Raw genomic sequence first — 55,746 nt, forward strand, 5'->3', positions numbered from 1 at the left:
GTCGCGGAGGACAGCAGTCAGGGCGGGAATCTTGATAGGCGTGACCAGTGACAAGGCCAGCAGGCCGTCGTCGTCCGACCAGTCTGCGCGGACGTCGTGCGGCGGAATCCCCAAGGCGTCACCGGCTGCAGCCTTGGCCAGGCTGGTCAGGGCCTGGGTGCTGATCCGGTTGTGGCCGTTGTAGAGCTGGCTGGGAGCCGCCCCGGCTTCCGCGCTCATGATGAGGAGCGCCGGCCGCTGAGGGCATCGATGACGCTGCGCAGGTCCAGTTTCCCTTCTGCGGCGCGGCCCAGAAGGGCACCTATGCCCATGAACAGGAGGGAAATCAGGAACCCCCACAGGCCGAACTGGAGCGACATGAACGCCACGAAGGCGCCGATTCCGATTCCCACGACCGTCAGGCTCACAGGATCGCCTCCCTCTCAGCTGCCGCCGCTGCCCCTGCTGGTTTCACCGGCGGGGCAATATAGACATCGGTGATTTCGACGTTCACCTCTATGACCTGCAGGCCAACGAGTTTCTCGACTGCCGAATAAACGGCGGCCCGGACCTGGTTGGCCAGGGAGTGCAGCGGCGTGCCGTACGCCGCGACCAGGGTGATATCAACCGCGACCTGGGTTTCGCCAACCTCGGCATGTACCCCCGCTGCGTGGTCTGAACTGCCTACCGCGTCCCGGATGGCCCCCAGCGCCCTGGAGGAACCGGTGCCCAGGGAGTAAACCCCTGGCACGGCGCGGGCGGCGATTCCGGCCACCTTGGCTACTGCCGTTTCAGAGATGACCGTCCGGCCGCTGCCGCCGGCCTGACTGAGGGCCGTTTGTGTGCGCGTGCCGGCAGGATCCGTGTTCGGGTATTCCATCAGGCGCTCCCCTTCCGTTGATCACAACCCTATCCCCTAGGTCCGACATCGTCAGGGGTAGAGCCGCGATTCGCCCTTCCGTTCCGGCACCGTTCCTTGACCTCAGGAAGCACCCTTTATAACTAGGAACTAAAACTAGGAACAGTTGCTGGCCAGCCATTTGGTCACGGGGGCCATGGCGTCCTGGAACTTACCGCTGGAATACACCGTCTGGTCGCTCAGCCCGGCCACGGCCACTTCATTAAGCCTGGCGAAGTCTGCCTTCAGAGATTCCGGGACGCGTTCCGCCGTTTCACTCAGCTCCGCCTTCTTCTGCTCAAGTTCCGCGGTCTTGCCCTGGGCAGCGGACAGAGGCAGCAGGGAGGCACCGGTGGCCTGTTGGGAAATCGTGGTGCATGCCTCCGCGGCGGTGGCGAAGCCTCCAAAAGCTCCGGATGTTGTGCCCGCGCTCGGCGCCGCGGCGGGGTTGCTCGAAGAGCCGGAACTGTCTGGAGAAGAGGACGGCGACGGCGCGCTGCCGGCTGTCGGGGCGGAGCAGGCGGTCAGTGCCACAGTGGCGAAGACGGCGGCGGCGGTCAGCGGACGGGCAAAGTTTTTCACAGTTCACATTTCCTGGATCGGTTCCGCCGCCGAACGGCGGCCTTGTCTGGCCGGCGGAGGCGCCGGCCGTGTGTCCCCCGGCGTGCGAGTCTAGCCGGGGCGACACCCTGCTTTCCAAGTTGACAGCCCAAGGTTTCTGGCTGACGGGGCGTACGAGGCGCAGGTGTTTAACAGCGGAGGCGCCCGGAACTGGTCCGGGCGCCTCCGCCGATTTACTGCAGTGTTGCCGTTCTACGGGTGAGCCCGGCGTTACTTGTAGTGGCCTTCGCCGCCAACGCGGACGTTGGTGGGCAGGTAGCCGAACGGGCCGAGGCCGTTCTGGAGGAAGATGCGGTCAACCTTGGAGACACCGTCCCGGAAGTTGATCTTCACGGTGGGCGACAGCGAACCGCCGCGGACGCCGTTCACGTTGTCGATGAAGGACTGGACCAGCCCGCCCGGCTGCACGTAGTGCGAGTAGGCCTGGAACTGGCGGCCGTTCTGGTTCGGGGTCGGCGCTTCCGGGGATTCCGACGGCAGGTTCAGGTCCGTCGGGGAAGCCAGGGCGAGGCCGCTGTTGTTCATCGGCTGGTAGTCGGAGCGGATGCCGTTGCCCACGAAGCCGTAGACGCCGTCCGGGCCGCGCATGCCAGCCGCGTAGGTGAACTGGTGGCTAATGGTGAACAGGTAGTACTTGTTCTTGCCGCCTTCATTCTGGATGAAGATCTGCGGGCGCTCAGTCTGGTCATTGACGCAGTTGGCGGAGAGGACAGGAGGCAAGAAGTGCCACTTGGTCAGGTCCTTGTTGTCTGCTACTGCCAGGCCGACGTTTGCAGTCTGATAGTAGGCGCCCTTGCTGTTGACCTCGTCACGCTTCTCCGCGTTGGGGTCACCGGGAGCGTAGCCCAGGTCCTCGTCCTTGCACTTGTAGTCGCCGCGGGTTCCGCCGGTGTTGCCTTCGAACACCATGTAGGTCTTGCCGGGGTGTGCCGGGTCGGCGAAGGTGTAGGGGTCCCGGAACGCGAAGCCCGGGTTCTGGGCCTTGTTCTGGTACATCTTTCCGTCCGGCTCCAGCAGCTTGGTGTGCTTGAAGCCGTCGAAGGTGACGCCGTTCTTGTCGGCGTGAATCTTACCCAGCGCCTTGGCAATGACGGCGTCAGGGGCAATTCCACCGCCGCCGGAGTTGCGCTCCTTGACGTCGTAGAACGTGGTGGCCGTGTAAAACACGTTCACCTCGTTCCCCTTCATGAGCCGGGTGGAACCGGACCATTCGGTGTTGCCGATGGAGGTGTTGTCCAGGAACAGGTGTCCGCCGTAGTTCCACTTGTCCTTGGCCGGGTCAGCGTTGGTCTTGCGGAAGAAGTAGCCGATGCGCGCATTCCAGTGGCGCTGGTCGAAGCCGTAGCCTGCGTGGCGGTCGGCGACCAGCGAGAAGATCACGTCGTAACCCTTGTAGCTGATCTGGTTTGCGTGCTCATCGGTCAGGGACCAGGTGTCCCAAACCCACACGTCGTCATTCATGGCCGGGAAATCCTGGGGGATCTCCGGCATGGTGACGTCCGGACTCATGGAGTTCTGGCCGGGCTTTACCGTGGAGTCGCTCTGCGCCATGATCTGCTTGGCATCAGCGCGGGTCCACTTCGAGGTGAAGTCAGACGCCGGATCGTGCACCTTCTGCGTGTGCTTGGTCGGCAGCGGAAAGCCCGGGGCGGGGGCCGGCATCTGGGTGTTCGACGGCGGATCCGACGGCTCGTTGGCCTGCGCCGAGGGAACTGCCAGGAAAGCCGTGGCAGCGACAGCGGCCGCCAGTGCTGCGGCGGCTGGTCGCCACCGCAGCATCCGGGTGGTGTTGGGGTGCTTGTGCATTTTTTGCTCTTCTCGCGGAGATAAATTTCGTGGAAGACGGGCTGACGCCCTGTCCCCCGCACTCCGGAGGCCTCGCTGACACGGCATGCGTCGTCGAGGACGCCGTTGTGTCGAGGGAGAGCGGGGTTTGGGTAGAACCCCGCTTGGATGGCTCGGAAGGTTTGTGCTTTTCCCGGCCCACATTCAACGGTAGACAACGTTGTCACCCGAGTTCAACACGGTTTTCGGAGTGCGGCCGGCCCAGCCCATAATTTGTGCAAGCGCTTACATCTTCCGTTGGCGCGCGCGTGCCACGATCACATATCCGAGTCAAATGTTGCTTAACAAATATGATTTCTTTTCGTCATCCACTGTCCGTTTACCCAACCGCTGCTCCGTAACGGCCCTATTCGGTCTGGAAAAGGGCCGTTACGGAGCAATCGACATCACGGGGAGTGGTGACGGGGATCATGGAAGATAATTGTCATCCGCCACGCATCCAGTTGGCGCAGCTGCACCCCTCCAGTGGAGGAGCCCGAACAGTACCCCCGCCCGGTGTCGGGCAGGCGCGTGTGTCGGGCAGGCGCATGCCGTCAGCGGCTTGGCGTTCGCGAAGATCTCCAGGGCGGAGTGGTCCACACCCCGCGGAGCTACAAGCGGCCGTGAGGGAGGGCCGGCGCATGCTGAGGACGCGCGAACCGCACAGATGCACGGCAACGATTTGGCGCCACCCGACTTCGCCCGACCCTGGACCACCCGCGCGTCTTCGGAGCGCTTGTGGGGCGCTAGAGAGGTCGCGGGGTTAAAGAAGAAAAGCACCAGTTCCGAAGAACTGGTGCTTCCCAGTGGTGGCTCCGACCGGCGTCGATCCGGTGACCTTTCGATTTTCAGTCGAACGCTCTACCAACTGAGCTACAGAGCCTAGGTGACATGTCACCATGAGAGCCGGAATTTCTTCTGGCAATCAGAGCGACCCTGACGGGACTTGAACCCGCGACCTCCGCCGTGACAGGGCGGCGCGCTAACCAACTGCGCTACAGGGCCTTGCTTGTTTCTTGCTGTTCACAGTATCGCTACTGCAATTTTTCAAGGCCTTTAGCCTACCAGACTTTCACACCCGGTTTGACCACTTCCTTGCGTACCCCCAACGGGATTCGAACCCGTGCCGCCGCCGTGAAAGGGCGGTGTCCTAGGCCGCTAGACGATGGGGGCCTGAACTCAATCCGGCTCATTCAGGGCAAAAATAAAGGGCCGAAGCCATTCGTTTTTGTCCCTCCGAGTTGCTCCGAACTGGACCTCTAAAACTATAGGGCCTACCCCGGGGAAATCCAAAATTGGCCGGGATGACACTTCGGAGGCCCCGGAGTGGGCTGCCGAAAATTGGCAGTTTCTCGTTTAGACGTGACCGATTTCCGCCAGCCCTGGAACGTGGAACAGGACTACATTGGCACCATGGCAACCACCGCCGACACCAGCCCCATGCAGCCCGCACGTCCCCACAAGGGATCTCCGTCAGCTGCACCCGCCCCTGCCCCCTCCGCGACCGGCGATGCTTCACGGCCTCACGGTGCGCCGACACCGGATAACCCGGCCAGGGGGCCAGTCAACAAACTGGGTGTCGCCGCCGTCGTCATCACGGTGGTCCTATGGGCCTCCGCGTTCGTCGGCATCCGCGCCGTCGGACCCAGCTTCTCCCCCGGATCCCTGACGCTTGGGCGGCTGGCGATCGCCGCCGTCGTGCTAGGGGCTTTGGTCCTGCCCAAACTCCGCGTGCTGCCGCGGGGACGCGAGTGGTGGCCCATCCTGGCCTACGGCGTGATGTGGTTCGGCGGCTACAACGTGGCCCTCAACGCCGCCGAACATCTCCTCGACGCCGGAACCAGCGCCCTGCTGATCAACGTCAACCCCATTCTCATCGCGGTTATGGCCGGCGTCATCCTCAAGGAGGGGTTCCCGCGCTGGCTGATCATCGGAAGCCTCGTGGCGTTCGGTGGCGTTGCCGTGATCGCGCTGGGTTCGGGGCAACGATCGACGGCGGATGTGGCCGGCGTGCTTCTTTGCCTCCTCGCTGCTGCGCTCGCCGCCGTCAGCGTCATCGTCCAGAAGCCGGTGCTGCGGAAGTTCCCCGCCGCGCAGGCCACCTGGTTCGGGATCATGGTGGGGTTCCTGTGCTGCCTGCCCTTCGGTGGCCAGCTGGTGACCGAACTGCAGGCGGCGCCGCTGCCGGCCACGCTCGGCCTCGTGTACCTCGGCATCTTCCCCACCGCCATTGCGTTCACCACATGGGCCTACGCCCTTTCCCTGATCGACGCCGGAAAGCTGGCGGCCACCACATACTTGGTACCTGGCACCACCGTGCTGATCTCGTGGCTCGTGCTGAGCGAAATCCCCACGGTATGGGGGCTCGTGGGCGGCGCCATCTGCCTGGTGGGCGTGGGGCTCACGCGGAGGAGATCCCGCTAGAGTTTGGATATGCCCGCAAACCTGCCGCCAGGACTTCCCATCGTTCCTGACGGAGCCGGCGATTCCTCTGGCTTCGACATGTCAGAGACTGATTTCGAAGCGGCTGTCAGCGACGCCCTGGACCGGATCCCGGCCGATGTGGCGCGGGCCATGGACAACGTGGCGGTCTTCATCGAGGACGACTACACGCCGCAGCCGGGCGAGGACCCGGACACCGTTCTGCTGGGTCTCTATGAGGGTGTCCCGCTGACGGAACGCGACTCGTGGTGGGACGCGGGCTCCCTGCCGGACCGCATCACGATTTACCGCCAGCCCATCCTCGACACCTGCTCCACGCGCGAGGACGTGGTGGACGAAGTGGCCGTGACGGTGGTCCACGAGATCGCCCACCACTTCGGCATCGACGACGAGCGGCTCCACGAGCTCGGTTGGGACTAGCCTGTAGGCATGGGACACGACCACAACCATTCCCACGGCCTTACGGCGACGGGCAAGCACCGCAACCGACTGATCGCCGTTCTGGCCATCACAGTGGCCGTGGTGCTCGTCCAGGTGATCGGAGCAGCCCTGTCAGGCTCCCTGGCGCTGCTGGCCGACGCCGGACACATGCTCTCCGACGCCGCCGGCATTTTCATCGCCCTCCTGGCGGCGTGGATCGCCGCCCGCCCGGCCAGCGACCTGCGGACTTACGGCTACCAGCGTGCCGAGGTCCTCGCCGCCTTGGCCAATGCCCTCATCCTCGTCGTCATCTCGGTGGTCATCTTCAGTGAGGCCATCCGCCGGATCGGGTCCGCGCCGGACGTCCAGACGGACATCATGCTGTATGCGGCCATCCTCGGCGCGGCGGCCAACCTTGCGTCCCTGCTGATCCTGCGCGGCGCCCAGAAGGAAAGCCTCAATGTGCGCGGCGCCTACCTGGAAGTGCTGGGCGACCTGCTGGGATCGTTCGCGGTCATCGCCGCAGCACTTGTAATCATGCTCACCGGCTTCCGGGCCGCGGACACCATCGCGTCCGTGCTGATTGCCGTGATGATCCTGCCCCGCGCCTGGCACCTGCTGCGGGATGTGGTGGATGTCCTGCTGGAGGCCACGCCGAAGGGCGTGGAAGTGCGGATGATCCGCGAACATATCCTGTCCGTGGCCGGCGTGGTTGCCGTCCACGACATCCACATTTGGACCATCACCTCCGGTGTGCCCGTGTTCTCTGCGCATGTGGTGGTCGAGGACGCGGTCCTGAGTGCGCGCGGCGCTGACCAGGTTCTGGACAAGCTCACCACCTGCCTCGGCTCGCATTTCGACACCGAACATTGCACGTTCCAGCTCGAACCCGCCAGCCACTCCGAGCACGAGTCGCACCAGCACGCCTGAGCGCACGGCGGCTCGAGTCCCGCCCTTGGCGCAACACGCACGTCCAAAATCCGACAGAATGACTCTCGTGTTGTTTAGGATGCTGATGTGACTCGTGTTGCCAAAGTGATTATTGGCACGTAGCCTCAGTGCTGCTGGGTGATCTGCAGAGGGGCACTTCCGTGCCGCCTCCCTACTCGTTCGTCCCGGCCCTAGATGCTGCGAGGTTTGCGAATGAGTTTGTCCGGTCCCGGCCGCAAGGCGGCCGTGCTGTGCACCGCCGTCGTCCTTCTTGGAACCCTCGCGGGGCCGGCGCAGGCTGACCAAGCGCCGTCCGCTCTCGCCGCCGCCGTCACGGTTCCGGCGTCACCGAAAGTCCCCTCTCCCGAGGACATCGCCGCTGCAAAGTCCAGTGAACGCACGACGGCAAAGGAGGTCACCAGCATTGAGCACATCCTTGCCGATGCGGCCGCCGCCCAGGAGGGCACCTTTGCGCGAACCCTCGAAGCGAACAACGCGTACAGCGACGCGCTGGTGGAGCTGCGCATACGCGGCGATGCCGCGGCGGAGGCGACCGCCCGTGCCGAGGCAGCGGACAAGGATCAGGCAAAGAGCCGCAAGGAGATCGGCCAGCTGGCGGGAGATCTATACCGCAATGGCGGGCTGAACCCGGCCCTGAGCAGCCTGGTCACCGGAAAGGGCGATGTGCTGCAACAGGCCTCCACGCTGCAGGCCCTCTCCGCCGGCCGCAGCCGCGCCTTCGAAACGGCCGTGAACAGCGCTTCCGCGGCAGAATCACTTACCGCGGCAGCGGCTGATGCCCGGCGCGCGGCAGACGACGCTGCGAAGACCGCAGAATCGCTCAAGGCCGAGGCCGAACAGGCCAACGCAGCGCAACTGAAAGCAGTGTCCGATGCGACGGCGCAGCGGACAGTCCTGGTCGGCCAGCTCGCCTCGCTGAGGCACACCACGGCGGCGCTTGAATCAGCCAGGGTTGATGCCTTGGACCGCCAGCGGCAGCAGGCACGCCTCGCCGCGGTAACCGCAGCAGCCCAGCAGGCCGCAGCGGATCAGCCTGCGGCTGCCAGTTCGGCGTCCAACGGGCCCGCATCCAATCAGCCGGCGTCCCCCCAGCCGCCACAGGAAAGCCAGACCGGCGCCTCCGCGCAGAAGGCTGCTCCGGCGGCACCGGCTCCAGCGCAGAAGGCTGCTCCGGCGGCACCGGCTCCAGCGCAGAAGGCTGCTCCGGCGGCACCGGCTCCAGCGCAGCCTGCGGCGCCTGCGCCTGCGCCTGCCAGGCCCGCCCCAGCCGCGCCGGCGGCGCCCGCGCCGGCACGTCCCGCAGTGCCCTCACCGGCAGTGCCTGCCCCGGCAGTGCCCGCCCGACCCGCCCCAGTGGCACCTGCTCCTGCGCCAGCTCCAGTGCAACCTGCCCCCTCACCCGGAGGCTCCACCCAGACCGCCATTTCCGTGGCCCTGGGCAAGGTGGGCAAGCCCTACTTCTACCAATGGGGCGGCACCGGCGCCTACGGCTTTGACTGCTCGGGACTGGTTCAGAACGCCTTCGCCGCGGCAGGGAAATACCTCCCGCGGACGGCGTCGGAGCAGTTCGCCCAGGCGCCCGTCCACGTTCCTCTGTCGCAGGCGGAGCCCGGCGATCTCCTGGTGTGGGGATCCGCCCCGGGCTTCTATCACGTGGCCATCTACCTGGGCGGCGGCAGGGTAGTTCAGGCCCTCAACCCCGCCGCAGGCATCACGGTGACGGACCTGAGCGCGATGGCAGGCATGCAGCTCTATCCGGTGGCTGCGCGCTACTAGCCCGACGGTTTTCCGTGCAATGTTCGCCAGCCGGTGAACGTCAGGACAGCACGTCCTTGCTGACGAACCTGCCGTACGCCAGTGCCCCGAACACAGCGATGTAACCTGCCTGCAGGAGGGCGTTGCTGGTGAACGAATCCCACCCGATCGGCTGGCGCAGCAGGTCCGCGAAACCGAACCAGTAATGGCTGAACAGCCATGGATGCAGCCACTCCAGCTGCGGCAACTGGTCCAGCACCTGGGAGCCGACGGACAGCACGATCGTGGCGGCCATGGCACCCACCGGCACATCGGTAAGCGTGGACAGAAAGAGCCCGATTGCGGAAAGTCCCAGCAGCGACACCATCTGGTAGGCGGCGATCAGAAGCATCCGCCCCACTGCTTCGCCGGGCTCCACGACGTCGCCGGACAGCAGGGTTACCGGCCCCACGGGGAAAAGTGCCGCCCCGATAGCCGCGCCGGCGAGCGCCACGGCCACCGGGGCCGCAATACAGAAGGCAGCCGCCCCCACGTACTTCACAATGAGCAGGCGGACCCGCCCCGCGGGAGCCACGAGCATGTACCGCAGGGTTCCGAGGCCGGCCTCCCCCGCGATAGTGTCGCCCGCAACCACTCCGATGGTCAGCGGCAGGAACAGCGGTACCGAAACGATCAGCGCCGTCACTCCGACGAAGAGCCCGTTTTGGGTGATGCGGTCCAGGAACGCGGGCCCGCGGCCCGCGGGCACCGCCGTCGAGACCCGGACGACGACGGCGATCAACACCGGGATCGCAGCCAGTGCCAGCAGCAGGGCCTGGGTCCTCCTCCGGCGGAACAGCAGCGTCAGCTCCGACACAACCAGCGAAGCGCTCGACGGCGGCCGCCGGGCCTCACGCGCGGCCATGCCGGTGTCATCACTGCGCGACATCGAAGCCCTCCCCCGTCAGCGCCACGAAGCGGTCTTCCAGGCTGCCCCGCTCCACGGTGAAGCCGCGGACGCGGACGCCGTCAGCCACCAGCGCGGCGACGATCGATTCCGGTGCGAAGGTCTCTGTGCTGCGGGCGCCATTCCCCGGCAGGCCGCCGGCGCCGTCGGGCAAAGTTGCGGTGATGACCGCTCCGGCACCGTCCGGATGACCGACGACCGGGGCCATGCCGAACCGGACCAGAACGCCCGAGGCCGCAGCGGCGTCGGGCGTTAGCAGGCGGAGCTGCGCTGAACCCGCCTGGCGGAGCTCCGGCAGCGGCCCCTGTGCCACCAGCCGACCAGCACTCATGATCGCCGCGTGCGTGCAGATCTGCTCCACTTCGGCGAGCAGGTGGCTGGAAACGAACACCGTGGCGCCGTCGGCGGCCAGCGACCGGACCAGGCTGCGCACCTCCCTGGTGCCCTGCGGGTCCAGTCCGTTGGTGGGTTCGTCCAGGACCAGCAGTTCCCTGTGGGAAAGCAGGGCGTTGGCGATTCCGAGCCGTTGCTTCATGCCCAGCGAATAGGCCCGCACCTTCTTCCTGGCAGCGTGTGATAGCCCCACCCGCTCGAGGGCTTCCGCCACCCGGGCGCGCCGCGTGCCGGGCGTTGCATGCCGGTCCGCAGCGTCAAAGCGGTGCAGATTTGCTGCGCCGGAGAGGAACGGATAGAACGCCGGGCCCTCGACGAGGGCGCCCACCTGCGGCAGTACCTCGTCGAGCCGGCGCGGCATGTCCAGTCCGAGCACGGTGACCGAACCGGCCGTGGCCGCGGCGAGGCCAAGCATCATCCGGATGGTGGTGGTCTTTCCCGAGCCGTTGGGGCCCAGGAACCCGAACACCGATCCCCGGGGCACGGCCAAGTCGATGGCGTTCACGGCCAGTTGGTGGCCGAAGCGCTTGGTCAGCCCCCTGGTCTCGATGGCGAGTCCGGCGCCGCGGTCAGCGGGAGTCACCTCGCGGCAGCGGCAGCCTGCAGCCGCTCCAGCGGTACAGACCCGGCAAAGACACGGCCGTCGTCGGTCAGCAGAACGTTCAGCAGGGACGTCGAGATCGCCCGGCCGCCGGGAACAGTGATTATGGCCTGCCGAAGCAGCGGGTCCTTCAGCAGGGTATCGGCGGACGCCGCATCGGCATTCGCACCGCCGGCACGGGCGGGGAACCCGACCACGGTCTCCCAGCCGGAGCCCGTCAGCGACGGGGACTTTCCGGTCGCGTTCGTAGCTTTACCCTTGGCGTGGTGCTTGCCCATGTCCTTCGCGGCATGGGGCGTTGCCGGCAGCGCCAGGTTCTTGATCGTGGCACCGGGCGGCGGCGTGAAGTTGAAGAGGCCGGCATCCGGGGCACCCAGCGTCAGGCTGGAGAACGCGGTCCGGAACGCAGGCTCGGCCTGGCCGCGTGCCCGCACCTCCACGCTGAGCGGCAGCCCCTTCTCACCGTCCACGGCGATGGCCACGGATTCGACCAGCGTCCCCTGCGAGCGCGGAGTCAGCGTCAAATTGTAGGCAGCGCGTCCCGCCACCTCGACGTCGTTACCGACGGTCACGTCCGTGGACGAGTCGATCTTTGCCAGCATCCGGGCCGCGAGCTCCTCCGGCGTTGCCATGGTTCCCGGCGTGCGGGAGTCGGGCGATTTGTGGCCTGCGGCCTTCTCCGGCAGCGTCACGTGGGTGGCGGTGTTGTCTTTGGAGTTGTACAGCCAGACGTCGTTGCCCTGCCGCACTGCGTCACGCTCGGCGAGCCGGTCCATGACCTGGACCCGCACTTTGGTGGGGCCGTCGACGTAGACGCGCGCGCTGTGCGGTCCTGCCAGCAGTTCCGCAATCGAGCCCGTGCCGGCACCGGACGAGGGACCGATCTGGGGAACATCGGGCAAGCCGAACTCGGACGTCTGTTCCAGCGTTCCTGACAGGGACTTGGTAGTGTGCTGTCCAATCATGGCGAGCACCTGGGCAGGCGTCTTGTCGGGCAGGGGATCCCGAGCGCTGGCGGGAACGGACCCTGCCAGCACTCCGGCAGCAATTACAGCAGGTACGGCCACGGCGGGCGTCCACCGCAGCCACTTGGAGGCCATCTCAACTCCACTCCGACGTCGCAGGTTATATCCTCAGGGTACGCCTCGGCACATCCCCTGACAGCCCCTAATTCCGGCGCCGCGCTTTCGCCCGCGAACGTACTGGGCCAGACTGGACGGGACGCCGTCATCCAGCCGTGGGAGCCCGAGCAAATGAGCATCTATGCTGCCTCAACCACCCCGGCGGACGAGCTGACCGGGATAGTCGGCTTTGCCGCCCAGTCCATGGACGCGCTGGGCGAATGGGGCGTAGGGCTGTTCACGCTCGCAGAAACGATTTTCCCGCCGATCCCCAGCGAGGTCATCCTTCCCCTCGCCGGATTCCTGACCCGGCAAGGATCAATGAGCCTGGGCCTGGTCTTCCTCACCAGCACCCTGGGCGCCTACGTGGGTGCGCTGGCACTGTATTTCCTCGGAGCGAAGCTCGGGCTGGAACGGTCCATCCGCTGGCTCTCCAAGCTGCCGCTGGTTGACCGGGAGGACTTCGAAACCGCCGAGCGCTGGTTCCGGCGCCACGGCAAGTCCGCCGTCTTTTTCGGCCGGCTCCTTCCCGGCGTACGCAGCCTCATTTCGCTGCCTGCCGGCGCCGAGAAGATGCATCTGGGAACGTTCAGCGTCTTCACCATCGCTGGAAGCGGGATCTGGAACGGGCTGCTGATCGGTCTGGGTGTCCTGCTGGGCAAACAGTATTCGATGGTGGAACAGTACGCCCGCTATCTGAACTACGCGGTGTACGCCGCCTTGGCAGTCGTCGTTGTCTGGCTGGTCATCCGCTACATCCGGCGGAGGAAGTCGGCGGAGGACCCAAATTGACTCGCATTTTAGGCCGCTTTGAGCCCGCAAAACGACATTAAGTAGGCCAGTTTGGGTGCGCGGGAGCCGTCAGCTTCCGGGCAGTATGGTGCCCGCACCGCCGTCGACCGTTATGCTCTGTCCCGTCCGGAGAACCGACGTGGCGTCCGCGACGCCCACGACAGCGGGGATGCCGTACTCCCTGGCGACCACCGCGCCGTGCGAGTTGGGGCCGCCCATTTCCATGACGAGGCCTCCGGCGGTGAGGAAGAGCGGCGTCCAGCCCGGATCGGTGGAGGGCGCGACAAGGATCTCACCCGGCTCCAGGTGCGCGCCCACCGGATTCAGGATGACCCGGGCCGGAGCAGTCACAGTTCCCGCCGATGCCGGGCTTCCCGTCAGGGCACCTTCCCCGGCAGCCCCGTCCGACGAAAGCAGGGTCTCGGGCTCGGTGCCGTCGGAGAGAAGCAGCCGCGGGATTCGCCGCCGCTCCAGCTCGAGGTAGTAGGCCCCCTGCCGCCGGGCCACGAGTTCCTGCATGTCCGCGCCGTCCAGTGCTTGCCCGGCCTCGGCAAAGTCCAGGAAGAAGACGTCGTCGGCGCGGGCGATCCGCCCCTCGGCCGCCAGAGTGGCGCCCACCACGGCCACCTGCCGCCGGACCTCGGCCAGCGCCACCACGAGCTGGTACTTGGGAAGTTCCCGCAGGCCTGCGAACAGCCGGGCCCGCCGGAGCGCCGCGCGGACGAGGGCGCCCCGGACCCGGCTCCTGGCCGTGGTCTCGGCCACCAGCCGGGCCACCTGTGCCTCCGCTTCGTCTTCCGCTTTGCGGAACTGGCGGTCCGGGGCCAGGTCCGGGTCGTCGAGCCGCAGGTAATTGGCGAGCACGCCAAGGATATGGGTCGGGTCATCCCGCCAGCGGGGCATGCCGACGTCGATTTCAGCCACAGCCCGGTGGCCGAACCGCTCCAGGAACCCGGCCAGGCCCGCCTGCGCCACGGCGGGAAGTTCGCCGGCGCTGAAACGCTGCGCGAGCACGGTCAGCGGCTGCCCGGAGAACATTCGGGCGGACCCGTCGTCGGCACGGATCGCCGCTGCCAGCCGCCACAGCTCCAGGTCCATCGCGGTGGTGACGTTGTTGGGCAGGCCCCGGAGAATCGGCTGCAGCTCGATGCTCCCTTCACTTCCGGAACGTTCCTTCCCTCCCGCAAGCTTTCCTGCGAGCGCCAGCATCGCAAAGCCGAGGGCAGGCAGCGGAAGGATGGCGGTGACTATGGGAAACATTCGGGCCAGGACTTGCTCAGCGTAGTCAAGACGCTGCCGCGGCGAAGCCCCCGGGGGCAGGTTCAGGGAATCGCTGAAGTTCCTGGTAAACGCTTCGAGGCGCCGCAGTGCGGCTTCCGGGCGGAACAGCGCGCGCAGCAGGGATTCCGGCACGTGGGCACGCACCGCCGCGGGCCCCACGTGTTTCAGGAGCCCCAAGGGAGTTCGCCGGGTGATGGAAAACCGCGGGTCCACGAACACCCGGCGCAGGACCGCCGCGGAGCGCGCCTCCATCACGTCAAACACCTTAGGGACGATGCGGCGTCCCACGGTGCTCCGCGCCACGGTGGTCAGGTCGAAGAAGATGCGCTGGCCGGCCTCGACGTAGGGAGAGGGGCCATTCCGTGCGTTCGGCACGTCGAAGCCTGCCGCACGTCCAATGGAGGACGCAATGATCCGGATGGCCGCGAGCCCCATCGGAGTGATGGGCCGGGTCAGCCCCTGGGCGAGGCTGAAGCACAGGTAGACGCGGATGTCCTCCCCCGGCCTGGCTTTGTCCGCCAGCGGATACAGCGTGGTGATGGGGCGGGACTGCGTCAGCCAGGCCTTGCCGCGCGTGTCGATCGCCCACTCGGTATCCTGGGGCGATCCGTAGTGGTTTTCTGCCCGGCCGCCCAGCGCGGCCAGCTCCCGGATCTGCGGGTCCGTCAGGCAGGGCTTCCCTGCCGCAGCAGGCTGGTCCACGCTTTCAGTGCCGCCCCCGGGCAACGCGCGGACCACCAGCCGTTTGTCTCCCAGCCGGCGCTCCAGGATCTTCCCGGACGCGATGTCCACCACGAAATGGTCCGGGTTGACCGCGCCGGACACCACCGCCTCGCCCAGGCCCGGGCTGGCATCGATCACCGACTCGCGGCGGCGGCCGGTCACGGGGTTCGCTGTGAACATGACGCCCGCCGATGCGGCGTCCACCATGCGCTGGACAACGACGGCGAGCGCCACCGTGGACGGGTCAATGCCGCGGCTGGCGCGGTAGGCGACCGCGCGGTCCGTCCAGAGGGACGCCCAGCATTTCCGCACGGAGGCCACCAGGGCATCCGCCCCCACCACGTTGAGATAGGTGTCCTGCTGGCCAGCGAAACTGGCGAACGGCAGGTCCTCGGCCGTGGCCGACGACCTGACCGCCACCGGAACGTCCGGCCGGTCCGTGCCGCCCATCGCCTCGTAGGCGGCCTGCACCTGGGCGGCGATCCCCGGCGGGAGCTCGGCCGCCTCAATCAGGCTCCGGGCCCGGCCTGCCAGCTCGGCGAGCCTGTCCAGGTCATCCGTCGGGGTGGCCTCCAGGGTGCGGTGCACGTCGGCGAGCCCGAGCGGGGCCACCGCTTCAACGTACGCCTCGGTGGTAAGGCAGAAGCCGTCCGGCACGGGCAGGCCGGCGGATAGGAGCTCGCCGAGGTTCGCGGCCTTGCCGCCCACCAGGGGCAACATGTTGGCGCTGATGTCACCGAGGCCGAGAACCAGCGCGCCCATCGGCTACGAGGCGCCGAGCATGGGGCCGAAGCTGGCGCGATCGGCAAGCCGCAGATCCTCCCTGTCCGGCACCACCATGACCGGGCTCTTGGCGTGGTGCAGGACGCCGTCCGACGTGGAACCCAGGAGCATCCCGGCGAAACCGCCGCGGCCGCGGGTGCCGACGACCACCAGCTCCACGTGGCGGCTGGCCTCAACGAGCACTTCCACAGGGGAGCCGTCCAGGAGCCGGGTTTCGATGGCGAGCCGGGGGAAGTGGCTCTGCAGCCAGGCGACGCCGGCCTTGAGCTGGATCTGGATGTCAGCAAACAGCGCTTCCCTGTCCAGCGGCGCCGGCACCCACGCCAGCGATCCGCTGTACTGGGGCACCGCGCAGATCACCCGAAGCGGCGCTCCGAGCCGCTCGGCCTGGGCCGCGGCCTCAAGTACGGCGACGCGGGCCTGCTCGGAGCCGTCCACGCCCACCACAACGACGTTCTCCACGGGAGCGCGGCCCGCTTTGGCCTGTTCAGCCCTGATGTGCTTGTCCTGCGTGGTCTCCCCCAGGCGGTCCGAGCAGATCAGGGGGACGGTCACTGTGGCGCATTTGGCGTGCGCCGGCAGCGCGCTGCTGACCGAGCCGAGGAGCCGCCCCACGAAGCCTCCGCGGCCGCGCGTTCCAACGACCAGAAGCTCGGCGGTTTCGGACATTTCCAGCAGCACCCCGGAGGCGTCGCCGTTCTCGACGGCGGCGCTGACGTCGATGTTGTAGCCGGCAACCTTGTCCGCCGCATGCTTCAGGATTGCCTCGGCACCCTCGCGGATCACCGAGTCGTCCACGGTGGCGTACCCGCCGTCGAGGCCCGACGCCGCGAAAATGGGGACAGAGTATGCGGTGACGATGTGAAGCGGACGACGGCGGCGCTCGGCTTCACGGGCTGCCCACACCAGCGCACACTGCCCATGGTCTGAACCGTCGACGCCGACCACTATCCCCTGGGGCCTGGGGGACCTGCCGTCGCCATTCCGTGCCGGGTCCGGATGCAACTCGTGTGCGCCCATTCGGTCCGCCTCCTCGCGATACTGCCCTGATGATGCGGCTATTCTGCCAGACAGAGGCACAATCGCCGTCACCCTGCAGGCCTTCTTTACCCGGGTGTAGAAAACCTGCTCCTTGACACAACTATTCTCGGTCAGAGAGTACTTAGCAAGCATGCCCGGAGCACAGCAATCGTGCCTCCGGCGACTGAATCTCAGGCCGTGTTAAGCATGGCTGCCCGGGGGCTTTACCCTGACCCAGGGCCGTTCTCCGCCAATGTTCCCGGAGGACTATCCAGAGTCCGAAAAAGTCTGTATTCTTCGAGGCACTGTTGATCCGAGATTTGTGTTTCAGAACACGTCCGGACCATATTTTGTGTCTGCTTGCTGGGGCAGCGGACCGTGCAGGGCACGGACGCCCTGCGCTTCGAAAATCTCGAGGAGGAAGCTCTAGTGTCAAGCATGCCCGGTCTCAGCGGAGCTGAACGGACCACCACGGTGGTCATCGGCGCCGGCCTTCCCGGCCTGGCAATCGCCACCGAGCTTCGGCGGCGAGGGGTGGACTCCATCATCGTGAGCGGGCTGGAGTCCCCGGGCGGCGGCCAGACGTCCCAGACGCCGCCCCTTCAACGGTGCGACGCCGCCGATGGCTCTTCGCGGGAGGAGCGCAACGAGATCCTGCGCCACCTTCGCAACTATGCTTCGAGCCACCAGCTGGACATCCGCAGCGACACCTCTGCGGTGCTGCTGGACAAGATGGGATCCGGGACAGCCGGACCCACCCTCCACCGGTGGGCCGTCCACACCCCCGACGGCGTACTGCTGGCGGACCATATCGTGCTCACGCGCTGCGCCAACAGCCAGCTCCGCAGGATGCTCACTGATCTCGGCATCTCGGTGGGTCAGAACCTGGTGGCTGCCATGCGCGCTATCGGCATCTATCTGGTAGGGGTGGGCGGGCTCATCACCCCGACACCCAAGGAAGTGCTCCGCCAGGCCAAGGTGGTGGGCCAGGCCATCTCGGCCAAGGTTCACCCGGACAGCGTCCCCTCAGTCCTCACGGGAAGCTTCGCGGCCCTCCCGGCCTCCGTCCAAGCCGTGTAACCCGGCTACGACGACAGGCCTCCCGGGCGCGCCCCGGTGCCCTCACCTTCGGAGTCAGCCGTATCCCCCGCGCCGGAATCCTCGTCGTCGCTCCCGGCCACGAGCCTGCGGCGAGCGAGGACACCGAGTGCAACCAGCAGCCCCAGCGCCACGGCTGCGAACACCACCAGGCTCCACGGGAACGGTTCCGAGGCGTCCGGCACCTTGTCCGGAGCCGGGGTGATTCCCGGCTGGGGTGTGCCTGCCGTGGGAACCGGAGCGGCCGCCGTCGAGCCTGCCGCCCCGGCGGTTGCAGTGAAAGTGAAAGTCCCCTCAATGGGGTGCGAGTCCGAACTGACCACGCGCCAGACCACCGTGTACTTGCCCGCAGGCGCGCCGTCCCGCAGCTTCTGCGAGGCCACGTTGTCAACGATCTCCACCTTGCCGTCTGCCCAGTCGCTTCCGGACGCGTCGCTGACCTTGATCTGCGAGCCCAAACCGAGCGGGTTGTTGTTAAACGTGACGGACACCTTCGCGGGAGGCGTTGCCACGGTGGCACCAGCGGCCGGGCTGCTGGACTCGGCGGCGTCATGGGCTGAGGCCGGGCCGGCGCTGAAAAGCATCGCGGCAAAAGCGACGGCGCCCAGTACGGCGATGAGCAGCTGGCGGGTGGAACGCATGGGCGGATTTCTCCTCGTGTTGGCTTCCTTACAGACTAGGCGAATTTGCCTGGGAGGATCCCTTCAACCCAATAGGATTCAACCAACCCCAAAACTCCCGGAGGACTAATGCTTAAGCAGGGCTCTGCACTGGACCGGTATTTCAAGATTTCCGAACGGGGGTCCAACTTCTCCCGCGAGATCCGCGGCGGTTTTGCCACGTTCTTCGCAATGAGCTACATCGTGGTGCTGAACCCGCTGATTCTTTCCGGCCCGGATTCCTCCGGCGCCACGCTCGGCTTTCCTGCCGTGGCTGCTGTCACCGCATTCGTGGCGGGCATCCTCACCATCCTCATGGGCGCCTGGGCCAAGCACCCGTTCGCCATGGCCACGGGGCTGGGCGTCAACGCGTTCGTGGCCGTCACCGTGGCCACCAACCCGGGGCTGAGCTGGCCGGACATGATGGGCCTGGTCCTGCTGTCCGGCGTCACCATGCTGATCCTGGTCCTCACCGGATTCCGCACCGCGGTGTTCAAGGCTGTTCCGGACGGACTCAAGACGGCGATCGTGGTGGGCATCGGCCTGTTCATCGCCCTGATCGGGCTCGTCAACGCCGGGTTCGTGCGCCGCATCCCGGATGCGGCCGGCACCACTGTCCCGGTGGGCCTGGGCTTTGACGGCAAGCTCCTGGGCTGGCCCACGCTGGTATTCGTGTTCGGCCTCATCCTGACCATCGGCCTGCTGGTCCGCAAGGTCAGGGGTGCCATCCTGATCGGCATCATCGCCTCCACCATCCTCTCCGTCATCCTGGAATTCACCCTGCACATCGGCCCGAGCTTCGACGGCAAGAACGTCAACCCGCAGGGCTGGTCCCTCGTTGCCCCAACGTTCACGGAGTGGGCTGCCCCGGACCTTTCCCTGATTGGCAAGGCCAACCCGCTTGGCGCCTTCGAACACCTGGGCTTCATCGCCGCGACACTGCTGGCGTTCGTGATCCTGCTGAGCATCTTCTTCGACGCCATGGGCACCATGGTGGGCCTGGCCAACGAGGCCGGAACCGTGGACAAGGACGGCAACATCCCCAACGTTGACCGGGTGCTGCAGGTCGACGCACTCGGCGCGATCGTGGGCGGCGGCGCGTCCGTGTCCTCCAACCAGATCTTCGTCGAATCCGGTGCAGGCATCGGCGAAGGCGCACGGACGGGCCTGGCCTCGATTGTGACCGGGCTGCTGTTCCTGGTGGCCATGTTCTTCACGCCGCTCATCAACCTGGTGCCGTTCGAAGCCGTGGCCCCCGCCCTGGTGGTGGTCGGCTTCATGATGGTGGCCCAGGTGGGCAAGATCGACTGGAAGGACTGGGGCATCGCCCTTCCGGCCTTCCTGACCTTTATCCTGATGCCGTTCACGTACTCGATCGCCAACGGCCTGGGCGCGGGCTTCATCGCGTATGTGCTGGTCCGCACTTTCCAGGGCCGCGCACGGGACGTTCACCCGCTCATGTGGGCCGTCGCCGCCGCGTTCCTCCTGTTCTTCGGCATCGGCACCCTCGAGCAGGCCCTGGGCATGGCCTAACCGCGTTCCCCTTCGCCGAGGTGGCATTTTGCGGCAGTGTTTTTCGAGAACATTGCCGTGAAATGCCACCTCGCCGTTTAAGCCGGGTTGGCCCGGGGCGCGGTTCCGGGATTTCAGACAGGACGACGACGGCCTGGCTGGTTTTCGCTGACTGCATGCGGTGAGCTTGAAGCATGGATTTTCCCGCGCTTTCCGTTGATGCCCAGCCCCAGCCCTGGACGGGGCGTTTCGACGGCGACGGCGATGCGCACCGCCGGTGGTGGCAGGCGGTGGCCCCCTACACGGCGGCCGCCGGCGGAGCCACCGCTCCAGACAAGGCTGCCCGCCCGGCAGTGATCCTCGGCTTCTGCAGCGATGAGGGCGTGCGGCGCAACAAGGGCCGGACCGGCGCCGCCCAAGCGCCTGCCGTCATCCGGAAGGCGCTGGGGCCCCTGGCCTTCCACCTGCGCAGGCCTGTCCTTGACGCCGGCGACGTGGCAGTCACGGACCGCGGACTTGAAGCCGGACAGGCCCGGGCCGGGGCGGCGGTCGCAGCACTGCTCGACGCCGGCAACCTCACCGTACTGCTGGGCGGCGGCCACGAAACCGCCTTCGCAAGCTACCTCGGTGTGGCCGGATCCGAGGCCGTCCTAGGGGGCAAGCGGCTCGGGGTGCTGAACCTGGATGCCCACTTCGATCTCCGCGACGAAGCCGCGCCCAGCTCGGGCACGCCGTTTCTCCAGATGGCCCGGGCGGAAGCCGCTGCGGGGCGCGAACTGAAGTACGCCGTCGTCGGCATTTCCGAACCGAACAACACGCGTGCACTGTTCGACACCGCCCACCGCCTCGGGGTGGAATATCTCCTGGATGAGGACTGCACAGCGGACGCGGTGCACGCGTTCGTTGCGGACTTTCTTGCTGACATTGATGTCCTGTACCTGACCATCGACCTCGACGTGCTGCCGGCGTCGGTTGCCCCCGGGGTGAGCGCGCCGGCGGCGTTCGGCGTCCCGCTTCCGGTGATCAGCGCTGTGTGCCGCCAGGCCGCTGCCAGCGGGAAGCTGCTGCACGCGGACGTGGCGGAACTCAACCCGGCACTGGACCTCGACAACCGCACGGCCCGCTTGTCGGCGCGGCTCGTCAACACCCTGCTGGCGTAGGCCAGCGGGCGGGTCCTCAAGTCACATCAGCACCGTTCGGCACCGTTCAGCACCGTTCAGCGGCGCGGGGCCGGCGTGGCAGGCCGGCTCGTGGCCGGGCTGCCCGGCGGGCGGGCAGGTTTAGCTGCGGGCGGCCGCGGAGCGGGGGGAGGCTTCCTGACCATTGCAGCGGGCGGCTTGGGGAAGGCCGCCGCCGGGTAGAGGCTGGCCACCCTGAGCATGTAATTTGCCCATTGGGGTCCGGCGATCATGTACCCGTCGATGCGGCTGTAGAACTTTCCGTTGATGGTCAGGTTCCTGCCGGGCCGCTGCTGACCCTCCAGCGCGTCGCCGAAGAAGGACGCTGTGGCCAGCCCGGTAGTGTAACCGAGGACCCACGTGGCGCCGTTGCTGTTGTTCGTTCCTGTCTTGGCCGCGACGGGGACCCGGCTTTGGACCTTGGGGTTGATGTAGATGCCCGATCCCACCTTAAGCACATCCTGAAGCGCCGCATTCACTCCGCGGGCCACGTCCTTGTCTACGGCGTCGCGGCAGCTGGGGGCCTGACCCGGCAGCGGCTGGCCGGCAACGTCCGCCACCCGCAGGACCGCGAACGGCTCACAGTAGCGGCCATCGGCGGCGAAAGTCGCGAAGGCATTGGCCATGTGCAGCGGTGCCACGCCGGTGGCGCCCAGCAGATTGCCCAGCTGGTGCATGTTGACCGGGGTGCCGTCCAGGCCGCTGTGGATGCCTACGGCGTCGACCATGTTCTGAATTCCGCAGAAGTCCAGCTGCGACGCTGAGGCAAACGTGGCCGTGTTGATGGAGTTGTACAGTCCGTAATTGACGGGCATCTTCCGGTAGTAGCCGTCCGAGGCGTTCTGAAGGTCGTCGGCGGCTTCCAGGCCGGCCCTTCGCTGTTTCGTGCTGTAGGCGCCGAGCACTTTCCCGCAGGAAGACCGCCAGCGGAATCCCAGCGGGTACTCCCGCTTTGAGGCGTCCACCGTCTCCGTCATGGTCCTGCCCTCGTGCAGCCATTCGGCGAAGGTGAACGGCTTCATGGTGGAACCCGGCTGGAAGCCGCCAGCGCCGTTGAGGTCGTTGCCGTTGACGTCCTTGGAATCCACGTTGAAGTTCAGCTGGGTATCGAACTTTCCGCGCTGGGGAAGGAACACCGTATTCTGCGCCATGGCGAGGATCTTGCCGGTTCCAGGCTGGACGGAGACCAGGGAYGAGCCCCATTTGGCCGGATTRGCCCCGGCCGTCGAGTCCACCTGTGCCTGCGCGGCYGCCTGCAGCCTGCTGTCCAGCGTGGTGGTGATGGTCAGCCCGCCRCGGYRCAKCTTYTGYTCGCGCGCYTSGGYGTCCGGGCCRAACGCCGGRTTGTTGAGGATCAGATGGSTSACGTARTCGCAGAAGTACGGGGCYATSGCGGCGGCGGCACAACCCTGCCGGGACGGCCTGACCTTCAGGCCCACGCCGGAGGCTTTGGCGGCGTCATGCTGYTTCTTGGTGATCTTGYCCTGTTCCAGCATCGCGTCCAGGACCTGGTTGCGCCGCTTGACGGAGTTCTTCGGATTGGTCACCGGATCATAGAAGCTGGGGCTGTTGACCAGCCCGGCCAGCAGGGCCGACTGCGGCAGGGTGAGTTTGCTGGCCGGAACGCTGAAGAAGTACTGGGCGGCCGCCTCGATGCCATACGCGTTGCGGTTGAAGAAGACGATGTTGAGGTAACCCTCGAGGATCTGGTCCTTCGTGTACTTCTTTTCCAGCGCCATGGCGAGCCGCATCTCGCGCAGCTTGTCCCCCATGCTCTTCTGGCCGCTGAGGACCACCTGGTCCTCGCGTCCTGCGGATATCAGGGACTCGTTGGCCACGTTGGTGACGTACTGCTGGGTGAGGGTAGACGCCCCCTGCCGCTCTCCGCGGGTGATGTTGCTGGTCAGCGCCCGGAGAACACCCTGGGTGTCCACTCCGCTGTGCTCGTAGAAACGGCTGTCCTCGATGGCCACGAGCGCGTTCCTGATGAACGGAGACATGTTTTTCAGCGGGACCCGCACCCGGTTTTCGTCATAGAAACTGGCGATCAGCTTTCCGTCCGCGGTCACCATCCTGGTGGTTTGCGCCGGCGTTTGCACCGCCAGGTCGGTTGGAAGGCTGTTGAAGTAGGAGATCGACCGGCTCACCCCGGTGCCGGCCAAGGCCGCCGCCGGTACGATGAAGCTTGCCACCAGGACCCCGCAGATACCGCTCACGACCACGAACCCGAGCATTCCCGCCAGGGCCCGGGCTGCCCGGGACAAAAACCTCTTCAGTGCCATGCTTCCAGCTCACCACGCATCCCGCTTGATTTCACGATACGCGCCGCCCGTTACCCGATCCACATCCGGCCGCCCCGGCCCGCGGGCGCTCCAATCCGGCCGTGAATCCGGCTGTAACGGGACGGGTGAAAAGGACAAGACAATGCCGGTCAAAGCGACTGTCAAATGCCAGTCATCTTACGTCTGACCCGATGGGCGGGTAGAATAGTCTCCGGCATCGGCACGAATCACAGAAAGTTTGGCACATGAGCACAGCAACAATGGAGCGCCCAACCGCTTCGTCTCCCGCGTTAGGCTCGTCGGCTTCCCGGTCCATCCACCTGGCCTTCACCAGCGCGGACCAGGTCCACGAGGGCTTGGAAAATGCGGTTGAAGCCCTGATCGAAGCAGCTGCCCAAGAAGGCACCTGCGGCATCCGGGTGACCCGGCTTGAACCCGGCCGGTACACCGTCGCCCTCGACGATTCCGTCCCCTTTGGCGAAACCCACGAGGACATCGCAGCTTAACACGCAAAGAGCCCCCGCCCCTGGTCTCGCCCCGCTGAAAAGCGGGCGACCCCGGGGCCGGGGGCTCTCTTGTGCCTAAACCCTTTTACTGACGGGTCCTGCCACGTGCGTTAGGTCCGGACCACGTGCGTTAGGCCCGGCGGACCTGCACGCCGTCGGACTTCATGTAGGGCTGCGTCTCCGAATGCCCGCTGCCTACGAGCCAGAGAACGTTGCCGCTCCGCGAAATCTCCTCAACCTCGCCTGCCGCAATGACATGCGCATGCTTGAGGATTTCGACCCGCTCGCCCGGCCGCAATGATCCCCAGTTGGAAACCGTTGCAGCGTGTGCGATGCGCCTGGACAGGACTGCCCCGCGTGCTTTCATTTGAACTTCTACCCCTTTGTGGATGTTCTTCCGCCACAGCATCGTCGATGTGACTTTCACTACACCTTCAGTTCTACTACACTCGGCGGGCTCGTTCCCGGAGCGTTGCAGAGTATTTCGGCGGCGCTGGGAAATGTTTCCCGGCGCCGCATATTGTTCTGCCTCAGGCAAGGATTCCGACGGCGGATTCGGCTGCCGCCCGCACCTCGCCGGACGCCACCAGCAGGTCCGCCGCTTCCAGTTCCGGCGACAGGAACCTGTCCGTCCCCGGACCGTCGACGACGTTGCGCAGCGCGGCGACGACGGCGGTACCGGCCGGACCCGGAGTCAGTTCACCGCCGGAAAGCTGCGTGCGCATGTCGATGGCCCGGGCAGACGTCACGAGTTCGATCGCCAGGACACGGCGCAGGTTCTCCACTGCCTTCCGGAGCTTGCGTGCGGCATGCCAGCCCATGGACACGTGGTCCTCCTGCATGGCGGAGCTCGGAATGGAGTCCACCGAGGCCGGAACCGCAAGCCGCTTGTTGTCAGAGACCAGCCCCGCCTGCGTGTACTGCGCGATCATCAGCCCCGAGTCCACGCCCGGATCACCGGCGAGGAATGCGGGCAGGCCGTGGGAGCGTGCGGGATCCAGCATGCGGTCGGTGCGCCGTTCGGCAATGGAGCTCAGGTCGGCCACAGCGATGGCCAGGAAGTCCAGCACGTACGCCACCGGAGCGCCGTGGAAGTTGCCGTTGGAGGAGACGCGGCCGTCCGGAAGCACCACCGGATTGTCGATGGCGGCTGCCAGTTCGCGCGAGGCCACGAGGGCGGCGTGGTCCACGGTGTCCCGGACCGCCCCGGCCACCTGGGGTGCGCAACGCAGCGAGTACGCGTCCTGCACCTTGGAGTCCCCCACCCGGTGGGAGGCCACAATCGGGGAATGGGACAGCACCCGCAGCATGTTGTCCGCGCTGGCAGCCTGGCCCGGGTGCGGCCGCAGGGCCGCGTGGAGTTCGGGCAGGAACACCTGATCGGTACCGAGCAGCGCCTCGACGCTGAGGGCGGCGGTGATATCCGCCGTCGTCAGCAGTAGCCGTATGTCCGCGATGGCCATGAGGAGCATTCCGAGCATGCCCTCGGTGCCGTTGACGAGTGCCAGGCCCTCCTTCTCCGCGAGCGTGACGGGTGCGATCCCGTGTGCGGCGAGGAGGTCGGCGACCGGGCGGCTGCCTTTGGCTCCGTAGAGCTCGCCGTCTGGTCCCGTCGCCTCGCCCTCGCCCATCAGCACGAGCGCGCAGTGCGAAAGAGGCGCGAGGTCGCCCGAGCAGCCCAGCGAACCGAACTCGCGGACGACCGGGGTGATGCCTGCGTTGAGCACGTCCACCATCGTCTGCAGCACCACCGGACGGACACCGGTGCGGCCGGACGCGAGGGTCTTGGCCCGCAGGAACATGATGCCGCGGACCACTTCGCGCTCCACGGCCGGGCCCATGCCGGCGGCGTGACTGCGGATGAGCGACTTCTGCAACTGGGTGCGCAGCTCATTGGGGATGTGCCGGTTGGCCAGAGCCCCAAAGCCCGTTGAGATTCCGTATGCGGGGACGTCGCTGGAGGCGAGGTCGTCGATGTGGGCCCGGACCTCGGCCACCGTCTCCAGCGCTTCGGTGGAGATGGTCACCTTCGCGTCGTGGCGCGCTACGGCGACGACGTCCTCGGGGGTCACTCCGCTGGAACCGAGGGTGACTGTCAGGGGTGCTTGCGTTGTGATGGTCATTGATATCTACCTAGGTCTAATTGTTAGCCGGTCCTCCGATCGATTGCTCCGTAACGGCCCTTTTCAAGGCTCAAAACGGCACCTACGGAGCAATCGACGAGGTTTTCGCGAGCTGGGGTTAGCGGGATTCTGACATGGGGATGCGGACGCCGCGTTCCTTGGCGACTTCGACGGCGCGGTCGTAGCCGGCGTCGGCGTGGCGGATGACGCCCATGCCGGGGTCGTTGGTGAGGAGCCGTTCGAGTTTCTGCGCGGCGAGGTCGGTGCCGTCGGCGACGGAGACCTGGCCGGCGTGGATGGAGCGGCCGATGCCGACGCCGCCGCCGTGGTGGATCGAGACCCAGGTGGCGCCGGAGGCGGTGTTGAGCAGGGCGTTGAGCAGCGGCCAGTCGGCGATCGCGTCGGAGCCGTCGGCCATAGCCTCGGTCTCGCGGTACGGGGAGGCCACGGAGCCGGAGTCGAGGTGGTCGCGGCCGATCACGATGGGGGCCTTGACCTTGCCTTCCTTGACGAGCTGGTTGAAGAGCAGGCCGGCTTTGGCGCGTTCGCCGTAGCCCAGCCAGCAGATGCGGGCCGGCAGGCCCTCGAACTCGACGCGCTCGGCGGCGGCGTCGATCCAGCGGTGCAGGTGCTTGTTCTCCGGGAAGAGTTCCTTGATGGCCTTGTCCGTGACGGCGATGTCCTCCGGGTCACCGGAGAGGGCGACCCAGCGGAACGGGCCCAGACCCTCGCAGAACAGCGGGCGGATGTAGGCCGGGACGAAGCCGGGGAATTCGAAGGCACGGGGATAGCCGCCCTTGCGAGCCTCGTCGCGGATGGAGTTGCCGTAGTCGAACACCTCGGCGCCGGCGTCCTGGAATTCGACCATGGCCTGGACGTGCCTGGCCATCGAGGCCTGGGCCTTCTTGGTGAAGCCTTCAGGATCGGCGGCGGCCTCGGCCTGCCATTCGGCCACGGTGATGCCTTCGGGCAGGTAGGACAGGGGGTCGTGGGCGGAGGTCTGGTCGGTGACGATGTCGACGGTGAGCTCGCCGGCGTTGTGGCGGCGCAGGATCTCCGGGAAGACCTCGGCGGCGTTGCCGACGTAGCCGACGGACCAGCCGCGGCGTTCTTCCTTGGCCGCCAGGACCTTGGCGATCGCGGCGTCGAGGTCAGTCTCTACTTCGTCGAGGTAGCGCTTGCCGGCACGGCGGCGCAGGCGGGTCTCGTCGACGTCGACAATCAGGCAGGCGCCGTCGTTCAGCGTGACGGCGAGGGGCTGGGCGCCGCCCATGCCGCCGCAGCCGCCGGTGAGCGTCAGGGTGCCGGCGAGTGTGCCGTTCTCATCGCCGGTGAGCTTGCGGGCGATGGCCGCGAAGGTTTCGAAGGTGCCCTGCAGGATGCCCTGGGTGCCGATGTAGATCCATGAGCCGGCGGTCATCTGGCCGTACATCATCAGGCCCTCGGCCTCGAGCCGGCGGAACTCGGGCCAGTTCGCCCAGTCGCCCACGAGGTTGGAGTTGGCCAGGAGCACGCGCGGCGCCCACTCGTTGGTGCGGAAGACGCCGACCGGCTTGCCGGACTGGACCAGCAGGGTCTCGTCCTTCTCCATGGTCTCCAGGGTGCGGGTGATGGCATCGAACGCGGCCCAGGACCGGACCGCCCGGCCGGTGCCGCCGTAGACCACAAGGTCATCCGGGCGCTCGGCGACTTCCGGGTCCAGGTTGTTCATGAGCATGCGCAGGGGGGCTTCCGTCTGCCAGGACTTGGCGGTGAGCTCGGTGCCGCGGGCTGCTTTGACCGGGCGGGCACCGGTGGTGAAATCGGCGGGTGCCATGGTGGCTCCTTCGTGTTGCTGTTTTGGGAGAGCGGAGTGCTTCTGTATCTACTAAAGCCCCTCCCCGGCGGCGTAAACAGGGGTTTCAGAGCGCACCTGTCCGGTATTCCAGACAAGGCCGCTCATCAAAAACCATGGCAGGAAGGTAGGTACACGTTGTCGCTGAAACAATCCCGTGAGTCCCACGCCGTGCCGAGGTCCATGGTTTCGTCCGCCACGATCCGGGCATGCTGCCATGAAATGCTGCCCGCCTGCAGCGCGGATGGTGTCATCTGCAGGCCGGCCGTCAGGACGGAGGCCTCGTACAGCAGGGCACTGGCGGCGCTTTCACTGACCGTCAGGACACAGGCGACCTCAGCAGGACAGTCTGAAATCGAAGACACGAACTGCCCGTGAGCCTCATCACAGCTTCGCCAAACATGGTCTGCTGGATAGCGATCCCCCTCCCAATGACGAGAAGGTATTCGCATGCAACAAGCCCCAACAGCAACCAAGCCGGCACTGGACGGAACCGACGGAAAACCCGCCGGGACCACTGGCACAGCAGTCAGCGCCGCCGTCGAAACCGTTCTGCACCGTGGTCTCAACGTCCGCCACATCCGCTTTATGGCCCTGGGGTCGGCAATCGGCACGGGACTGTTCTACGGCTCCGCTTCCGCCATCCAAAAGGCCGGTCCGGCCGTGCTGCTGGCCTACATGATCGGCGGCGCGGCGGTCTTCATGGTGATGCGCGCCCTCGGTGAAATGGCCGTGCGGCATCCCGTTTCCGGCTCCTTCGGCCAGTACGCCAGCCGGTACCTGGGCCCGTTCGCCGGTTTCGTGACCGGCTGGACCTACGTCTTCGAGATGGCGATCGTGGCCATTGCTGATGTCACGGCATTCAGCATCTACATGGGCTTCTGGTTCCCGGAGGTTGAACGCTGGATCTGGGTCCTGGCCATCATCTTCTTCCTGGCCGCACTGAACCTGCTGAGCGTCAAGGTTTTCGGCGAGTTGGAGTTCTGGTTCTCCCTGATCAAGGTTGCGGCCATCATCGGCATGATCGCCGGCGGCGCCGCCATCATTGTCTTTGGCTTCCACACCGGAGGGTCCACGGTGGCTCCCGGGCTGGGCAACCTCGTCGGACACGGCGGCCTTTTCCCCAACGGCTTCGAAGGGCTCCTTGCCTCGTTCGCCGTCGTGATGTTCGCCTTCGGCGGGATCGAAACGATCGGCATCACTGCCGGTGAGGCGGCCGACCCCAAAAAGGTGATCCCGAAGGCCGTCAACACCGTACCCGTCCGCGTGCTCCTGTTTTATGTGCTGACCCTGGGTGTGCTGATGAGCCTGTTCCCGTGGAACGAAATCGGCAGCGGCGGCAGCCCGTTTGTACAGATCTTCAGCGGGCTGGGCATTCCGGCCGCACCGCACATTCTTAACGCAGTGGTGATCACGGCGGCGCTGTCCGCGATCAACAGTGACATCTTCGGGGCCGGGCGCATCCTGTTCGGCCTGGCGCGCCAGGGCCACGCCCCACAGAGCTTCGCGAAGGTGTCCCGCCACGGGGTGCCGTGGATGACGGTGGTGATGATGACCGGCATTCTGCTGGTGGGCGTGGTCCTGAACGCCGTCATTCCGGAGGACGTCTTTGTGCTGATCGCCTCGATCGCCACCTTCGCCACAGTGTGGGTCTGGGTGATGATCCTCGCCTCCCATGTTGCGATGAAGCGCGAGATCGCCCGCAGCGGCCTCCCGGCATCGGAATTCCCTTCCCCCTGGTGGCCGGCGGCGTCGGTCCTGACCATCGGCTTCATGGCCGTCGTGATCGCCGTCCTGGGAGTTTTCGAAGACACCAGGGTGGCGCTCTACGTGGGCGCCGTCTGGCTGGGCCTGCTGTTGCTGGCCTACCGCTTGTGGGTCCGCGGCCATGGCCTGGCCCGCGCGGAGCTCGTGGATGAGACCGCGTCCCTACCCGTGGTGGACGCGGCCAGCGCATCCTCCACACACGCCCGGCGGTAAAACGTTCCGCCGGGCAACGCACAGGCGCCCGGCCGCCGCCCGCCCGGCGCCGGACTACTGCGCCGGGCGGCCGTGGATCCGGACCGACAGCTCGTTGGCCACCCTCTGCACCCGGGCGGCGAGCGCCGGCCACTGGTCCGCCGGCAGTTTGTCCTCGAGGAACGTGACGGCGACTGCCGCCGTCGGCCATCCCAGGTGATCCGTGACGGCGGCGGCGATGGAGCCGAAGCCCGGCGTGACTTCACCATGTTCCGTGGCATAACCGCGCTGGCGGACCTGGTCAAGATGCGAGGACAGCGCCGAGTATTTCATGATGGCGCCCTCCACCTCGTGCCGGGCGCTGAACGCGGCAGCGTTCGGATAGAGCGCCCGCACCTGGGACTTCGGCAGCGCAGCAAGGATGGCACGGCCGCTGGCGGTGAGATGGCTCGGAAGCCGGACGCCGACGTCGGTCACCAGCGACGGCCGGTTCTTGGCCCGCTCCTCCACGATGTACAGGACGTCGCGCCCGTGCAGGACCGCGAGGTGCGCGCTTTCGCCGATCGCGTCCACGAGCGAGGCCAGCACCGGCCGCCCCAACCGGGACAGCGGTTCCTGCCGCGAATACGCGGAACTGAGCTCGAAGGCGCTGATGCCGAGGCCGTAGCGCTGCTCCTCGTGGAGGTGCAGGACGAAGCCGTTCGCCTCCATCACGCCGAGGAGGTGATAGACGCTGGAACGCGGCAGTCCCAGGGCGGTGGCAATGTTCGACGCCGCCATCGGCCCGCGTTTGGAGGCCAGCAGTTTGAGAATGCGAAGCGTATTTTCTGCCGCCGGGACTTTCGACGCCGCCTTCGCCGCCTTTACCGGAGCCGCTGCTTCCCTTTGCAGGGGTACGACCGCTGTCATTTTTCCTCCGTCGTTCAGGTTCCGGAATGAAGTCGAGTCCGGGATACCGTACTTAATCGTGCACCTTCCGCCGGTTATAGGTATCAGGCTGAGGCGCCAAGGTGTCTGGAATGCCAGACGGCGCTCAGCGGAGCATCCCACGCCGTTCCGGCGCAATTGCCTCCACAGGCAGGTAGTACCCATGAGACCAAGTGTTGCCGCTGGGAAAATTGGGGTAGTTGCTACTCGTGTGCCTCTTGGGTGCGCTGTCTAGTGTTGTTCCCACGGTGCACCCCGGCTTGGAGAACTCTCCGACAATCGCTACCGGATCCGCACCGCCAGTGAATCGACGAATGGTCACACTGCGAAGGAGTGGTTCCGATGACCCAGTTCACCGCCGAAGCCCCGGCTACCTCCATCCGAGCCGGACGGCTGTCCGGTTTCCTGAGTAAAACACTGAGCCGCGCACGGACGGCGGCCATCCCCTACAAGATCGGCGACGCAGTGGTGGGCGATGACCCATTCAACGGCCGGCGGGAAGGCATCGTGGAGCTGAGGAACGGCAATTCCGTGGGGTTGAGGTCCTCCGGGCGCGTGTACTTCTACGATTACCGGCAGCTGAGGCGGCCGGAGTAGCCGACAGCGTCCCGTCCCGGCCCTACAAAGGAGTGCGTTTTCCATGTCCATTGCAAACTTACCCACCGCCTACCTGACCATCGCAGAAGTCGCCGCGGCGATGCGGGTGTCGAAGATGACCGTCTACCGGCTGGTCAAGTCCCGGACGCTGGCCTCCGTCCGCTTCGGGAAGTCCTACCGCATCCCGGAATCGATCGTGGAGGACTACATCCGGCAGTCCGGCGCACCGGCAGATTAGCAGACCTGCTGATTAGCGGGCTCAGGCAGCCTTCGGAAAGACCCCCGCGCCCGCTAGCCCCGAGCGTGGCGCCGTCCCCACTTTGGCGCAGATCCAGCGGCCGAGTTCCGTGGCGCGCACCGGATCAATGGACGTTTCGAACCCGGCACGCCCCAGCATCCACGCCAAGTCCTCCGTGGAGACGTTGCCGGCGGCACCGGGGGCAAAGGGGCAGCCGCCCAGGCCTCCTACCGCGCTGTCGAACACCCCGACGCCGGCCGCCATGGCCGCGTACGTATTGGCCAGGGCGGTGTGGCGCGTCTCGTGCAGATGCGCCCGCAGCCGCACGTCGGTTTCCGAGCGCAGCCCGGCAAACACCTCGCCGACCTGCCACGGGACGGCGCAGCCAATGGTGTCTGCGAGCGCAACCTCAGCCAGCATCGCGCGCTGCAGTGCGCTGCGGACCACCGAGAGGGTCTGCTCCTGGGACACGTCGCCCTGGTAGGGGCAGCCAAATGCGACGGCGGCCGTCACTGTGAGCGGAATCGAAGCCGCGGCAGCGATCGAGGATACTTCCTCCAGGGAGTCGAGGGCCGCGGCCACGGTGGTGTTCTGGTTTGCGGCGGCGAAGGCGTCCGTCACCGGCAGTACGTAGTTCATCTCGTCCACGCCCGCGTCAACGGCACGGACGGCACCCCTGGTGTTCAGGACCAGCCCGATGAAGCTTGCACCGGTATCGCGGGGCACCCCCGCCATGACCGCATCCGCGTCCGCCATCTGCGGGACTTTCCTTGGGTTTACGAAGCTGACGGCCTCAATCCGGCGGGCACCCAGGGAGATGAGCTCGTTGATGAGCCGCAGCTTGTCGTCGGTGCTGACGGGCACCTTCTCGTTCTGAAGTCCGTCCCGGGGACTGACGTCCACAATGGAAACGTCCCGTGCGGCCTGTACATCGTTCATCAGATGGCACCTTCGTCTTTGGCGTCCTGCAGTTCCTTGTCGGAGAGCCCGAGGAGCCCCTCGTAGATGTCCCGGTTGTGGGAGCCCGGCGTCAGCGGGCCGCTCCAGCCGATCTGCCCCGTGCTCCGCGTCAGCCTGGGAATGATCCCGGGCTGGACCACGGTACCTAGCTGTTCGTCCGGCACGTCCACCAGCATTCCCCTGGCGCGAAGCTGGGGATCCTCGAAGATGTCCTCGATGCTGCTGACCGGGCTGTTCGGTACGGAGTGCCGGTCCAGGAGCGAGGTCAGCCCGTCATGGCTATAGCCGGCCGCCCATTCGGCAATCAGGGATTCCAGCTCTTCCTGGTGCGCGCCCCGCGCCGCGTGGTTGCTGTAGCGCGGGTCGGACGTCAGTTCGGGGCGTCCCATGGCGGCAGCAAGCCGCACGAAGACCGAGTCCTGGTTTGCGGCAATCACCACCCACTTGCCGTCACTGGAACGGAAGATGTTCGACGGCGCGATCCCCTTCAGTCCCGAGCCGCTTGGTCCCGGGACGACGCCGGTTGCCGCGTAATCGGGCACGGCGCTTTCCAGGAGTGAAAAGCATGCTTCCACGAGGGACACGTCCACCACCTGGCCCGTTCCTCCCCGCGCGTCCCGCCAGTACAGGGCCAGCAAAATGCCCTGCAGGGCATAGAGCGACGCCAGGCTGTCCCCGAGCGAGATGCCGGTGCGGGGAGGTGCCTGGTCCGGATAGCCGTTGAGGTAACGCAGCCCTCCCCGGGCCTCGGCCACGGAGGCGTACCCTGGCTTTTGCGCATCCGGTCCCGTCTGGCCGTAGCCGGACACCCTGGCAATGATGAGCCCGGGATTTACCTTCCAGAGTTCCTCTGGGGCAAGGCCCAGCTTCTCAAGCGTGCCGGGACGGAAGTTCTCGAGGATCACGTCAGCTTCCTGGCAGAGTTCCAGGAAAAGCTCGCGTCCGCGCGGCGATTTCAAATCGAGCGTCACGCACTTCTTCCCGCGGGACTGCACGGACCACCAGAGCGTGTGCCCATGAACCCGGGCCCTGCCCCATTCCCGCATCGGGTCCGGCCTGTCGGGCGATTCGATCTTGATGACTTCCGCACCGAAGTCGGCAAGTTGACGGCCTGCGAAGGGACCCGCAATCAGGGACCCGAGTTCAAGGACACGCACGCCGGCCAAGGGCCCGGGGGCGTGCCGCATGGCGGGCTCGGTGGCAGTGCGGGGCTCGTCGCCTCGCGTGCCGGTCTCGGAAGCGTTCACCATTGGGGACTCCTGTTCTGCCGGCGCCGGCAAAAATCCGTGGCAGGCGTCACAGATTCGGTTAGCAGGGAGCCTATTGAGCAGTTCTCCTCGGGCGCCAGACTATTTCATATTGTGGACCTAAATCCACGATGTGGATAGCCCCTCCTGTGGAATTGTTCCCCCGATAACCCGCGTTGACTCTTCCGCCGCGGCAAGAACGGGCTCAACCCAGGAGGCGCAGACGTCGTACGGCATTCTCATGGCGGGACCCATGACAGTGAGCGCCCCATACAGTTCGGCCTGTGGCCCAAAGATCGGGGCCGAGATTCCGCTCGCGCCAGAGACGCGCTCGCCGGTGGTGATGGCGAACCCGTCAGCCTTGGTCCTGGCGACGGCGGCCTCGAGGTTTGCGGCGTCAGTGATGGTCTGGTCCGTCAGCGAGCGGAGCCCGGAGCGGTAGACCTGATCGGCCACGTCCGGGTTCCACGCCAGGAGGACGCGCCCTGCGGCACCCACGTGCAGCGGCATGATTTCGCCCACCTGCACCACTCTCCTGAGCATTCGCCGCGTCTCCGCCAGCGCTATGCATACCCGCTTTCCCTGCGACTCCCGGAAAACGCAGGCAGTCTCACCGAGCTCATCACGCAATCTCCGCAGCACGGGCGTCAGCAGTTCAAGGAAGTCCAGACCCTGGGTGGCCGGGGCGGCCCAGTGGGCCATCCGGACCCCCACGCGGAATCTGTCCCCGTGCCGGTCCAGGATGCCCTCCTGGACCATGTTCGCCACGAGGCGCTGGACGGTTGAGTGGGGCACGCCGGTCGCGGCCCGGATCTCGGCCAAGGACAGCTCTGGCTGGGCGAGGGAAAAAGCGTCCAGGATGGACGTGATCTTCCGGAGTACCAGCAAAGGCGTCGCCGATGATTCGTTGGGGCTCATGGACAAAGTGTATGAGCCCGCGGTTCAGGCGCCGGCCCATTGGTCCGCTTGGCCATCAAACTCCCGCCGGCCGTTGAGTGTGACTCGGGTTACTGCTAGCATCAGGTCCACATCATGATGGTGAACCCACGATGTGGCAATCTAGTCCCAACTCGTCAGAGCCGACGCGGCGGGGCTGGAGTCGACGCACAAAATGTCCGACCGAGTAAGAAACAGCAGCGATAACAATCGGCCACCCCTGGCCGGAAAGAGTGCAATGATGCCAGCTGCACAGGCAGACACGTCAACGTACGCGGTGGAGCTCACCGGGTGCACCAAACAGTTCCCCACGCCCGGGGGCGAGACCTACTTCGCCGTCCGCGACATCAACCTCAAAGTCGAGCCCGGCCGTTTTGTCTCGATTGTCGGTCCCACCGGTTCCGGCAAGTCCACCATCCTCAACATGGCGGCGGGGCTGCTGAACCCGAGCACTGGCGACGTGAAGAGCTTTGGGGAACCCGTGAGCGGGGTGAACCGACGCGCCTCCTACATGTTCCAGCAGGACCCCCTCCTGCCATGGAAGACGGTGCTCGACAACGTGAGCCTCGGCCTGACGATGGCCGGCGTGCCGAAGGCCGAAGCCCATTCGGAGGCACGGCGCTGGCTCGAGAAGGTTGGACTCAAGAATTTCGCAGATCGCTATCCGCACCAGCTCAGCGGCGGCATGCGCAAGCGAACAGCCATCGCGCAGGCCTGGATCGTCAACCCGGATGTCCTGCTCATGGACGAACCATTTTCAGCACTCGACGTGCAGACCCGCCAGATCATGGAGAACGAACTCCTTCAGCTGTGGCAGGAATCTGGCAAGGCCGTCGTCTTCATCACACACGACCTGGACGAAGCCATCGCCCTTTCCGATGAAGTGGTGATCCTCGGGGCGGGTCCCGGAAGCACCGTGGTGGGAAGCTACGAAATCGACATCCCGCGCCCCCGCGACCTGCTCGACATCCGTGATGACCCGCAGTTCGTGGCCCTGCACCGCGAGATCTGGGGCAGGTTGAAGATCGAAGTCTCAAAGACGTACGAAACGGCAATGGCGGAAGAGGGCGAAGCCGCGTGACTCTCGTGGGATCAAAGAAAAACGGGCTCCCGGCCGCGCTGGACGGCGGCACACGCCGGCGTGCCCGCAGGACCGAGATGTCCCCGCTGGCGATGCGAAGCACGCAACTCCTCCTCACCCTCGCGGTCCTCGGCGCCTGGGAACTTTCCGTACGGGCCGGGATCGTGGACGAATTCTTCTTCCCGCTTCCGTCGGATATCTTCCAGACCGTCTGGGCCTGGGTGTCCTCAGGATTCGTCTTCCCGCATCTGTGGATCACCATGCAGGAGGCCATCCTCGCCTTCCTGGTGGGGGCTGCCGCAGGGCTTCTCCTCGGCTTCGTCCTGGCCCGTGTGCGTTTCCTCGAGCGTCTGCTGGACCCGTTCCTGCAGATGTTCAATGCCCTCCCCCGCGTGGTGCTGGCCCCGATCTTCCTGCTCTGGTTCGGCCTGGGAATCTGGTCCAAGGTCGCGTTCGGCTTCACTCTCGTGTTCTTCATCGTCTTCTTCAACACCCTTGAGGGCGTCAAGAGCGTTGACCGGGTGCTGGTGGACAATGCACGGATGCTGGGGGCATCCGAGAAGCAGCTCCTCCGCCACGTTTTCATCCCCAGCGCCCTGACCTGGATTTTCTCCAGCCTGCACATCAGCGTGGGCTTTGCCATCACGGGCGCCGTGGTGGGCGAATACCTCGGAGCGTCTGCCGGTGTTGGCTACGCGATCGCCCAGGCACAGGGCGTCTTCGACACCAAGGGCGTCTTTGCCGGGATGTTCATCCTGATGATCGTGGTCCTCATCATCGACCTTCTCGTCAACCGACTGGAGCGACATCTGCTCCGCTGGCGCCCCGTGCAGTCTTCGTAGACAGTGCGGTCTTCCTGGACAGCCCAGCCCTCCTGGACCGTCCAATCGTCCTCAACCGCTAAGAGGCGTCCGGAGTCTCGGCGCCGAAACCAATCCACTATCACTGCCTTGAAGGGACCCCCGATGACACAGAACGAAAACCGGCAAAGGCGCCGGGGCCTCATCCGGCCGCTTACCCTCATCGCCTCCGTTGCGCTGGCCCTGTCTGCCTGCGGCGCTCCGGCCGCGGCGCCGCCGGGTCAGTCTGGCAGCGCAGGGGCCGGTGGTGCCGGCAGTTCCAAGGTGACCATCGGCATCGGTGGCCAGACGCTCCTGACGTACCTCCCCACGACGCTCGCGCAGGAGCTCGGTTACTACCAGGAGGAAGGCGTGAACGTCGAGCTCCAGGACCTGCAGGGCGGCTCGAAGGCGCTGACGGCCATGATCGGCGGCAGCACCAACGTGACCAGCGGATACTACGAGCACACCATCCAGATGCAGGCCAAGAACCAGAAGATCAAGGCGTTCGTGGACATGGGCAGGTCCTCCGGGCTGGCACTGCTGGTCGCACCGAAGAACGAAGGCAAGATCAAGACCCTTGCCGATCTCAAGGGCAAGAACGTAGGTGTGACGGCCCCGGGGTCGTCCACGGACATGTTCATCAAGTACCTCCTCGCCAAGAACGGGTTGCAGAAGACGGATGCGGCGGTGTCCGCCATCGGCGCCGGTTCATCGGCGGTCGCGGCCGTGGAGCAGGGCCAGGTCGATGCGGCCGTCATGCTCGAGCCGGACGTGTCAGTGCTGACCAAGCGGATCGGCCACGACCCCGTGATCCTGGAGGACGTCCGCACGGCCGACGGACTCAAGGAAGTCTTTGAGACTGATGCGTGGCCGTCCTCCAGCCTCTACGCTAAGACCGACTGGCTGGACGCGAACAAGGAGACGGCCGGCAAGCTCGCCAAGGCCATCAAACGGACCCTGGAATTCATCGACGGGCATTCCGGCGAGGAGATCGCCGCAAAGATGCCCGAGAAATTCGCCGGCGGCGACAAGGCCCTTTATGCCAAGGTGATCGAGGACCTGAAGAAGACGCTCAGCAAGGACGGCGCCTTCACCGAGAATGGCATCCAGGCCGTGTTGAAGACCCAGCAGGTGGCAAATCCGGAAGTCGGAAACAAGGACATCAAGCTGGAGGAAACCTACACGAACGAGTTCGTGAAGTAGGACCGCCCTGCAGAAGCACCGAGTAGGCCCGTCATCCGGAATCGGATGGCGGGCCCACTTGCTTTGAAAGCCCGACGGCGGCCCGCACGGCAGGGCGTCAGGCGTCCGGCTCATCCCGGCGTCGCAAGTCCAGGCGTCCGGTTCATCCCGGCGTTAAGAGTTCCGGCGTTGAAAGTCCCCAGGCCAATCGGACCTGCGGATCCGGCCCAGCTCCTGGACCGGCCCGAGGTGCCCCCATTCATCGCGCCCGAGCCGCGCAAGCGGTCCGAGGAGATCGATCCGGGGATGGTCGCCCTCCAGGACGTCCGCGGAGATGGCGGCATGGGTGACCTCGCCGAACACCAGGACGCAGTCGCCCATCGCGAGCGTCGAATGCAGCCGGCACTCGAGGGCCACGGGGGACTCCGCCACCCGCGGCACACCGACCGTCAGGCCAGGCTCCCGGGTCACGCCAGCGGCGTCGAACTCGCTGACTTCCGGCGGGAAGTTGGTGCCGGTCGCGTTGACCTCGGCCATGAAATCAGCCGGCGCAAGGTTCACCACGAACTCACCCCGCGCCGAGATGTTCCGCAGTGAGTCCTTCCTGCCCACCGAGGTGAACTGGATGATCGGCGGGGTCACCGACGCGACGGTGAAAAAGGAATGGGGAGCAAGATTGTCCACCCCCTCGGCGGACGTGCTGGATACCCAGGCGATGGGGCGGGGAACAACAACGGCCGTCAGGAGCCGGTAGAACTCGGCGGAGGGCATCCCGGCGGGACTGAAATCCTTGCGCACGGTCCCAGCCTAACGGCCCGGTTTTTACCGTGCTGACCAGCCGCCGTCCATGGTGTAGCTGGCGCCGGTGACCATGCCGGCGTCGTCGGAGGCCAGCCAGGCCACGAGCGAGGCGACTTCCTCGGGCTCCACGAGCCGCTTGACCGCGGACTCGGTCAGCATGACCTTGGCGAGGACTTCCGACTCCGGGATGCCGTGGACCTTGGCCTGGTCCGCGATCTGCTTTTCGACGAGGGGCGTGCGGACATACCCGGGATTGATGCAGTTGGACGTGACTCCGTGCTCGCCGCCCTCCAGCGCCGTCACTTTGCTCAGCCCTTCCAGGCCGTGCTTGGCGGAAACGTAGGCGCTCTTGAAGGGTGAGGCCCGGATTCCGTGCACGGATGACACGTTGATGATGCGGCCAAAGCCGTTGGCGTACATGTGCGGCAGGGCCGCCCTGACGAGCAGGAACGGTGCTTCAAGCATGAGCCTGAGGATCCGGCGGAAGGCTTCGGGCTCGAAGTCCTCGATGGGGCTGATTTGCTGGATGCCGGCGTTGTTCACCAGAATGTCGCAGTCGAGGCTCAGCGCCGCGAGGACGTCCACATCCAGGAGGTCCACAGCCCATGCCGTGCCGCCCAGCTGGTCGGCGAGGGCCGCGGCGCCGGCTTCATCCACGTCAGCCACCACTACCTTGGCTCCCCGCGCGGCAAGCTCCCGCGCACACGCTGCACCGATGCCGCTGGCACCGCCGGTCACCACGGCCTTCCGGCCGCTAAGGTTCTTTGCGTTCATGGTCTGCTCCTCACAGTGTCAACACTGACACGTGCCATGAATCACGGCACTCTCGGTCCACCTGAGTATTGCTGCAGAAAGTTCCGGGTTCAATAGCCAATCCAGCACGCGTTTCGTGCAAAATTGCAGATATGGAAGCCAATCCGGATGATCTGCTGGTGCTGCTCGCGGTGTCCCGTTCGGCGAAATTCACGACGGCGGCACAGGCCTTGGGACTTAACCACACCACCGTTTCGCGCAGGATTGCGGCCTTGGAGAAAGCGCTCGGCGGGCGCGTCCTCTCGCGGGCGGCAGGCGGCTGGGAGCTGACCGAGCTCGGTGCGCAGGCTGTCATGGTTGCGGAACAGGTCGAAACCGCGGTGCGTGCGCTGGGGCCTTCCGGCCGCCCGCCCGACCCGGTGACCGGCGTCGTGCGCATGACCGCGACGGACGGCTTCAGCGCCTACATCGCCGCCCCGGCTGTGGCCAAACTGCGGCGGGACCACCCCGGCCTCAGCGTCGAGATCGTCACCGTCACGAGGCGGGCGCTGCAGCAGCGCTCCGGGCTCGACATCGAGGTGGTGGTGGGTGAACCGCAGGTGCACCGGGCCGAAGCGTTCCGTCTGGGTGAATACGTGCTGGGCATGTACGCCTCCCGCTCATACCTGGAGCAGAACGGAACTCCGGACTCCGTGGAAGCCCTGACCACGCATCCGCTGGTGTACTTCGTGGACTCCATGCTGCAGGTGGACGATCTCGACGCTCCGCGGCGCCTGGTGCCGGCGATGCGGGACGGGGTCAGCTCCACCAACGTGTTTGTACACGTTGAGGCAACCCGGGCAGGAGCGGGCATCGGCTTCCTGCCCTGCTTCATGGGCGACAGGCATGCCGATCTCGTGCGCCTGCTCCCCCAGCACTTCGCCGAACGGCTCCCCTACTGGATGGTGCTGCGGCCGGACTCCATGCGGCGACCGGCTGTCGCGGCCGTGGTCCAGGCATTGCGCGAAGAGGTGACGGACCACCGGGAGTCGCTGCTGGGACGCGGCGGAACTCGCTGATCGCTCCGTAACGGCACTTTCAGGCAAAAAACGGCAATTACGGAGCAACTGTTGGGGCTGCTGGGTCGTGCCGGACCGGCGCCCCCGCGGCGAAGGCGCGCACCTTGTCGTCGTTCCAGATGTGGGCGGGCACCGCGCCGCCCAGGAGCCGGCGTGCCAGCCGGGGGTCATCGTCGAACGGCAGGTCGCTACCGGCCATCACCATGTTTCCGTAGCGGCGGCCCTTCAGCATGGCGGGATCAGCAATGATCACGGTGTGCTCAAAGGCAGCCGCGATGGTGGCGGCGTCTTGGCGTGCATTCTTCAGGTCAGGGGCATCGCCCGAATTCACCACGTAGATGCCGCCCGGTGCCAGCACGCGCCTGGCATGGCCGTTGAACTCGCTCGTAGTCAGCGGACGCGGCGTCAGCGCACCGGCGAAGACGTCCCGGATAATGAAGTCGCGGGTCTGCGGGGTGAGCGTTTCGGTCACGGCGCGTGCCTCGCCCACACGCAGCCTCAGCAGCGGAGCCTTGGGGAGGTCAAACCAGCCGCGGACGTAGTCGGCCAGCTTCCCGTCCAGCTCCACTACAACCTGGCGGGCGTCGGGGTAGGCGGCGTGGAAGTAGCGGGCCAGGGAACACGCACCGCCGCCGAGGTGGAGACCTCGCAATTTGGGCCGGGATTCCGGGGGCCAGCGGGATTCGATGAGGGCGGCCATCCAGCGCATATATTCGAAGTCCAGAAACAACGGATCGGCGAGGTCGATATGCGAACTCATGACGCCGTTGATCCGCAGCAGCCAGCCCGTCGAATTGTCCTGGTCCGCAATCAGCTCGCAGTCCCCGGTGTCGATGTAATAGACGCCCTCGACGGGACCGTCCGGTCGGGCGCCCTTGGCCAGCTCCACCACTCCACGCACCGCTGTGTCAGCCGTGCCGCCACCGAATTTGCCGCCTGATTTGCCGCGCCGTGCCATCAGTTGTCCGCCGCTTCCGTCATGATGCAAGCCTAGTTGACCTCCGTGCCGCCGGTTGAGCCAGTCGAAACCTCGATCTCGTCAGGCTCGACCAGCGAAGGCTAGGCTTCCGAAACCGCAGCACCCTCGCCGTCGCGGATGCGCTGGACCATGGCCGTGGTTGAACGCTCGGCCACATAGTCCAGGATGCATACCCGCCCGCCGTAGGCTTCCACGCCCTCGGTCTCGGCCAGCATTTCGGGTGTGTAGTCGCCGCCCTTGGCGTAGATCTCCGGATGCAGCTGCTCGATCAGCGGAATGGGCGTGGGGGTATCGAAGACCGTGACATAGTCCACGCAGCTCAGAGCCGCAATAACGGCCGCCCGGTCCGCCACGCTGTTGATGGGACGGCCTGGGCCCTTGAGCTTGCGCACGGAGTCATCGCTGTTGAGCGCCACTATCAGGATGTCCCCCAGCTGCTTGGCCTGGTTCAGGTACCGGGTGTGCCCGCTGTGCAGGACGTCGAAGCAGCCGTTGGTCAGGACCACCCGCTGGCCGTCGCTGCGGTGGGCACGGATGTGCCGTTCCAGCTCATCTGCCGTCAGGGCGGTGTCAGCGAAGCTCTCGAGGTAGCGCCCCAACTCGTGCGTGCCGCACACGGACGTCCCCGGGTGATGGACCACAACGTCGGCGGCCGCCTGCGCCAGATCCAGGCTGGCCGTCAGCGGGAGCGAGGCAGCCCGCGCCAGCGTCAGCGCGGCCACGAACGTGTCGCCCGCCCCGGACGCCTGCTTCTCGGTAGCGGGCCGGGCCCAGGTCCGGTGGGGATTGCCGGCGGACGGGATCAGGACGGTGCCGTCGCGGTCGAGCGTGACCACCACGGCCCGCGCCCCCGTGGCCTGCAGCAGCTGTTGCCCGTGCTCCGTGACGACGGCAGCGCGCTCCGGCCCGCCGGTGAGTCGGCGGTCCAGCAGCCTTGCGGCCTCCTGCGCGTTGGGCGTGGCGAGGTCCGGTTGCAGCGCCGCCCACGGGCGCGGGTCGTGCGCGTCCACCACCACCAGCCGGTCCGGTTCCCGCCGCGAGAGGCATTCTATGAGCCGGGCGCGGACAGGCCCTGCCAGAACGCCTGTCCCGTAATCGCAGATCACCACGGCGTCCTGGCGTTCGACGGCGGCCGGCACCGCCGCGGCGAGCCCCGCCAAAGCGCCGTCCGGAATGCTGGCGGCAGCGTCGTCGAACCGCAGCAGGACCTGGCCGCCGCTGCTGATGCGGATTTTCGTGGTGGTGACGATGCCCGGATGTTCGGTCAGGTGGCTCGTGTCGACGCCCGCGCCAAGCAGCTGGCGTTTCAGTTCCGCCCCGGCGTCGTCCGTTCCGATGATCCCGGCCACGCTGACGCGGGCGCCCAGGGCCGCCAGGTTCATGGCGGTGTTCGCGGCGCCGCCCGGGGAAAATTCGCGGCGGTCGATGTCCACCACGGGGGCCGGCGCCTCCCGGCACATCCGGTCGCTGGGTCCGCTCCACCAGCCGTCGAGTATGAGGTCACCCACCACCAGGACTGCGGGGCTCTCCTCTGCCAGACGCTGCGGAAGCCACGCCGCCAGGCCACGCTGTTCGGAGAGGTCCGGCCGGCTCTCGCGGGGCAGGCCGCCTCCGGCTATGCCCTGCCCCCCGGCTCCCCCTCCCGTCATTGTGCTGCGCCTTCCCCGGCGGCGGCGGAGCCGGCAGCCGACGGGCCGGCCGCGGAGGAGCCGGCAGCGGACGGGCCGGAGCTGGCAGAGACCTCGGCCGAGCGCGGGGCCAGAGGCGGCGGTGCAGCGATGTGCACCACCTTGACCCGGGTAAATTCGTCCATGAGTTCGGGGCCGTAGCCGAAGCCGTGACCGCTTTCGCCGCGTGGCTGGGCGGAACCGCCGGGAGCCCCGCCGAACACTTCATTGACTTTGACTGTCCCCACCGGAAGGACGGCGATTGCCCGCTGGGCGTGGGCGATGCTTCCCGTCAGGACCGTCGCAGCCAGGCCGTAGCGGCCCGCCGCGGCGAACTCGAGGCCCTCGTCGAAGCTATCCACCACGCGCACCGGAGCCACCGGGCCGAAGGTTTCTTCCGCCATGACGTCCATGGTGTCCGTGCAGTCCAGCAGAACCGTGGCGGGATAAAAGGCGCCGGGACCGTCCGGAACTGCTCCGCCCACCGCCGCCCGGGCGCCCAGCCGCACTGCTTCGGCAACATGGCGATGGACGGCCTCACGCAGGCGCGTATCCACCAGCGGTGCGATCCCGCCGGCACGGTTGCGCTTCCGGGCCTGCTCCGCTAGCGCCTCGCAGAACTGTACCGCCACGGCCCGGTGGACATAAATCCGCTCCACCGACGTGCAGATCTGCCCGCTGTTGCTGAAGGCTCCGATGGCGGCCTGCTCCGCCGCCCAGCCCGGATCCACCCCTTCGTCCACGAGCAGCGGATCATTGCCGCCGTTTTCCCGGATCACGTGGGCCCCGGACGCGACGGCAGCGCGCGCAATGCGTGCGCCCGTGTCGCTGGACCCGACGTGCGCAAAAACGTCAACGGTCGCCTGCTGCGTGAGGAGGGCGCCGACGTCGGATCCTCCGGTCAGGGTCAGCAGCACACCAGGCGGGAAGACGGATGCCAGCACCTTCCCGAGCCGTTCGCCCACTCCGGGGCAGCGCTCACTGGGCTTATGGACCGCGGTGTTGCCGGTGACCAGCGCCGCGCCGATCAGTCCGCACGCCACTGCCACAGGATCGTTCCACGGCGTCAGCAGCACGGCCACGCCGCGGGGTTCGGCCACTGTGTAGTCGGCCGCGAGCAGGTTGCCCCGCAGGCTGAGGCCGCGGTGCACGGGGCCAAGCTCTGCGTACTGCTCCAGGGTTGAAACTCCGGCAGCAACCCCGGCGAGAGCCTCTTCCGCGGGGCGCCCCGTCTCCCGCGCGTTGATATCCGCCAACTCCGCGGCAGCCCCGCCGAGGGCAGCGGCGGCCGCCCGCAGCAGCTTGCCCCGCTCCGCCGGTGGCGTGGCGGACCAGGCGGGCCCGGCGGCACGGGCCTTATCCACAGCCCGGGCCACATCTTCGGGCCCGGCGGCCGGGAACCTTCCCACGACGTCGCCCGTGCGGGGGTCCCGGATGGTCAGCACGTCGTGGGCAGTGGCCAGGAAACTCTCGGTGGTCGCGTGCATGTGGCTCCTCGCTGGGTTCGCTTGGTGCGTGCCTCTACGGAGCAGGTGATCGCCCGACTCGTGATCCCGCCGTCTCCTGACCTCATCCGTACCCCGCCCTTGTCGGTTTACACGCCTGTGCCGTCAGGAGTTTTCGGCGCTGGCGGCCCGCGCCGGCGGGGACTTATGGTGGCCCCACGGGAACCCGCACACCTGACCTGATCCGTCCGTAGCCGAAGGGGCTGACGCCATGGAACACCTCAACCCCGACTTCGGCGGTGCACGCGCCACCGGCTATGGGGTGGGCCCGGTCCTGGAGAGATTCAGCGACGTATCGCGGATCGCCGTGCTGCGCGGTGGCGGCCTGGGCGACCTGATCTACGCCCTGCCGGCCGTCTCGGCGCTGAAGGCCGCCTATCCGGAGGCCTCCGTCACCCTGCTGGGCACCCCCATCCACGCAGAGCTGCTGTCCCAGATTGAAGGGCCCCTGGACGAAACGCTGATTCTGCCGTTCGCCGAGGGCGTCCGGCCGGGAGCCGAGGATCATGGCGAGCTGGACCGGTTCTTCGGCGAAATGCGCGCCAGGAAATTCGACCTCGCCGTCCAGCTGCACGGCGGAGGGCACTACTCAAATCCGTTCCTGCTCCGCCTCGGGGCACGCCACACCGTGGGCACCAGGACCCCTGACGCGGCCCGGCTGGAGCGAACCGTGCCGTACGTGTACTACCAGCACGAGCCGCAGCGGGCGCTGGAAGTGGCCGGGTTCGCCGGGGCACCGCCCCCTGGGCTGGAGGCGCGCGTCCGTGCCTTGCCGGAGTTCGCACAGCAGCTGGCCCCGAGACTGGACGCGCTGTTCCCGTCCGCTGAGGCGCGGGGCACTGTGGCGATCCATCCGGGCGCCACTGATCCGCGGCGCCGCTGGCCGGCGGACCGCTTCGCCGCCGTGGCCAGAAAAGCGGCCGACGACGGCTTCCGGGTCGTGGTGGTCGGCGACCACACCGAAAAGGAACTGGCGGAAACAGTGGTGGAAGCCGCCGTCGGCCACGCCAAGGCGGACTCCAAAGGGGCCAGCAACAGGGCACCGCAGGTGGCTTCCTTGGCGGGCCAGCTCGGACTGGGCGAGCTCGCGGCGCTGCTCGCTGCCTGCTGCGCCGTGGTGGCAAATGACAGCGGACCGCGCCACCTGGCCCAGGCACTCGGCACCCCCACCGTGGGCATCTTTTGGGCCGGCAATGCCATCAACGCGGCACCGCTGGGACGGACCCTGCACCGGATCCATCTCGGCTGGGCGACGCACTGCCCGGTCTGTGGAATCGACATCACCCAGGTGGGCTGGACGGCGCCGCGGTGCCGCCACGACGAATCCACCGTGGAGGCGGTCGCCCCCGACGCGGTCTATGAGGACGTCCGCCAGCTCACGGCCATGAACCTTCCTCCTCGTGGCAGATGAGCATCTCGCGGATCTCGCAGCCCGCGGGCTGTGACAGCACGAACAGGATGGCCTGGGCAACGTTGGCGGGATCGTTGAGGCGGGAATCGTCCTGCGGCTTGTACTGCTCCGCACGGTCGTCGAAAAAGCGTGTCTTCATGCCGCCCGGGATCATGGTGGTCACCCCGATCTCGCCACCCGTTTCGGCAGCAAGGGAGTGGCTGAAGCCCACCACCGCGAACTTGGAGGCGCAATAGGCCGTGGCCTCAGGGAGCGCCCGCTTGCCCAGCGTGGAGGCGATGGTCACCACCCTGCCACGGGAACGCTTCAGATACGGCAGAGCCGCCCGGACCACCGACACCGTCCCCAGAAGGTTGACGCCGATGACACGTTCCCATTCATCCGCGTCCACATCCTCGAGCTTTCCGCAGCGGTCAATCCCGGCTGCTGTGACCACTGCGTCCAGGCCGTCCAGCGTTTCTGCCGCCTGGCGAACAGCCTCGCTCACCGCCGCACGGTCCGAGACGTCAACTTCGAAGGCCTTCGCCGCCGAGACGTTCCGGATATCCCGGTCCAGCACCACCGGGGTCCCGCCCGCCCGCAACACCGCATCTACGACGGCGGCCCCCAGGCCGGAGGCCCCGCCTGTGACCAAAACGCGGCCGGGCCGAAAAGTCGATTCATTCATGGTGTTCCTTTCGTTCGGGACTGTTTCAGGTTTGTCGTGTTCCTCAGCTGACCTTGGCCAGCGCGTCCGCCAGGGCAGACGTGGACCGGGCCTGATGGAACGGCACCGTCACGCACCGCCCGCCCCAGCTTTCGACGAGACCCGCTTCGGGCAGCTGCGATGCCTGGTAGTCCCCTCCCTTCACCCAGATGGCCGGGCGCAGGAGATCCAGGCACGCCTGCGGGGTGTCCTCCTCGAAGACCATCACGGCGTCCACGCATTCGAGGGCAAGGAGAAGCTCGGCCCTGTCTTCCTGGCTCACGATGGGCCGCTGCTCACCCTTGATTCTGCGGACGGACTCGTCCGAGTTCAGGCACACAATTAGGCAGTCCCCCAGATCCCGGGCCGCCGCCAGGGTTCGGACGTGTCCGGCGTGCAGCAGGTCGAAGCAGCCTCCGGTCGCCACCACGGTTCCCCCGTTCGCGCGCACCCTCCGGGCCAGGGCATGGGCATCCCCGTCCCGTCGGTGCCGCCAGACCGGCCGGTGGCGGTCCGGAAGGGAGGCGACTCCCCCTGCACCCAGGAAATGTGCGGCCTCGTGGATGGCAAGTTCAACGGCGTCGTCGAGGCCGCGGCCTTCTGCCAAGTGCACCGCCAGGCTGGCAGCAAGCCTGTCACCGGCACCGCAGGGATCGCTGACGTCGGTCGGCGGCGCCGGGACGATCCGCGGCGAGCGATTCCGCGTTTCCACCAGCAGTCCGCCCCGCTCCCCCATGGTGACGAGCACGGCCTTGACCTGCCAGCGGTCCAGCAGGACACCCCCCGCTTCGGCAATTTCCGCAGGCGTGGCCGCCGCACTGCCGGCTGCCTTGGCCGCCTCGGCCAGGTTCGGCGTAGCCACCGCCACACCCGGCACCGGCACCGCACCCAAGGGGTGCGGGTCCCACACGATCGGAACGCTGACTGCCAGGGCCGCGAGGAGGGACCGGATTTCCGGATTCGCGGCCAGGCCGCGGCCGTAGTCCGCAACGATAATGACTTCCGCCTGTTCAATGGCCGTCAGCATGCCCGCCGTCGCCCCCGGAACGGCCGGGCGACCGCAGTCCTCGTCCACGCGGACCACAGGGTGGCGGCCGGCCCGTACCCGCGTTTTCACCGGCGTCCGGGCACCCGAGGGTCCGGCCACCACCCGTACACCGGCGAGCGCGCCTTCCAGCTCCAGGGACGCGCCGTCGTCGGAAAGCACGGTCACCAGGGTGACGCGGTGCCCGTCATGGGCGAGCATTCGGGCCACGAGCCCGGCGCCGCCCGCCCGCCGCCGGACTTCAGCGATGTCCACCACCGGCACCGGCGCGTCCGGGCACAGCCGGGTCGCCTCGCCGTCCAGGTCCACGTCCAGCAAAACGTCGCCTACCACTGTGATCCTCATCCGCGGTCAGCCTCCAGACCGGGGACGCCGCGGCTCTTCCGGGTGACCTCGGCCTCGAACGCCCGGCACATGGCATGCAGCGCAATCAGATGCCCCTCCTGCGCGTTGGCTGATACGGCGTCGATGGCCACAGCGTCGTCGCAGCAGGCGGCCAGCGGATTTGGCGCCGGCCCGGTAAGCGCCCAGGTGGTCACGTTGAGCCGGGCAGCCGCCTCGGCGGCGCGAAGCAGGTTGGGGCTCTTGCCGCTCGTGGACAGCAGCATGAGGACATCCCCGGACCGCCCGTGCGCCCGCACCTGGCGGGCAAAAAGTTCTGCGTAGCCATAGTCGTTTGCGATGGCCGTCACGGCAGAACTTTCGGCGTGCAGCGAGATCGCCGAGAAGGGCACCCGTTCGCCGTCGAACCTGCCCACCAGTTCGGCTGTCAGATGCTGGGCCTCGGCAGCCGAGCCGCCGTTCCCGGCCGCGAGCAGCCGCTGCCCGCTGAGCAGCCGCTGGGCCAGCTCAACACCCCAGGCCGCCAGCCGGTCGGCCTGGCTTTCAAGCGACCGCAGCGCCGGCAGGACACTTTCCAGATGGATTCTGACAGCCTCCCGGGAGGCCGCTGGGACGGTGATGTCCGGATCCAGTCTCTTCCCTGTGTGCGGGAAACCCGCAGGCCCGGAATCCACCGGCGGCAGGGACGGAAGCTCAGCTTCCTGCAGGGACCATTCCGTTGTCACAGTGCCGCTCCTTCCATCGGTTCCAGGCTGCTGGACTGCGCGGTTCCGGCTATGGCCAGCTGGTACGCCGTTTCAGTTTCCGCCGCGACCCGGCTCCAGGAGTAGCGCGCCTTGGCCCGACGTTCGCCGTTCTGTCCCAGTTTCCTGCGGAGCGCGGGGCTGGACAGTAGGGCTGCCACGGCCCCGGCAATGGCCTCCGGGTCCTTCGGCGGCACGTGCAGGCCAGTTGCGTGGTCCACCACGCTGTCCGTCAGGCCGCCCACAGCTGCCGCCACCACCGGGATTCCGCAGGCCATGGCTTCCAGCGGGACAATGCCGAAGGGCTCGTACCAGGGCGTGCAGGCTACGGCATCCGCGCTCCGGAAGATCCCCGGCATGGCTTCCCGCGGCACCTGGCCGCGGAGCTCCACCTGGTCCGCCACACCCAGGTCCCGGGCAAGGTCGAGCAGGCGGCGTGCCTCGGGATCCTGGCCGTCCGCCCCTGCGCCGCCCCCGACGATGAGGAGCTCGACGTCGTCGAAGCCGGCTTCCCGAAGGTACGGCAGGGAGCGGATCACCAGGTCCACCCCTTTCCGCGGGACGAGCCGGCCCACCGACAGAATGCGGTGGGCGCGGGTCCGGGCATCGGCCGGACCTTCGCTGGAGAACAGCTCCAGGTCCACCCCGCACGGCGCAATCGAGACCTTGCCGGTAGCGATCCCCATCGACTTCAGTTCGAAAACCTCGTCGGAGCAGGTGGCAATGATGCGGTCCGCCGACCGCCCCACGGACGGCTCGAGGAAACTGCGCTCCGCCGGGCTCGTGTCATCCGCGCCCTGATACCGGCGTTTGACTGTCCCGAGGGCATGGAACGTCTGCACCACGGGGACCCGGAAACCGGCCGGCCCGCGGCGCGCGGCGTCCAGCGCGGCGATTCCGGACATCCAGAAGTGGCCGTGGACCACGTCCGGCGGCTCGCCGCCCCAGTGAAGGACCACACCGTCGGCGAGCGCGCCCATGAAAGGCAGCAGTTCGTCCTTGGGCACATGGGTGGCGGGACCGGCGTCCACGTGGACCACCTCAAGCCTGGGCTGCACCCGCACCGTTGCGGGCAAATCCGGCGAATCGCGCCTCGTGTAAACCGTTACCCGGTGGCCGCGCCGGGCCAGGGCGATGGAAAGCGCAGCCACGTGGACGTTTTGGCCTCCCGCGTCCACTCCGCCAAGCGCCGCCAAGGGACTCGCGTGTTCCGAAATCATTGAGATCTTCAATGGGTAGTCCTTTCTCGCGCCGGGGTTAAAGCTCAGGTCCTGAGTTCGGCCAACACCTTGTCCCAGTCCGCCAGGAAACGGTCAAGACCGTAGCGTTCCAAGGCGGCCTCCCGCGCTGCCTTGCCCCGCCTGCGCGCCTCTTCGGGATCGTTGATGAGCAGTTCGGCGCACCGGCAAAGCTCCTGAACGTTGGTTGAGATGCCCCCAGCCTCGGGCGGAACGGCCCGCGCCGCCTCGGTGGTGGCCAGGGCCAGGACCGGCATACCGAGGTGCATCGCTTCCAGCAGCGCAAGTCCCAGCGACGTCCACCGGAGCGGGTGCACGTAGGCCCGGCAGCGGGCCAGCTCCCCGTGGAGTTCAGCGGTTTTCAGATCGCCGCGGATCCTGAGCCTCGAGGGCGGGATGCCGGTGCTGGCGTGAAGGCCGTCGCCGCCCATCCCGAAGACCTGGAGCGGGGCGGCCGCGGCGAAGCCGGGCAGCAGGTCCGTTCCCGTCACGCGCCCCCGCCGGACCGGCTCGTTCACTACGACGCCCAGTTCCGGAACTTCGCCGGTGTAGAGGTAGCCGGGATCGGGGATGCCATGCTCGATGACCATGGTCGGCGCCCTGCCGCTGTCCCAGAAGAGCTCGTTGAAATGGGTCACGTGGACCACGGGAATCTCACGCTGGCCGGCGAGGGGATGCAGCGTAAAGGGGACATCGCCCTTGGGCGTGTTGTGCTCAACGTAGACGGCGGGCAGCCCGACGCCGGGGCGCCGTCCCAGCACGCGGGCCACCTCGGCGGCTTCCTCGGGACGCTGGAGGACGACGGCGTCAAGACCGTCCGCGTCGAGCCCCGCCAGGGAGACCTCCCGGACTGATGCCGGCCAGTCCCGGCCAGCGCGGCCAAGACCCCAGGGGCCGCCGTCGGGCAGAACCGGCAGGAGGTAGTCGTGCCGTCCACGGACGAAGGCATCCGTCCAGGAGCCATGAACATGCCAGAGGAGAATTCTCATTGGCTACGGACCTTTCTCCGGGTACTGAGGGAGGAGACACCGCGCATCAGCCGTTCAACCGCCTCCACCACCTGTTCCGGCGACACCGAACCCAGGCACGGGTGCCCCGGTACCGGGCAGATTCTTGCGCGGCTCAGCCGGCATGGCGCATTTTGATCGCCGAGCAGTTCCAGCGGAACGCCGTACGGCGCCCAACGGACCGCTGGCACCACAGGTGAGAACAGGCTCACCACAGGTGTCCCGACGGCGGCCGCCAGGTGGGCGGGACCGGTGTTGCCAGTGACCACCGCCGCCGCGTTCGCCAGTACGCCCGCGAGAGTGTCCAGATCCGTCTCCCCGCCCAGGTCAAGGCCGGAGGGGCCGGCCACCGTTGCCGTGAGCTCCCGCTCTCCGTGTCCCCCGGTCACCACCACCCGGTGGCCGGCACCCACCAGCAGTTCCACGGCGGCGGCATGGTGCAGCGGAGGCCACGCCCGCGCCGGGACTGCTGCGCCAGGATGCACCACCACGTACGGGCCCTCCCCCACGAGGTTCCGGACGTCCGGCGGCTCCTTGACCATGAGTTTTCCGTCGTCGCCTGCCGTGAGCTGGAAACCTGCCGCCCGGGCGATGCCCAGCGCACGCACAGCTTCCGGCTGGTCCTCGGGAAAGTCCTCACCCGGCTTCAGCCGGACATCCAGGAGCGATCCGGCGTAGTCCGTCGAGGCCCCGGTGATGCGTCTCACCCCCGCAAGCCGCAGGAGCAGCGCCAGCGGGAGCGGGGACTGGTGAAACGACGTGAGGATGACAGCCTCGGTGATCCGGGAATTGCGGACAAAGTTCACCAGCGTGTCCGTGTGTGGACCGGTCACGGTCGGGGCGGGATTGGTGATCCATGGGCTGTCCCACGTGAAGACGTCCGCAACATCAGGCAGCAGCGCGGCTGCGGGCCGTCCCTGCGGCCCGCAGAGCACGACTACGTCGTTGCGGCTGCCGCCGTCGGCTCTCCTGCCGTTTGCCACGGCCCTGACGGCGGGGCCAGCCAGCAGAACATCGCCCGCGCTGTCCAGCCGGGCCACCAGAACCCTGCTCATGCCGGTCCCAAAAGCAGCAGGGCGACAGCCTGCTCGAGATCCGCTGCGACCTCAAGGGCCGCAGCAACCTCCTCGTTCAGTGTCAGCGGCGTGGGAACAAGCACGCCCCTCGCTCCGGCGGCCCGTGCTGCCTCGACGTCGCTGCCGATGTCGCCGATGAACGCCACTTCCGATGCATCGATGCCGAGCCGGCTGCACGCACTGTGGATCATGCCCGGGGCCGGCTTGCGGCAGCGGCAACCGTCCTCATCAGCGTGCGGGCAGACTTCCCACACATCAAAGGGCCCCAGAAGGTCCTCCACCCTTGCGTTGACGCTCTCCACCTGCCCCCGGGTCAGGATGCCACGTGCGATGCCCGACTGGTTGCTCAGGACCCCCGTTGCCAGGCCGCGGCTGCGCAGTTCGTCCAGGACCCGCCGCGCACCGGGAAACGGCCTGACCTCGGCCGGATCGCCGTTGTAGGGCACGTCCACAACGAGTGTGCCGTCCCTGTCGAACAGCACAGCCTTGAGCGGGGAAACGTTGCTCGCCATACCCCCTCCGTTCCCCTCCCGGGGAGACCTAAACAACCGGCAGTCCACTTCTTCGGACTAGACTCCTCGTCAGGCGGCCGGCCCGGGCGGCCTTCAGCCGAGGAGGCCAGCAGTGGAAGCAATGCACGCCAATCCTGGACAGCCGGTCCTGTTGGTCCTGCGGGCGCTGAAACTGGGCGATCTGCTGGTAGCTGTGCCGGCGCTCCGTGCGCTGCGCCGCGCCTTCCCGGACCACCGTCTGCTCTACGCGGCCCAGGGCTGGCTGGCCGAAGCCGTGGACCTGGTCGGCGGGTACGAACTGCTCCCCACGCATGGCTTGGATGTTCCCATTCCGTTGGAAACCGGCCGGGTGGACGTTGCGGTGAACTTCCACGGCAGCGGCCCGGAAAGCGACGACCGGCTGGCTGAAATGAGGCCCGGAACCATTCTTGGCCACCGCGCCCCCTCTAGGCCCGGACCGCACTGGATCGAGGACATCCATGAACGTGAACGGTGGACCCGCCTGGTGCGGTGGCACGGCATCGAGGCAGACCCCGCTGACTACCGGCTGCTTCAGCCGGCGGTCCCCAGTCCCTGCCCGGGCGCCACGGTGCTGCACGTGGGCGCGGCATACGGCAGCCGTCTCTGGCCCGTGGAGAGGTTCGCCGAGGTGGCCCGGAAGCTGGCGGCCGACGGGCACGCGATAGTGTTCACGGGCAGCTCGGCCGAGCGGTCCCGGGCCTTGGATGTTGCGCGTTTGTCCGGGCTCGGAGAGAACCACGTCCTGGCCGGTACGCTGGGGCTGTCCGAGTTCGTGGCAGCCATTGCGGCGGCTGGACTCGTGGTCTCGGCCGATACCGGAGCGGCACATCTTGCCTCAGCTTATTCGCGGCCCTCGGTTGTGCTGTTCGGACCCGCACCGGTGGAAGTGTGGGGACCGCCGCCGGGACCGCACGTTGTGCTTACGGATGCTCAAGCCCGCCGGGGGGACACGTTCGCGGCGACGCCGGACCCGGCTCTCCTCGCTGTTTCAGTGGAGGACGTGCTCGGGGCCGTTCGGGGGCTGCTGCTCTCCTGATCCTCTTCGGCCAGCAGCCGGCGCTGCAGGCGCACAAGAATGCGGGACAGGCGCCGCGACACCTGCATCTGGGAGATCCCGAACCGCCTGCCCAGTTCCGATTGTGTCTCTTCGAGGAAGTAACGCCGGTAGAGCATTTCCCGGTCGTCAGGGTCCAGCTCCTGGATCGCATCACTCAGGCAGACCAATTCTTCCAAATGCTCAATGGGCGTGTCTTCTGCGATCAGCATTTCTGCCATGGGCGGCCCGCCCCACGGATCCGCGGTGTCGAGTGAATCGGGATGCATGCTGCTCGCCGCGGCCTGGGCTTCCCTGACGTCCTCAGCCGAAACGCCCAGTTCACCTGCCAGCTCGTGAACGGTGGGAATATGGCCCAGGGATTGGGTCAGGTCTGGAGCCGTGCGCAGCAATTGCGTCCGGACGTCCTGCACCCGGCGTGGGGGCCGCACGGTCCAGCAGCGGTCCCTCAGAAAGCGCTTGAGCTCCCCGCTAATGGTGGGGGCGGCATAGGCGGGAAAGCTTTCGCCCTTGTTCTCATCGAACCCCCTGGCGGCCTTGACCAGTCCCAGGTACGCCACCTGAACCAGGTCTGCGCGGTCCCTGCCCCGGGTGGCATAGCGCGAAGCAAGGGACTCGGCCAGGTCCAGGTAGTTCAGCACCAGATGGTTCCGGAAGGCATCGTGGAGGCGGCCTGCCTGAGGGGCCGGCCCCTTGCAGGCGTGCCCGGCAGACCCGTGACGAGTTCCTTCGATCTGGAAGTCACCGCTGGACACCGCTGACATGTCCACAGTGGTGAGGGGAGGATTCTCTGGCATTGTCGGGGATTCCTTCGACCTGGATCTCGAGAAAGCCTTCGGCAAGACTTAGAAGAAGGAAATCATAAGCGTGCTTATTACACAATGGCTTTGCGGACGCCGTGGTGCATTTGGCCTGGCAGATCCAGCCCAACCGCGACCTCGCGCTGCTCCACCGGACCGACGTCACGGGCACAGCCAACTCACGGACACCGCGCGAGCCCGCAGCTAACTGGGATGGGAGCCCCGGTCGTCATCACTGGAGGCCATCAAGGAAGTTATATAGGGCATGACTAAGGGTGCCGGCGTCGTTCCGTCCCCGCCACTCAAACCGCGTCGCGCGCTGCCGACCGCCGCGCGGGCATTGCTCGGCCGGGGGCGCCGGGGACGGGACTAGCCGGACTGTATTGCGTGCGGTCCGTCACTCCCGCGGAGTGTTCCGGCGCGGATCGGCCGGGTTTGCCTCTGCGTCGGTCCGCGGATCTCGTCCGGCGTCTGCGTCGGCGCGGGGATCACGGTCACGGTCAGCCCCCATGTCACGGTCAGCCCTCATGTCACGGCCGGCATCAGTCCGCTGATCGGGGTCAACAACGGCCCCGGAACGGCGGCGACCTTCATCGTCCACGTCCGGGTCCAGCGCGTCAGCCTTGGTCAGGTGCTTCTCCGAATCGCTTCGAAGGCCCTGCGCCTCGGACTGCCGCTTCTCGGCCTCCTGGCGGAGCCGGGCAGCCTCGACCTGCGCCTTCTCTGCGTCCGACTTGGCACGGAGCGCGTGGGCCTCATTTTCACGGGCCTCAAGTTCGGCATTCTCCCCCTCCCTGCGGATTTCCGCAGCGTGCTGACGGTTGGTTTCATCGCGCTTTTGCCTAAAGGCCTCCTTGCGCTTGCGGCTCGTCATGAGGAGCAAAACGATCAGGGCAACGACGACGATTCCAACAACGATCCAAATCCAGGCATCCACCGTGGATCCACCTCTTTCCATTTCCAGCACGGGCCAGCCACTGTGTCGAAGGCCGTCTTGCAGGCCTCAACTCGCGGCCGATTGAACTAGCGGCAATCGGGGTACTTACTATCTAATAGTAATCATGCTTACTATTTTACCGCCAACAAAGCCGGTTGTGATCAGCAGCCCACCTTCTTTGAAAGAGAGCGATGATGACAGAAAGCCAATGGCCTCAGGATGGGAGCGATCCTGAAACCGCGGCCGCGCAGCACGCGGCCCCGCAACACCTCGCCGACCAGTCCAGTGGGGGCGAACAGGGCACGGCATCCTCGAAAAAGGAAACAGCCAAGGAGGAGGCGGCGGGCGTCGCCCGCATGGCTGCGGATTCTGCCCGGACCGTATCCGAGTCGGCGACGACC

At 66.9% G+C, this 55,746-nt stretch carries 53 protein-coding genes and 3 tRNA genes (2 of these 56 only partly in view); 19 read left to right on the plus strand and 37 right to left on the minus strand.

The window, feature by feature from the left end; all coding sequences use genetic code 11:
- The 8 genes from AC1D14_RS08800 to AC1D14_RS08835 form a co-directional block, all read right to left on the minus strand.
- Positions 1-219 carry the 5' portion of a hypothetical protein gene (locus tag AC1D14_RS08800; protein ID WP_230119289.1) on the minus strand. 162 nt of this gene lie to the left of the window's left edge, so only the first 219 of its 381 coding nucleotides appear in the window; the start codon lies at positions 217-219; the stop codon falls past the left edge of the window.
- Positions 216-407: a hypothetical protein gene (locus AC1D14_RS08805; protein WP_230119288.1), complete on the minus strand. Its 192-nt coding sequence runs from the start codon at positions 405-407 to the stop codon at positions 216-218. Before AC1D14_RS08805 ends, AC1D14_RS08800 begins: the two co-directional genes overlap by 4 nt.
- Entirely contained in the window at positions 404-859 is a 456-nt protein-coding gene (locus tag AC1D14_RS08810) for an Asp23/Gls24 family envelope stress response protein (RefSeq protein WP_230119287.1), read from the minus strand. Before AC1D14_RS08810 ends, AC1D14_RS08805 begins: the two co-directional genes overlap by 4 nt.
- A 135-nt stretch (positions 860-994) precedes the next feature.
- Positions 995-1,459 (minus strand): hypothetical protein, encoded by a 465-nt coding sequence (locus AC1D14_RS08815; protein ID WP_230119286.1) that lies wholly within the window; start codon positions 1,457-1,459, stop codon positions 995-997.
- Positions 1,460-1,708: 249 nt separating this feature from the next.
- On the minus strand, positions 1,709-3,304 hold the full coding sequence (locus tag AC1D14_RS08820) for a glycoside hydrolase family 68 protein (RefSeq protein ID WP_476968315.1): 1,596 nt from the start codon (positions 3,302-3,304) through the stop codon (positions 1,709-1,711).
- 825 nt (positions 3,305-4,129) lie between these two features.
- Positions 4,130-4,205 (minus strand) — tRNA-Phe (locus tag AC1D14_RS08825).
- A gap of 48 nt (positions 4,206-4,253) precedes the next feature.
- Positions 4,254-4,327 (minus strand) — tRNA-Asp (locus tag AC1D14_RS08830).
- Positions 4,328-4,422: 95 nt separating this feature from the next.
- A tRNA-Glu gene (locus tag AC1D14_RS08835) sits at positions 4,423-4,495 on the minus strand.
- A gap of 240 nt (positions 4,496-4,735) precedes the next feature.
- Between AC1D14_RS08835 and AC1D14_RS08840 the strand changes: the two genes are divergently transcribed.
- The 4 genes from AC1D14_RS08840 to AC1D14_RS08855 all read left to right on the plus strand — a co-directional run bounded on the left by AC1D14_RS08840 (position 4,736) and on the right by AC1D14_RS08855 (position 8,911).
- On the plus strand, positions 4,736-5,746 hold the full coding sequence (locus AC1D14_RS08840; protein ID WP_230119337.1) for a DMT family transporter: 1,011 nt from the start codon (positions 4,736-4,738) through the stop codon (positions 5,744-5,746).
- Between the two features lie 9 nt (positions 5,747-5,755).
- On the plus strand, positions 5,756-6,184 hold the full coding sequence (locus AC1D14_RS08845; protein WP_230119284.1) for a metallopeptidase family protein: 429 nt from the start codon (positions 5,756-5,758) through the stop codon (positions 6,182-6,184).
- Between the two features lie 9 nt (positions 6,185-6,193).
- Entirely contained in the window at positions 6,194-7,114 is a 921-nt protein-coding gene (locus tag AC1D14_RS08850) for a cation diffusion facilitator family transporter (protein ID WP_230119283.1), read from the plus strand.
- 213 nt (positions 7,115-7,327) lie between these two features.
- On the plus strand, positions 7,328-8,911 hold the full coding sequence (locus AC1D14_RS08855) for a C40 family peptidase (protein ID WP_476968316.1): 1,584 nt from the start codon (positions 7,328-7,330) through the stop codon (positions 8,909-8,911).
- Positions 8,912-8,951: 40 nt separating this feature from the next.
- Here AC1D14_RS08855 and AC1D14_RS08860 read toward each other — a convergent pair whose 3' ends face one another.
- The 3 genes from AC1D14_RS08860 to AC1D14_RS08870 are packed head-to-tail and all read right to left on the minus strand — an operon-like array spanning position 8,952 to position 11,930.
- Positions 8,952-9,794: an ABC transporter permease gene (locus tag AC1D14_RS08860; protein WP_230119602.1), complete on the minus strand. Its 843-nt coding sequence runs from the start codon at positions 9,792-9,794 to the stop codon at positions 8,952-8,954.
- Between the two features lie 10 nt (positions 9,795-9,804).
- Positions 9,805-10,812, minus strand: coding sequence for an ABC transporter ATP-binding protein (locus AC1D14_RS08865; RefSeq protein ID WP_230119598.1), 1,008 nt, complete (start codon positions 10,810-10,812; stop codon positions 9,805-9,807).
- Entirely contained in the window at positions 10,809-11,930 is a 1,122-nt protein-coding gene (locus AC1D14_RS08870) for a LolA family protein (RefSeq protein WP_476968317.1), read from the minus strand. The genes AC1D14_RS08865 and AC1D14_RS08870 overlap by 4 nt, the downstream gene beginning before the upstream one ends.
- Positions 11,931-12,083: 153 nt before the next feature.
- On the opposite strand from AC1D14_RS08870, the gene AC1D14_RS08875 reads away from it, so the two are divergent.
- Positions 12,084-12,743 carry a DedA family protein gene (locus AC1D14_RS08875; protein WP_230119596.1) on the plus strand — a complete coding sequence of 220 codons (660 nt, stop codon included), beginning with the start codon at positions 12,084-12,086 and terminating at the stop codon, positions 12,741-12,743.
- 69 nt (positions 12,744-12,812) lie between these two features.
- Here AC1D14_RS08875 and AC1D14_RS08880 read toward each other — a convergent pair whose 3' ends face one another.
- Together AC1D14_RS08880 and AC1D14_RS08885 are read right to left on the minus strand one after the other, a co-directional pair.
- Positions 12,813-15,509, minus strand: a complete 2,697-nt coding sequence (locus AC1D14_RS08880) for a PEP/pyruvate-binding domain-containing protein (protein WP_476968318.1) — start codon at positions 15,507-15,509, stop codon at positions 12,813-12,815.
- 3 nt (positions 15,510-15,512) lie between these two features.
- Entirely contained in the window at positions 15,513-16,550 is a 1,038-nt protein-coding gene (locus tag AC1D14_RS08885; protein ID WP_230119594.1) for a universal stress protein, read from the minus strand.
- A 438-nt stretch (positions 16,551-16,988) separates the two neighbouring features.
- Here AC1D14_RS08885 and AC1D14_RS08890 point away from each other — a divergent pair, with 438 nt between their 5' ends.
- Positions 16,989-17,630: an NAD(P)/FAD-dependent oxidoreductase gene (locus tag AC1D14_RS08890; RefSeq protein ID WP_230119601.1), complete on the plus strand. Its 642-nt coding sequence runs from the start codon at positions 16,989-16,991 to the stop codon at positions 17,628-17,630.
- Between the two features lie 5 nt (positions 17,631-17,635).
- On the opposite strand, the gene AC1D14_RS08895 is transcribed toward AC1D14_RS08890, so the two are convergent.
- Complete coding sequence (locus AC1D14_RS08895; protein WP_476968319.1) at positions 17,636-18,289, minus strand: copper resistance CopC family protein; 654 nt, start codon at positions 18,287-18,289, stop codon at positions 17,636-17,638.
- Positions 18,290-18,397: 108 nt separating this feature from the next.
- On the opposite strand from AC1D14_RS08895, the gene AC1D14_RS08900 reads away from it, so the two are divergent.
- Together AC1D14_RS08900 and hutG are read left to right on the plus strand one after the other, a co-directional pair.
- Positions 18,398-19,840: an NCS2 family permease gene (locus AC1D14_RS08900; protein WP_476877122.1), complete on the plus strand. Its 1,443-nt coding sequence runs from the start codon at positions 18,398-18,400 to the stop codon at positions 19,838-19,840.
- A 173-nt stretch (positions 19,841-20,013) separates the two neighbouring features.
- Positions 20,014-20,979 carry a formimidoylglutamase gene (gene hutG / locus AC1D14_RS08905; protein WP_230119591.1) on the plus strand — a complete coding sequence of 322 codons (966 nt, stop codon included), beginning with the start codon at positions 20,014-20,016 and terminating at the stop codon, positions 20,977-20,979.
- 56 nt (positions 20,980-21,035) lie between these two features.
- On the opposite strand, the gene AC1D14_RS08910 is transcribed toward hutG, so the two are convergent.
- Complete coding sequence (locus AC1D14_RS08910; RefSeq protein ID WP_476968320.1) at positions 21,036-23,279, minus strand: transglycosylase domain-containing protein; 2,244 nt, start codon at positions 23,277-23,279, stop codon at positions 21,036-21,038.
- A 245-nt stretch (positions 23,280-23,524) separates the two neighbouring features.
- Between AC1D14_RS08910 and AC1D14_RS08915 the strand changes: the two genes are divergently transcribed.
- Positions 23,525-23,785 (plus strand): hypothetical protein, encoded by a 261-nt coding sequence (locus tag AC1D14_RS08915; RefSeq protein ID WP_230119589.1) that lies wholly within the window; start codon positions 23,525-23,527, stop codon positions 23,783-23,785.
- A 130-nt stretch (positions 23,786-23,915) separates the two neighbouring features.
- Here the strand turns inward: AC1D14_RS08915 and AC1D14_RS08920 are convergent, their stop codons facing one another.
- The 4 genes from AC1D14_RS08920 to AC1D14_RS08935 all read right to left on the minus strand — a co-directional run bounded on the left by AC1D14_RS08920 (position 23,916) and on the right by AC1D14_RS08935 (position 28,107).
- Positions 23,916-24,152 carry a hypothetical protein gene (locus AC1D14_RS08920; RefSeq protein ID WP_230119588.1) on the minus strand — a complete coding sequence of 79 codons (237 nt, stop codon included), beginning with the start codon at positions 24,150-24,152 and terminating at the stop codon, positions 23,916-23,918.
- 163 nt (positions 24,153-24,315) lie between these two features.
- Positions 24,316-25,908 carry a histidine ammonia-lyase gene (gene hutH / locus AC1D14_RS08925; RefSeq protein WP_230119587.1) on the minus strand — a complete coding sequence of 531 codons (1,593 nt, stop codon included), beginning with the start codon at positions 25,906-25,908 and terminating at the stop codon, positions 24,316-24,318.
- Positions 25,909-26,026: 118 nt separating this feature from the next.
- Positions 26,027-27,724, minus strand: coding sequence for a urocanate hydratase (locus tag AC1D14_RS08930; protein ID WP_230119586.1), 1,698 nt, complete (start codon positions 27,722-27,724; stop codon positions 26,027-26,029).
- A gap of 125 nt (positions 27,725-27,849) precedes the next feature.
- Positions 27,850-28,107, minus strand: coding sequence for a hypothetical protein (locus AC1D14_RS08935; RefSeq protein ID WP_354962161.1), 258 nt, complete (start codon positions 28,105-28,107; stop codon positions 27,850-27,852).
- Positions 28,108-28,192: 85 nt separating this feature from the next.
- Between AC1D14_RS08935 and AC1D14_RS08940 the strand changes: the two genes are divergently transcribed.
- Entirely contained in the window at positions 28,193-29,722 is a 1,530-nt protein-coding gene (locus AC1D14_RS08940; RefSeq protein ID WP_230119585.1) for an amino acid permease, read from the plus strand.
- A gap of 54 nt (positions 29,723-29,776) precedes the next feature.
- Here AC1D14_RS08940 and AC1D14_RS08945 read toward each other — a convergent pair whose 3' ends face one another.
- Entirely contained in the window at positions 29,777-30,610 is an 834-nt protein-coding gene (locus tag AC1D14_RS08945) for an IclR family transcriptional regulator (protein ID WP_230119584.1), read from the minus strand.
- Positions 30,611-30,970: 360 nt separating this feature from the next.
- On the opposite strand from AC1D14_RS08945, the gene AC1D14_RS08950 reads away from it, so the two are divergent.
- Positions 30,971-31,225 carry a hypothetical protein gene (locus tag AC1D14_RS08950; protein WP_230119583.1) on the plus strand — a complete coding sequence of 85 codons (255 nt, stop codon included), beginning with the start codon at positions 30,971-30,973 and terminating at the stop codon, positions 31,223-31,225.
- Positions 31,226-31,268: 43 nt separating this feature from the next.
- Complete coding sequence (locus tag AC1D14_RS08955; RefSeq protein ID WP_230119582.1) at positions 31,269-31,463, plus strand: helix-turn-helix domain-containing protein; 195 nt, start codon at positions 31,269-31,271, stop codon at positions 31,461-31,463.
- A gap of 21 nt (positions 31,464-31,484) precedes the next feature.
- Here AC1D14_RS08955 and AC1D14_RS08960 read toward each other — a convergent pair whose 3' ends face one another.
- The 3 genes from AC1D14_RS08960 to AC1D14_RS08970 form a co-directional block, all read right to left on the minus strand.
- On the minus strand, positions 31,485-32,402 hold the full coding sequence (locus tag AC1D14_RS08960) for a hydroxymethylglutaryl-CoA lyase (RefSeq protein ID WP_230119581.1): 918 nt from the start codon (positions 32,400-32,402) through the stop codon (positions 31,485-31,487).
- Complete coding sequence (locus AC1D14_RS08965) at positions 32,402-33,673, minus strand: CaiB/BaiF CoA transferase family protein (protein WP_230119580.1); 1,272 nt, start codon at positions 33,671-33,673, stop codon at positions 32,402-32,404. Before AC1D14_RS08965 ends, AC1D14_RS08960 begins: the two co-directional genes overlap by 1 nt.
- A gap of 117 nt (positions 33,674-33,790) precedes the next feature.
- Entirely contained in the window at positions 33,791-34,588 is a 798-nt protein-coding gene (locus AC1D14_RS08970) for an IclR family transcriptional regulator (protein WP_230119579.1), read from the minus strand.
- A gap of 256 nt (positions 34,589-34,844) precedes the next feature.
- Between AC1D14_RS08970 and AC1D14_RS08975 the strand changes: the two genes are divergently transcribed.
- The 3 genes from AC1D14_RS08975 (at position 34,845) to AC1D14_RS08985 (ending at position 37,732) form a co-directional block, all read left to right on the plus strand.
- A complete protein-coding gene (locus AC1D14_RS08975) occupies positions 34,845-35,687 on the plus strand; it encodes an ABC transporter ATP-binding protein (protein WP_476968321.1) in 843 nt (280 codons plus the stop codon).
- Positions 35,684-36,529, plus strand: coding sequence for an ABC transporter permease (locus tag AC1D14_RS08980; protein WP_230119577.1), 846 nt, complete (start codon positions 35,684-35,686; stop codon positions 36,527-36,529). The genes AC1D14_RS08975 and AC1D14_RS08980 overlap by 4 nt, the downstream gene beginning before the upstream one ends.
- Positions 36,530-36,652: 123 nt before the next feature.
- Complete coding sequence (locus tag AC1D14_RS08985; RefSeq protein ID WP_230119576.1) at positions 36,653-37,732, plus strand: ABC transporter substrate-binding protein; 1,080 nt, start codon at positions 36,653-36,655, stop codon at positions 37,730-37,732.
- A 153-nt stretch (positions 37,733-37,885) separates the two neighbouring features.
- Here the strand turns inward: AC1D14_RS08985 and AC1D14_RS08990 are convergent, their stop codons facing one another.
- Together AC1D14_RS08990 and AC1D14_RS08995 are read right to left on the minus strand one after the other, a co-directional pair.
- Positions 37,886-38,509 (minus strand): flavin reductase family protein, encoded by a 624-nt coding sequence (locus AC1D14_RS08990; protein ID WP_230119575.1) that lies wholly within the window; start codon positions 38,507-38,509, stop codon positions 37,886-37,888.
- Positions 38,510-38,533: 24 nt separating this feature from the next.
- Complete coding sequence (locus tag AC1D14_RS08995; RefSeq protein ID WP_230119574.1) at positions 38,534-39,286, minus strand: 3-hydroxybutyrate dehydrogenase; 753 nt, start codon at positions 39,284-39,286, stop codon at positions 38,534-38,536.
- A 131-nt stretch (positions 39,287-39,417) separates the two neighbouring features.
- Here AC1D14_RS08995 and AC1D14_RS09000 point away from each other — a divergent pair, with 131 nt between their 5' ends.
- Positions 39,418-40,323, plus strand: a complete 906-nt coding sequence (locus tag AC1D14_RS09000) for a LysR family transcriptional regulator (RefSeq protein WP_230119573.1) — start codon at positions 39,418-39,420, stop codon at positions 40,321-40,323.
- A gap of 37 nt (positions 40,324-40,360) precedes the next feature.
- Here AC1D14_RS09000 and AC1D14_RS09005 read toward each other — a convergent pair whose 3' ends face one another.
- From AC1D14_RS09005 to AC1D14_RS09015, 3 genes are all read right to left on the minus strand, one after another.
- Complete coding sequence (locus AC1D14_RS09005; protein WP_230119572.1) at positions 40,361-41,281, minus strand: spermidine synthase; 921 nt, start codon at positions 41,279-41,281, stop codon at positions 40,361-40,363.
- A 101-nt stretch (positions 41,282-41,382) separates the two neighbouring features.
- On the minus strand, positions 41,383-42,951 hold the full coding sequence (gene rfaE2, locus AC1D14_RS09010) for a D-glycero-beta-D-manno-heptose 1-phosphate adenylyltransferase (RefSeq protein WP_476968322.1): 1,569 nt from the start codon (positions 42,949-42,951) through the stop codon (positions 41,383-41,385).
- The gene (locus AC1D14_RS09015) at positions 42,948-44,456 is read right to left on the minus strand and encodes an aldehyde dehydrogenase family protein (RefSeq protein ID WP_476968323.1); all 1,509 of its coding nucleotides are present in this window, start codon (positions 44,454-44,456) and stop codon (positions 42,948-42,950) included. Before AC1D14_RS09015 ends, rfaE2 (AC1D14_RS09010) begins: the two co-directional genes overlap by 4 nt.
- A 229-nt stretch (positions 44,457-44,685) precedes the next feature.
- Between AC1D14_RS09015 and AC1D14_RS09020 the strand changes: the two genes are divergently transcribed.
- On the plus strand, positions 44,686-45,885 hold the full coding sequence (locus AC1D14_RS09020) for a glycosyltransferase family 9 protein (RefSeq protein WP_476968324.1): 1,200 nt from the start codon (positions 44,686-44,688) through the stop codon (positions 45,883-45,885).
- Here AC1D14_RS09020 and AC1D14_RS09025 read toward each other — a convergent pair.
- The 7 genes from AC1D14_RS09025 to AC1D14_RS09055 form a co-directional block, all read right to left on the minus strand.
- Positions 45,851-46,552, minus strand: coding sequence for an SDR family oxidoreductase (locus tag AC1D14_RS09025; protein ID WP_230119568.1), 702 nt, complete (start codon positions 46,550-46,552; stop codon positions 45,851-45,853). The two genes, AC1D14_RS09020 and AC1D14_RS09025, sit on opposite strands and share 35 nt — an antisense overlap.
- A gap of 43 nt (positions 46,553-46,595) precedes the next feature.
- Complete coding sequence (rfaE2, locus tag AC1D14_RS09030; protein ID WP_476968325.1) at positions 46,596-47,960, minus strand: D-glycero-beta-D-manno-heptose 1-phosphate adenylyltransferase; 1,365 nt, start codon at positions 47,958-47,960, stop codon at positions 46,596-46,598.
- Positions 47,957-48,589: a D-sedoheptulose-7-phosphate isomerase gene (locus tag AC1D14_RS09035; RefSeq protein ID WP_476876482.1), complete on the minus strand. Its 633-nt coding sequence runs from the start codon at positions 48,587-48,589 to the stop codon at positions 47,957-47,959. Before AC1D14_RS09035 ends, rfaE2 (AC1D14_RS09030) begins: the two co-directional genes overlap by 4 nt.
- Before the next feature lie 89 nt (positions 48,590-48,678).
- Positions 48,679-49,932 carry a glycosyltransferase gene (locus AC1D14_RS09040; protein ID WP_230119565.1) on the minus strand — a complete coding sequence of 418 codons (1,254 nt, stop codon included), beginning with the start codon at positions 49,930-49,932 and terminating at the stop codon, positions 48,679-48,681.
- Positions 49,933-49,964: 32 nt separating this feature from the next.
- A complete protein-coding gene (locus AC1D14_RS09045; RefSeq protein ID WP_230119564.1) occupies positions 49,965-50,927 on the minus strand; it encodes a glycosyltransferase in 963 nt (320 codons plus the stop codon).
- Positions 50,924-52,000: a glycosyltransferase family 9 protein gene (locus tag AC1D14_RS09050; protein WP_230119563.1), complete on the minus strand. Its 1,077-nt coding sequence runs from the start codon at positions 51,998-52,000 to the stop codon at positions 50,924-50,926. The genes AC1D14_RS09045 and AC1D14_RS09050 overlap by 4 nt, the downstream gene beginning before the upstream one ends.
- Positions 51,997-52,533, minus strand: coding sequence for a D-glycero-alpha-D-manno-heptose-1,7-bisphosphate 7-phosphatase (locus AC1D14_RS09055; RefSeq protein ID WP_230119562.1), 537 nt, complete (start codon positions 52,531-52,533; stop codon positions 51,997-51,999). The genes AC1D14_RS09050 and AC1D14_RS09055 overlap by 4 nt, the downstream gene beginning before the upstream one ends.
- 121 nt (positions 52,534-52,654) lie before the next feature.
- Between AC1D14_RS09055 and AC1D14_RS09060 the strand changes: the two genes are divergently transcribed.
- Positions 52,655-53,590, plus strand: coding sequence for a glycosyltransferase family 9 protein (locus AC1D14_RS09060; protein WP_230119600.1), 936 nt, complete (start codon positions 52,655-52,657; stop codon positions 53,588-53,590).
- Here AC1D14_RS09060 and AC1D14_RS09065 read toward each other — a convergent pair.
- Positions 53,485-54,405, minus strand: coding sequence for a sigma-70 family RNA polymerase sigma factor (locus AC1D14_RS09065; RefSeq protein ID WP_230119561.1), 921 nt, complete (start codon positions 54,403-54,405; stop codon positions 53,485-53,487). The genes AC1D14_RS09060 and AC1D14_RS09065 overlap by 106 nt on opposite strands.
- A 400-nt stretch (positions 54,406-54,805) precedes the next feature.
- Positions 54,806-55,345 (minus strand): MSCRAMM family adhesin SdrC, encoded by a 540-nt coding sequence (locus AC1D14_RS09070; protein ID WP_230119560.1) that lies wholly within the window; start codon positions 55,343-55,345, stop codon positions 54,806-54,808.
- Positions 55,346-55,539: 194 nt separating this feature from the next.
- On the opposite strand from AC1D14_RS09070, the gene AC1D14_RS09075 reads away from it, so the two are divergent.
- A protein-coding gene (locus tag AC1D14_RS09075; protein ID WP_230119559.1) for a hypothetical protein crosses the window boundary here: on the plus strand, positions 55,540-55,746 show its 5' end (the start). 717 nt of this gene lie beyond the right edge of the window; only the first 207 of its 924 coding nucleotides appear in the window; it begins with the start codon at positions 55,540-55,542; its stop codon lies beyond the right edge, outside the window.

Source organism: Arthrobacter sp. P1_B11 (assembly GCF_056406715.1).

Excerpts from the sequence above, each read along its gene's own strand:
- AC1D14_RS08810 (WP_230119287.1), bottom strand. The coding sequence starts at position 859 with ATGGAATACCCGAACACGGATCCTGCCGGCACGCGCACACAAACGGCC.
- AC1D14_RS08820 (WP_476968315.1), bottom strand. The coding sequence starts at position 3,304 with ATGCACAAGCACCCCAACACCACCCGGATGCTGCGGTGGCGACCAGCC.
- AC1D14_RS08840 (WP_230119337.1), top strand. The coding sequence starts at position 4,736 with ATGGCAACCACCGCCGACACCAGCCCCATGCAGCCCGCACGTCCCCAC.
- AC1D14_RS08845 (WP_230119284.1), top strand. The coding sequence starts at position 5,756 with ATGCCCGCAAACCTGCCGCCAGGACTTCCCATCGTTCCTGACGGAGCC.
- AC1D14_RS08850 (WP_230119283.1), top strand. The coding sequence starts at position 6,194 with ATGGGACACGACCACAACCATTCCCACGGCCTTACGGCGACGGGCAAG.
- AC1D14_RS08855 (WP_476968316.1), top strand. The coding sequence starts at position 7,328 with ATGAGTTTGTCCGGTCCCGGCCGCAAGGCGGCCGTGCTGTGCACCGCC.
- AC1D14_RS08860 (WP_230119602.1), bottom strand. The coding sequence starts at position 9,794 with ATGGCCGCGCGTGAGGCCCGGCGGCCGCCGTCGAGCGCTTCGCTGGTT.
- AC1D14_RS08870 (WP_476968317.1), bottom strand. The coding sequence starts at position 11,930 with ATGGCCTCCAAGTGGCTGCGGTGGACGCCCGCCGTGGCCGTACCTGCT.
- AC1D14_RS08875 (WP_230119596.1), top strand. The coding sequence starts at position 12,084 with ATGAGCATCTATGCTGCCTCAACCACCCCGGCGGACGAGCTGACCGGG.
- AC1D14_RS08880 (WP_476968318.1), bottom strand. The coding sequence starts at position 15,509 with ATGGGCGCGCTGGTTCTCGGCCTCGGTGACATCAGCGCCAACATGTTG.
- AC1D14_RS08885 (WP_230119594.1), bottom strand. The coding sequence starts at position 16,550 with ATGGGCGCACACGAGTTGCATCCGGACCCGGCACGGAATGGCGACGGC.
- AC1D14_RS08890 (WP_230119601.1), top strand. The coding sequence starts at position 16,989 with ATGCCCGGTCTCAGCGGAGCTGAACGGACCACCACGGTGGTCATCGGC.
- AC1D14_RS08895 (WP_476968319.1), bottom strand. The coding sequence starts at position 18,289 with ATGCGTTCCACCCGCCAGCTGCTCATCGCCGTACTGGGCGCCGTCGCT.
- AC1D14_RS08900 (WP_476877122.1), top strand. The coding sequence starts at position 18,398 with ATGCTTAAGCAGGGCTCTGCACTGGACCGGTATTTCAAGATTTCCGAA.
- hutG (WP_230119591.1), top strand. The coding sequence starts at position 20,014 with ATGGATTTTCCCGCGCTTTCCGTTGATGCCCAGCCCCAGCCCTGGACG.
- AC1D14_RS08915 (WP_230119589.1), top strand. The coding sequence starts at position 23,525 with ATGAGCACAGCAACAATGGAGCGCCCAACCGCTTCGTCTCCCGCGTTA.
- AC1D14_RS08920 (WP_230119588.1), bottom strand. The coding sequence starts at position 24,152 with ATGAAAGCACGCGGGGCAGTCCTGTCCAGGCGCATCGCACACGCTGCA.
- hutH (WP_230119587.1), bottom strand. The coding sequence starts at position 25,908 with ATGACCATCACAACGCAAGCACCCCTGACAGTCACCCTCGGTTCCAGC.
- AC1D14_RS08930 (WP_230119586.1), bottom strand. The coding sequence starts at position 27,724 with ATGGCACCCGCCGATTTCACCACCGGTGCCCGCCCGGTCAAAGCAGCC.
- AC1D14_RS08940 (WP_230119585.1), top strand. The coding sequence starts at position 28,193 with ATGCAACAAGCCCCAACAGCAACCAAGCCGGCACTGGACGGAACCGAC.
- AC1D14_RS08945 (WP_230119584.1), bottom strand. The coding sequence starts at position 30,610 with ATGACAGCGGTCGTACCCCTGCAAAGGGAAGCAGCGGCTCCGGTAAAG.
- AC1D14_RS08950 (WP_230119583.1), top strand. The coding sequence starts at position 30,971 with ATGACCCAGTTCACCGCCGAAGCCCCGGCTACCTCCATCCGAGCCGGA.
- AC1D14_RS08955 (WP_230119582.1), top strand. The coding sequence starts at position 31,269 with ATGTCCATTGCAAACTTACCCACCGCCTACCTGACCATCGCAGAAGTC.
- AC1D14_RS08960 (WP_230119581.1), bottom strand. The coding sequence starts at position 32,402 with ATGAACGATGTACAGGCCGCACGGGACGTTTCCATTGTGGACGTCAGT.
- AC1D14_RS08965 (WP_230119580.1), bottom strand. The coding sequence starts at position 33,673 with ATGGTGAACGCTTCCGAGACCGGCACGCGAGGCGACGAGCCCCGCACT.
- AC1D14_RS08970 (WP_230119579.1), bottom strand. The coding sequence starts at position 34,588 with ATGAGCCCCAACGAATCATCGGCGACGCCTTTGCTGGTACTCCGGAAG.
- AC1D14_RS08975 (WP_476968321.1), top strand. The coding sequence starts at position 34,845 with ATGATGCCAGCTGCACAGGCAGACACGTCAACGTACGCGGTGGAGCTC.
- AC1D14_RS08985 (WP_230119576.1), top strand. The coding sequence starts at position 36,653 with ATGACACAGAACGAAAACCGGCAAAGGCGCCGGGGCCTCATCCGGCCG.
- AC1D14_RS08995 (WP_230119574.1), bottom strand. The coding sequence starts at position 39,286 with ATGAACGCAAAGAACCTTAGCGGCCGGAAGGCCGTGGTGACCGGCGGT.
- AC1D14_RS09000 (WP_230119573.1), top strand. The coding sequence starts at position 39,418 with ATGGAAGCCAATCCGGATGATCTGCTGGTGCTGCTCGCGGTGTCCCGT.
- AC1D14_RS09005 (WP_230119572.1), bottom strand. The coding sequence starts at position 41,281 with ATGGCACGGCGCGGCAAATCAGGCGGCAAATTCGGTGGCGGCACGGCT.
- rfaE2 (WP_476968322.1), bottom strand. The coding sequence starts at position 42,951 with ATGACGGGAGGGGGAGCCGGGGGGCAGGGCATAGCCGGAGGCGGCCTG.
- AC1D14_RS09015 (WP_476968323.1), bottom strand. The coding sequence starts at position 44,456 with ATGCACGCGACCACCGAGAGTTTCCTGGCCACTGCCCACGACGTGCTG.
- AC1D14_RS09020 (WP_476968324.1), top strand. The coding sequence starts at position 44,686 with ATGGAACACCTCAACCCCGACTTCGGCGGTGCACGCGCCACCGGCTAT.
- AC1D14_RS09025 (WP_230119568.1), bottom strand. The coding sequence starts at position 46,552 with ATGAATGAATCGACTTTTCGGCCCGGCCGCGTTTTGGTCACAGGCGGG.
- rfaE2 (WP_476968325.1), bottom strand. The coding sequence starts at position 47,960 with ATGAGGATCACAGTGGTAGGCGACGTTTTGCTGGACGTGGACCTGGAC.
- AC1D14_RS09045 (WP_230119564.1), bottom strand. The coding sequence starts at position 50,927 with ATGAGAATTCTCCTCTGGCATGTTCATGGCTCCTGGACGGATGCCTTC.
- AC1D14_RS09050 (WP_230119563.1), bottom strand. The coding sequence starts at position 52,000 with ATGAGCAGGGTTCTGGTGGCCCGGCTGGACAGCGCGGGCGATGTTCTG.
- AC1D14_RS09055 (WP_230119562.1), bottom strand. The coding sequence starts at position 52,533 with ATGGCGAGCAACGTTTCCCCGCTCAAGGCTGTGCTGTTCGACAGGGAC.
- AC1D14_RS09060 (WP_230119600.1), top strand. The coding sequence starts at position 52,655 with ATGCACGCCAATCCTGGACAGCCGGTCCTGTTGGTCCTGCGGGCGCTG.
- AC1D14_RS09065 (WP_230119561.1), bottom strand. The coding sequence starts at position 54,405 with ATGCCAGAGAATCCTCCCCTCACCACTGTGGACATGTCAGCGGTGTCC.